This window comes from Streptomyces sp. SolWspMP-5a-2 (genome assembly GCF_900091845.1).
Lineage (GTDB): Bacteria > Actinomycetota > Actinomycetes > Streptomycetales > Streptomycetaceae > Streptomyces > Streptomyces doudnae.
Genome location: NZ_FMCI01000257.1, coordinates 1 through 50,937 on the forward strand (window position 1 = coordinate 1; position 50,937 = coordinate 50,937).

Consider the following 50,937-nt stretch of genomic DNA (forward strand, 5'->3'; position numbering starts at 1 on the left):
GGGCCCTCGCCCGCCGCCCCGGCGCCCTCGCCGCGCGCCCCGGGAAACTCGCCGAGGGCGCCGGGTACGCGGCCCGCCTCCTGCGTCACCGCGTCCCCTTCCTCCCGCGTCACACGGTGGTCGAGGCGCACGGCGGCGACCGGCTCGACGGCGTGACCGTCGCCGCCCTCGACGCCGCGGGGCGCCCGCGTCCCGGCAGCGAGAGGCGGTTGGACTGCGACACCCTGGCCGTCGGCCACGGCATGCTGGCGCACACCGACCTCGCCGAGACCCTGGGCTGCGGCCTCGACGGACTCGCCGTCCGGGTCGACGGCGAGCAGCGCACGGACGTTCCCGGGGTCTGGGCCGCGGGCGAGGCCACCGGGGTCGGCGGGGCCGAACTCGCCCTCGCCGAGGGCCGGATCGCGGGCCGTTCCGCCGCCGCCCGGCTGACCGGCCGTCCCCCCGATCCGCGGAGTCTCGCGGCGGACTCCCGCGAGCGGGCCGCCCTGCGGAGGTTCGCCGCCGCGCTGGACGCCGTCTGCGCGCCGCCCGTCCGGTGGGCGGAGCGCGTCACCGACGAGACGGTCGTCTGCCGCTGCGAGGAGGTCACCGCGGGAACCGTCAGGGCCGCCCGCGCGGACCTCGGCGCGGGCGACCTGCGCACCGTGAAACTGCTGACCAGGGCCGGGATGGGCTGGTGTCAGGGCCGGATGTGCGGGCCCGCGGTGGCGGGCCTGGCGGGCTGCGCCGAGACCGCCGTCCGGCGCCCGTTCGCCCACCCCGTCCCGCTCGGCGTGCTCGCGGGCCGCGACGAAGACGGCGGGGACGGCGACGGCTGCGACGCCGGCGGCGTGACCGACCGGCCCGAGCGGGACCGCCCGCCGCCCGACCCCGATCAGCCGTGAGACGTCACTCTCCTCTCCAGAAGGGCTCACCATGACCGATCCGCAGCGACGCCCCTGGCACGGCGTCCTCGTCGCCACCGCACTCCCCCTCCGCGACGACCTCTCCGTCGACCACGAGCGGTACGCCGAACACTGCGCCTGGCTCGTCGACAACGGCTGCGACGGCGTCGTCCCGAACGGGTCCCTCGGCGAGTACCAGGTCCTCACCCCCGAGGAGCGGGCCAGGGTCGTCGAGACGGCCGTCGCCGCGATCGGCGGCTCCCGGGTGATGCCCGGCGTCGCCGCGTACGGCTCGGCCGAGGCCAGGCGGTGGGCCGAGCAGGCGCGGGACGCGGGGTGCGCGTCCGTGATGCTGCTGCCGCCCAACGCCTACCGCGCCGACGACCGTTCCGTCCTCGCCCACTACGCGGAGGTGGCGCGGGCCGGGCTGCCGATCGTGGCGTACAACAACCCGATCGACACCAAGGTCGACCTGGTGCCCGAACTCCTCGCCACGCTGCACGGGGAGGGGTACGTGCAGGCGGTCAAGGAGTTCTCCGGGGACGTCCGCCGCGCCTACCGCCTCGCCGAACTCGCCCCCGATCTGGACCTGTTGGTCGGCGCCGACGATGTCCTGCTGGAGCTGGCGCTGGCCGGTGCCAAGGGGTGGGTGGCCGGGTACCCCAACGCGCTGCCCCGGGCCTCCGTCGCGCTGTACCGGGCCGCCGTCGCGGGCGACCTGGAGACCGCCACCGCCCTCTACCGCGATCTGCACCCCCTGCTGCGCTGGGACTCCCGGGTGGAGTTCGTGCAGGCCATCAAGGCGTCCATGGACCTCGTGGGACGGCACGGCGGGCCCTGCCGACCGCCGCGTGTCCCGCTCCTGCCCGACCAGGAGGCGACGGTCCGCGCGGCCACCGAGAAGGCCGTCGCGGCGGGCCTGGCCTGACCCGCCGCAGCCCCCGTCCCGACCGCGCCACGAGCGGCCCGAGACCGGCACCGGTGCTGACCACCGGTCCCGCGCACCGGTCCCGAGTCCCGGTTCCGGGCACCGCCGAGGAAAGAGGAGACCCATGCGCAGCTCTCTCGTCCTGCACGCCGTCGACTCCCACACCGAGGGCATGCCCACCCGCGTGATCACCGGCGGGATCGGCACGATCCCGGGCGCGACCATGAACGAACGGCGGCTGTACTTCCGCGACCACCGCGACGACGTCAAGCAACTGCTGATGAACGAACCGCGCGGGCACTCCGCCATGAGCGGCGCGATCCTCCAGCCGCCGACCCGGCCCGACTGCGACTGGGGCGTCGTCTACATCGAGGTCTCCGGCTACCTCCCGATGTGCGGCCACGGCACGATCGGCGTCGCGACCGTGCTGGTCGAGACGGGCATGGTCGAGGTCGTCGAACCGGTGACGACGATCCGGCTCGACACCCCCGCCGGGGTCGTCGTCGCCGAGGTCGCGGTGCGGGACGGCGCGGCGAAGAGCGTGACGCTGGCCAACGTGCCGTCGTTCTCCGTCGCCCTGGACCGCGAGGCCGTGCTGCCCGACGGGCGGACGGTCGTCTACGACCTCGCCTACGGCGGCAACTTCTACGCCATCCTGCCGCTCGAACAGTTCGGCCTGCCCTTCGACCGCTCCCGCAAGGACGACATCCTCGCGGCCGGGCTCTCCCTCATGGACGCCGTCAACTCCACGGCGGAGCCGGTCCATCCGCAGGACCCGACCATCCGCGGCTGCCACCACGTGCACCTCCTCGCCCCCGGCGCGACGGCCCGGCACTCCCGGCACGCGATGGCCATCCACCCCGGCTGGTTCGACCGCTCCCCGTGCGGCACCGGGACCAGCGCCCGCATGGCCCAACTGCACGCCAGGGGCGAACTCCCGCTGGGGAGCGAGTTCGTGAACGAGTCCTTCATCGGCACCCGGTTCACGGGACGTCTCCTGGGGACCACCGAGGTCGCCGGGCACCCCGCCGTCCTGCCCAGCTTCACCGGCCGGGCCTGGATCACCGGCACCGCCCAGTACCTCCTCGACCCCACCGACCCCTTCCCCGCGGGCTTCGTCCTGTGACGGCCGCGCCGCCCGACCGGACGGTCAACTCCCGCGCGCGCACGGCGGATCGGCCCGCCCGGCGGCCCCGTGGATACTGGTGCCGTCCGGGAGCCCCGCCTCCCGTTCCCGCCCGCGACGCCGCCCCAGGAGCCCTCCCATGCCCGCCCAGCCCAGCGGACCGTCCGCCGCCGGTCCCGCACTGCCCGTCGTCGGCGGGAAGCGCAGCAGCTACCGCGAGCGGGTGGCCGACGCCCTGCGCGCCGCGCTCGTCACCGGCGAACTCCGGCCGGGCGAGGTGTACTCGGCGCCGGCCCTCGCCACCCGGTTCGGCGTCTCGGCGACACCGGTGCGCGAGGCCATGCTCGACCTCGCCAAGGAGGGCCTGGTCGACGCCGTCCCCAACAAGGGCTTCCGGGTCACCGAGGTCTCCGAGCGGCAGCTCGACGAGTACACCCACGTCCGCGCCCTGATCGAGATACCCACCACCGTCGCCCTGGCCGGGGCCGCGCCGCGGGACGCCCTGGAGGCGCTGCGCCCGGCGGCCCGGGAGATCGTCACCGCGGCGGCGGCCGGTGACCTGATCGCCTACGTCGAGGCCGACACCCGCTTCCACCTCGGCCTGCTGGCCCTCTCGGGCAACGCCCACCTGGTCGACGTCGTCGCCGACCTGCGCGGGCGCTCCCGCCTCTACGGTCTGACCGCGCTGGTCGAGGCGGGCCGGCTGACCGCGTCCGCGCAGGAGCACCTGGACCTGCTCGACGCCCTCGTCGCCCACGACGGACCGGCCGTGCACGCGGTCATGACCCGCCACCTCGGACACGTCAGGGGCCAGTGGGCGGCGCAGGGCTGAGCGCACCGGACGCGGGCGGTCCCGGACGGCCCCGCGCAGGTCGGCCCCGCGGCCCCGGACCGGTCCGCACCCTTCCCTCAATACTTACTTCACCTCTTGACGCAAGTGGTCCATACCTTTAGGTTCACCGCTGCCGGACCGCTCCTCGCACCCCACCCGCGCGCCCCGCCCGCACCGGGTGACCACGGGCGCGCCGCTCCCACCCCCCATAAGGAGAGCCGTGTTCCGCCACGCACCCCCCACGCTCCGCACCGGCCGCCGCAGATCGGGGGCCGTCGCCCTGGTCGCCGCGGCCGCCGCGTCCTTCCTGCCCGCCGTCCCCGCCGAGGCCGCCCCGACCGCGCTGCCCGCCTCCTGGTCCACCCTGGTCAACGCGGCCAGCGGCAAGTGCCTCGACGCGCGGGCCGCCGGAACCGCCGACGGCACGGCCGTGCAGCAGTACGCCTGCAACAACAGCGCGGCCCAGCAGTGGAGTTTCACCACCACGGGCAACGGCTGGGTCCGCATCAACAACCGGCCCAGCCCCGACCAGGTCGTCGACGTCACCGGCGTCTCCACGGCCGACAACGCCACCACCCAGCTCTGGGCCTACGGCGGCGGCGCCAACCAGCAGTGGCAGCCCGTCGACGAGGGCGGCGGCGCCTACCGCTTCGTGAACCGCAACAGCGGCAAGTGCCTGGACGATCCCGGCGCCTCCCTCGCCGACAGCGTGCAATTGGTGCAGTACACCTGCAACGGCTCGGCCGCCCAGCGCTTCCAGGTGGTCCCGGTGGCCCAGGCCGGGGGCGATCCCGACCTCGGTCCGAACGTGGTCGTCTTCGACCCGTCGATGTCCGCGTCGGCCATCCAGACCAGGCTGACCTCGATCTTCAAGCAGCAGGAGACCAACCAGTTCGGCTCCCAGCGCTACGCGGTCCTCTTCAAGCCGGGCGCGTACAGCGCGGACGTCAACGTCGGTTTCTACACCCAGGTGCTGGGGCTCGGCCTCTCTCCCGACGCCGTCACGATCAGCGGCGCCGTGCACGCCGAGGCCGACTGGTTCCAGGGCAACGCCACCCAGAACTTCTGGCGCGGCGCGGAGAACCTGTCGGTCAACCCGACCGGCGGCAGCGACCGTTGGGCGGTCTCGCAGGCGGCTGCCTACCGGCGGATGCACCTGCGGGGCAACCTGGCGCTGGACGACGGCGGTTGGTCGAGCGGCGGCCTGCTGGCCGACAGCAAGGTGGACGGCCAGGTCCGCTCCGGCAGCCAGCAGCAGTGGCTGACCCGCAACTCGCAGCTCGGGAGCTGGACCGGCGCCAACTGGAACATGGTCTTCGTCGGCAGCCAGGGCGTCCCCGCGACCAGCTTCCCCAACCCCCCGTACACGACGGTCGCGCAGACCCCGGTCTCCCGCGAGAAGCCGTTCCTGTACGTCGACGGCGCGGGCGCCTACCAGGTGTTCGTCCCCTCCCTGCGCACCGGTTCCACGGCGACGAGCTGGGCGGGCGGCAGCCCGGCGGGCTCCTCCCTCTCCCTGGACAGCTTCTACGTCGTGAAGCCGGGCGCGACCGCGGCGCAGATCGACCAGGCGCTCGCGGCGGGCAAGAACCTGCTGTTCACCCCCGGGGTCTACCACCTCGACCGGACCCTTCAGGTCGACCGGCCGGACACGGTCGTGCTCGGCCTCGGCCTGGCCACCCTGGTGCCGGACAAGGGCGTCACCGCGATGAAGGTCGCCGACGTCGACGGGGTGAAGATCGCCGGTCTCCTCCTCGACGCGGGCACCACCAACTCGTCCACCCTGATGGAGGTCGGCCCGGCCGGCTCGTCCGCCTCGCACGCGGCCGACCCGACCTCGCTGCACGACGTGTACTTCCGGGTCGGCGGCGCGGGCGTCGGCAAGGCGACCACCAGCCTGGTCGTCAACAGCGACGACGTCATCGGCGACCACATGTGGATCTGGCGGGCCGACCACGGCTCGGGCGTCGGCTGGACCAGCAACACCGCCGACACCGGCCTCGTCGTCAACGGCGACGACGTGACGATGTACGGCCTGTTCGTCGAGCACTTCCAGAAGTACCAGACCGTCTGGAACGGCAACGGCGGGCGGACGTACTTCTACCAGAACGAGATGCCCTACGACCCGCCCGGCCAGGCGGCCTGGATGAACGGTTCGACGCAGGGCTACGCCGCCTACAAGGTGGCCGACTCCGTCACCGCCCACCAGGCGTACGGACTCGGCAGCTACTGCTACTTCAACGTCGATCCGCGGGTGACGGCCGCCCGCGCCATCGAGGCGCCGAACAGGCCGAACGTCCGCTTCACCAGCATGCTCACGGTGTCCCTCGGCGGTACGGGCACGATCAGCCACGTCGTCAACACCACCGGAGGGCCGTCCAACTCCGCCTCCAACGTGGCCAATCTGACCACCTATCCGTAGATCGACGGTGCTTGGGGGTGGGGTACGCCGAAGTGTCGGCGTACCCCACCCCGTTGTCCACACCGGCCCCGGAAATCTGTGCAGGAGCGGCACACAGACTGCACACAGCGCCGACCGGGCACCGTTAGCGTTACTGGCCGATCGCTCCCCTGTACGAACGTGTCAGAAAGACCGAAATGGACTACTGCTCCACGTGCCGTCGGCATCTCAACGGGGCTCTGGTGTGCCCCGGGTGCGGGGCCTACGCCCCGGACATCGCCCCCAGGACGGGCCGGCTCCACCAGGGCGATCTGCTCCCCGGATCGGCCGCGCCCGAACCCCCCGCGCCCGCCGACGACGTCGTGGACGCGCCGGTCGCGGCCGAGGGCCGGGCGGCCAGGCGGCGGCAGGTGGCGCGCTGGAAGAAGAACAAGCGGCGGGCGGCCGTCGCGACCGCCGTCGCCCTGGTCGGCGGCGGGCTGAGCGTCGCGGCGATGAACCGCGGGACGGCGGACCGGGCACAGGCCAGCGCCGCGCCGGACACCCGGGGCATGGGCGGCGCCGAGGAGCGCACCGAGCTGACCGACCCTCCGGCGACCGGGACGGGCACGCACCGGAGCGAGCGGGTGGTGACGTCGGCGCCCCGGTCGGCCGACGCGCCGCACCAGCGCTCGACGGCCGCGTCCCGGACGGCGCTGAAGCTCGTCCCGAGCGACCGGGCGACCGCCGCGGCCCGCGCCGAGGCCGCCGCGCCGACGGCCGCAGCGCAGCGGCCGGAGCAGGGTCAGCCGTCCGCCGTGGCCGAGCCGTCGGCACCGGCCGAGGAGACGGCCGACCCGTCGTCGCCCCCGGTGGACACCGCTCCCTCGGACTCCGCCACGCAGGAGCCCGCTCCGGAGACGTCCGAGTCGGCGACCCCGGCGGACCCGACCCCGCCCGCGCAGCTCTGCCTGCTGGTGATCTGCCTGGGCTGACGGCCCGGTGCAGACCCTGCCGCCGGACGGCCCGCACGGGGTACCGTCCGGCGGCTGCGTTCGGCTCAACTCGTCGTGCAGGACGTCCCGTTGAGGGTGAAGGCGGTCGGGGCCGTGTTGGTCGCGCCCTTGTCGGCGAGGAACCCGACGGTGACCGAGCCGCCCGCCGGGACGGTCGAGGTGTACGAGGCGGCGGCCACGCTCACCGCGCCGCCGGTCTGGGCCGGGGTGCCGCCCCACATGCTGGTGACGGTCTGGCCGTCGGCGAAGGAGAAGCCGAGCGTCCACCCGTTGATCGCGGCCGTCCCGGTGTTGCGGATGGCCAGTTCGCCCTGGAACCCGCCCGGCCACTCCCCGACCACCTTGTAGCCGACGGAGCAGGTGCCGCCCGGGGTGGAACCGCCCTTGGCGGTGGTGACGCTCACGGTGGCGGAGCGCGCCGACCGGTTCCCGGCCGCGTCACGGGCGTAGACCGCGAAGGTGTAGGCCGTGTCGGCGGTGAGGCCGGTCAGGGTGACGGTGTTGGACGTCGTGGTGGCGAAGGCGCTCTCGGTGCCGCCGCTGATCCGGACGACGTCGTACGCGGTGACGCCGACGTTGTCGGTGGCGGCCGTCCACTTCAGGGTGGCCGATGTCGCCGTCACCGCCGAGGCGGCGGGGGTTCCCGGCGCGGTGGGTGCCTGGGTGTCGGTGGGGGTGCCGGTGCCGAAGACGGTCGCCTCGCGGGCGGTGCGGGCGATGCCGTTGGCGCCGTTGAAGATGCGCTGCCCCCAGGAGCTGAGGCGGGTGGGGTCGAAGTCCAGGGAGAGGTCGAGGATCGGGTCGGTGTTGCCGCTCCAGGACCAGGCGAGGTAGCCGAGCTTGAGCTGCTCGGCGGCGGCCATCATGGTGTCCTCGTCCGGATCGCCGTACTGGTCCGCCGGTCCCCCGAACTCGCCTATCAGGAGGGGGAGTCGGGCCGCGACGAAGGCGTTGAGGTAGTCGGTGACCTTCGCGGCGGTGTCGAAGACGCTGTACATGTGGATCGAGAAGATGAGGTTGCCGGTGGTGTCGGCGGCGTACACGGCCTGCGCGTTGGCGCGCATCACACCCTGCCAGTCCTGGCCCCAGTTGGGCGCGTCGACCATGATGGTGTGCGCGAACCCGGCGGCGCGGAGCTTCTTGACGGCGGCGACGGTGGGCGCGGTCCATCCGGCCGGATCGGTGTTGCCCCAGGGCTCGTTGCCGATGTTGATGACGATGTAGTTCTCCTGACCGGCGAGCACGCTCTTGAGGCCGATCCAGTAGTCGGCGGCCTGGTCCAGGGTGCCCGCCGCCGAGTCCTCGCCGTATCCGGTGGTGTCGTGCACCTCCAGGACGCAGATCAACCGGTTGGCCTTGCACTGGCTGATCACCGCGGCCACGTCCGACGCGCTGTTCGCTGACCAGCGGTGCCCGTCCGCGAGCACCACGCGCACGGCGTTGGCGCCGAGCGCCTTGATGTCGGCCAGCGACTGCTGGGTGCGGCCGGGGTACCAGGTGTGGGCGTGGTTGACGCCCCGCATGACGAAGTCGTTCCCGTTCCCCTCGACGAGGCGGCCGTTCGCGATGTGCAGGCCGGTGGCGAGGACGGCGGGCGGCTCGGCCGCGTGCGCGGGGGCCTGGGAGAGGCCACCGCCCACCAGGACCAGCCCGAGCAGGGCGGCCAGGGACGCGAACAAGCGGGCGAGGGGGCTCCTTGCGGTTCTCACTGCGGCTCCAGGGAGTCAGGCCCGGGAAGTTCAGGCACGGGGTGAGGTGCGGGGGTGCAGGGAGTACGGGGGTGCGGGAGTGCGGAGGCGCGCGGGTGGCACGGGAGACGCGGGTGGCTCAGGGGGCGCGGGTGGCACGGGAGGCGCGGTCGCGGGTGGTCCACGGGGCTGCCGGAGGGCCGGGCAGCACTCCCCGGCCCGGCACCGCGGGACGGTTCCGTGTCGTGGGAGCGCTCCCATACAAGCGATACTGTCAAGGGCACGTCAAGGCATGGGACGGCACGAAACCGGACGACCACGGAGGCGCCCGCCGGGACGATCACGGGTCGACGCCCGCCCGGCGGAGGCGCGGAGCCCCCCGGACCGGCCGGGATCAGCGGGAACGGCGCCGACACGCGGAGCGGTGCCGCGGCCCCGGCGGGCGGCGACGTCTCACCGGTCTCCGACCGTGAGCCCCGGCGGGCGGCGGCGTCGCACCCGTCACTGGCCGGAACCCCACGGGCAACGACGTCTCACAGGTCGCCGGCCTTGGCCCCGGCGGGGCGGCGGCGTCGCACCCGTCACCAGCCGTGGCACCGGCCGGCGGCGACGTCTCACCGGTCGCCGGAGAAGCCGAGGTGCGGATCGCTCCCCGTCAGCGCGCAACTGGCGTCCCAGAGGCGGGCGGCGACCTCCGGATCGGCCATGTGCGCGGGGACGGGCTCACGGCGCGGGGTGCCGCGCAGCCCGAAGAACCTGGGCCCCCACAGCTCACCGCCGCGCACCTCCGGGTCGAGGACGGCACGGACGGTGGGCCACGCCCCGGCGTCCTTGCCCTGCACCAGGAGACCGGCGGGCAGGGCGCGCAGGCGCTGGCCCGGGGTGCTCGCGGTCATCGGCGGGCGGGGCGGGGTGAGCGGGTCGAGGGCGCCGCCGGGATGTGCCACGACGCTGAGCACCGTGCTGCCGACGGCGCGCAGTCTGCGGTCGAGGGCGAAGCCGAAGCTCATCTGCGCCAGCTTCGACCGGCCGTAGGTGCGCTTGGGCCGGTAGTCCCGGGTCGACTCCAGATCATCGAGGTCGAGCCGCTCGGACCGGGCCGCGAAACTCCCCGTCGTCACGACACGGCCCGCGGGCGCCGCCGAGAGCAGGTGTGCCAGGTGCCGGGTGAGCGCGAAGTGACCGAGGTGGTTGGTGCCGAACATCATCTCGTGACCGTCGACGGTCTCGCGGCGCGGCGGGTCGTCGAGCGCGACCCCCGCGTTGTGGACCACGGCGTCGAGGTGGCCGAGGTCCAGCGCGTCGACCGCGGCCTTCAGGGACGACAGCGCCGCGACGTCCAGTCGCAGATGGCGCACCCGGGCGCCGGGGACGCGCGAGCGCAGGGAGGCCAGGGCGGCGTCCGCTCGGGCGGGGTCCCGGCTGCCGAGCACCACGAGGGCGCCGGTGGCGGCGAGTTGCTCCGCGACGAAGTAGCCGATCCCGGCGTTGCCCCCCGTCACCAGGAAGTTCTTCCCCTCGGCGGACGGCAGACGGTGAACGTCCCACGCATGGTGGGGAGTTGCGGACGACACGATGACGGGCTCCTCGCGCTCGGCTGGCCCGCTCGCGGCGGGCGTCGACCTGCCCAAGATCGCGCCCGCCCCCGACAGACCGCCGACAGATCACCACCGGGACCGACAGCTCTCCGACGCCCACGAGGAGTGGCCCCGGCGACACCGGCACGGGCTCGACGTCGTGACCGTGATCATCCGGGAGGCCGTTCCGGCCAGGTGTCTTCGGGGGCCATCCGCCCATGCGGACGCCGACCGCGGACCCCCTACCGGGCCGATCGACCGGTCGCCGTCCGAAACGGCGAGCCCCCGACGGGCAGGGGCGGTGGCACAGCGAGCGCCGTCGTTCACCAACTGATGGTTCATCAGCAGATTTGCCAGGGCTGGCGCTGAACCTGAGCATGCGCCGTCCAACGTCGTCCAGTGCCCCGCGATGACCATGAGCCGCTCAGCGATGAACGCCGTGAGCTGGACGAACACGTCACCACGAGCCGACGGTGCGTCGGCGAACGTATCGCCGATCTCTGCGGCGCTCTGGAGGTCAGCCGCGAGTGACTGGCCGAGTCGACCGGCATCGGCTGACGCGTCATCCAGCGGATCGAGTCCGGCGAAGGCGACCGCCGGTGCAACGAGCTGCTCCGGATCACCACGGCCCTCGTGAGGAGGTCACCGTGCTCATCAGCGGCCCAGCGGAGGGCCCCGCCTCGCCGCACTGAGAGCAGCGACGAGGCGGGGCCGATCCGAGCAGCAGATCAGACCGGCCAGGCATCGTCGGGGTCGTCCAGCCAGGCGCGATGTCCGCCGTCGTCGGTGACCGTCAGTCCGAACCGCTCGTACCCCGGCTCGCCCTTCTCACGCCACCAGCCCAGGGCGCTCGCGACCTCGTCCCACAGGCGCCGGGGACCGGACTGCCAGACGTCCGTCGTCCGCCCCTCGTGGAACATCACGCACGCCCACGAGCGGTCCCCGAGACCGTAGAACCAGACCGGCCGGTGCCCGTCCCGCGCGGCGGCCCGCACCTGATAGCAGTCGGGGACGCGGAGCCCGCTGGCGAACGTCCGCACGTCGTACCGGTCCGCCCCGAGCACGTCCGTCTCGGCCACGTCGGTCGTCGACCGGTCGGCGCCACCGAGGCCGTCGGGCACGTACGCCCGGTGACCATCGAAGCGGCGGCGCTGCGCGCGCAGCTTCATGAACTCCACGGGCCGCGTGAAGTGCCCGGAGGCGCACGCCCCGCCGTCGGACACCCGCAGACGCACCACGGCGTCGCCGTTGCCGTAGTGGGTGCCCCACGGCGCCACGATCAACCCGTCGGGGCTCACCTGCTCCAACCAGACCGTCGGAACGCGGCGCAGCCCGACCGTGGAAATCAGCCGCGCGTACGGCGCCCCCGGCGGATCGCCCTCCGTGCCGTCGCGGGTCAGCACGGTCACGAGCAGGCCCTGCGCGCCGAGTCGGCCGCGAGCGGCGGCGGCCACCTCGCCGTCGACCTCGACGCTGGTCACGGTGTGGTGCCCCAGCCGGTGGGTCATCAGCCCCGCGTTCCACCCGGTACCCGTGCCGATCTCCAGGACCGAGTCGCCGGGGTGCGCGTCGAGGTCGGCCAGCATCCGGAAGACCACCGACGGCATCGACGCCGACGAGGTGGCCTCCCCGCCGGGTCCCTCGCCCGCCCCGTCGTCCCACTGGGTGACGAGCGGCACGTCCTGATCGACGTACCGCTGCCAGGCTGTGGGATCCGTGCGCCGGTCGGCCTCGACGGCCGCACCGGTGTCCATGTCGAAGGCCCAGACGACGTCCGGCAGGAAGGCGGCCCGCGGTACCGCGTCGAAGGCTTCCTGCCACTCCGGGGCCATGGCCCCGCTCTCCGCGAGGGAGCGGCCCAGGATGGACCGCCCCTCCGTCAAGCTGTCACGCCGCATCAGCGGGTGTACCGGGGACCGCCGTCGGGGGACGGGGGCTCCTCCGGACCGGGCCAGGGCTCGCCCGGCAGACCGTCGCCCTCGCCGCCGTCGCCGCCTCCGCCGCCATTCATCAACAGGTCCATCTCTGCTCCTTGTTGTCTAATGCTCATCCTTGCTCCTCCCGGCGGTGCCGGGAGGAACCCGGCCCTGTCGGTCTCTTCCGGAGAACCGACAGGACCGGTCACCCGCGCCTCGTGGCTTCCGTTCCACGCTGCTGCGGGAGTTCATGGGGGGGTGCGGCTCTGCTCAGCGGTAGATGGGATTGGGCGTCGTCCGCACGCACGGGTACGCGTGCACCACGACGTCGGGGACAGCCATGCTGAGCGAGTCGACCGGGATCGCGGTGGCGCCTTCCTCCGGGAGGATCGGCTTGTGGCAGTAATCGCAGATCACCGCCACCCCCTCTCGGGCGCGCGGCAGGCGCCGGTGTGGGAGTAGCGCAGAGTGACGATGCCCGCGGTGTAGGGCCGCAGCAGAGGCGACTCCAGGCCGACCGCACAGCCGCACGCGCAGATGACGGGCCGCCGCCTGCCCGTGCCCTCGTACGCAACCCGGTGCTGGAACGCGAAGGGCTCACCGGCCGTGCAGTGCGCGCCCGCGCATGCCGTGCACTGCACGGCGTGCCGCGCCCACTTGAGGTAGGCGCGCACATACCAGAGCCGCAGCGGCCCGCATCGCGAGCACCCGGCCGGCTCCCAGCCCAGCGTGCCGCCGAGCGGCTCCAGACGCCCTCGCTCTCCGCACCAGACGCACGCCTGACCGTGGTTCTGGAGCCGGGTCAGAACCTGAGACGGAGGCACCTCGTAGATCAGCAGCCGCGCGACCTGGGAGTCCATCTCCCCGGCTGCCGTCAGCAGCAGGCCGGCCACGATCATCGCGGCGCACCCCCCGCCGCCTCTCCCACAGAGGCGGGGAGCCCGCCCAGAACGGACGGATCAGCGGCCCGCCCCGACTCCCGGCGGTGCAGCGTCGGCGCTGAGACGCCCGGCCGCGCCACGTCCGTCAGTCGCAGTCGCTCGGCGTACCGCAGCGACCGCATCCAGACGCCCGGCACCACCAGTACCGCGGCCTCTTCCTCGATGTTCGCCGCGCCCGGCACTAGAGCATCCCCGTCGAGCGGGCGTTGGCGGTCGCGACTGCCTCGCTGAGGGCGGCCCCGACCGGCACCGGGCGCACCTTCGTCGGGTCGGCGTCCCACTCCCTGCCGCCCTCGACCGGCCGGAGCTGCACGTACGGGCCGACAGCTCCCATCACCTTGCCGATCCTCTGCGTGCTGGTGTCCATCACGGTCTCGCCGATCTTCGGCTCATACTCCTCGGCGGCCGGGTCCTCTCCTCGGTAACCCGGTGCCCGAGCTGTACCGTTGGTCATGTCGACGCTCCCTCACGGGTGTGAGCGTTGGCCACCGCCCCGGGGCCGTTCCCGCGGCCGCCGGGGTCTGTGGGCTGTTACGTCGAGACTGTCCCGATCGGCGCAATTCCGGTATAACCGCCGGGTGTTACCGAGGCGGTAATACACTCGTTGAGGAGTCGGCGCGGTGTCCCGCCGTGCGTACGATCACCCTGGGAAGTTGGCCCCGTGGAAACCTCAACCCCTGGCCTGCTCACCCCCGAGGTTCTGGGCCGAGAAGATGTCCGCCGAGCCTTGGAAGAACACGACTTCGCGGCGGCGTTCATCCTCTTCAAAAAGTGGGGTGGGCTGTCGCAGAACCGCATCGCGTCGGCCTGCCACCTCACCCCGGGCAAGGTCTCCACGATCATCAGCGGACGGCACCAGGTCACCAGCTTCGATGTCGTGCGCCGCATCTCCGACGGCCTGTGCATCCCCGGCCGCCTACTTGGCCTGGCTGACCGACCGTGGGAGAGGCAGGCCGACCGCCTCGACTCGCCAGCACCCACGGCCCCGCAGCCATCGGACGACGCTTCATGGCAACCGGCTGCGACCGTAGACCTGGCCGCAGATCTGACCAGGAGCGATCTCGTGCTTGATCGACGAGCGGCAGCGCGCGCCCTCACAGGCGCTGCTCTCACCGGAGCCGCACTCCTCGACTCTGTGGAGGGCTGGCTTCAGCCGGCCCGCCCTGATAGGGGAACACCCAGCCGTGGCCGCATCGGGCGCGCGGAACTCGGTGAACTGGAAGCGACCGCCCAGGCGTTCCGCGCCTGGGACCACAAGTTCGGTGGCGGCCTGCGCCGCAAGGCTGTACTCGGTCAACTCAACGAGGTGGCGAGCCACCTCGACGAGCACCAGGCACCGCCCATCGAGCGCGGCCTGTTCCGCGTCATGGCTCATCTCGGCGGCATCGCCGCCACCATGGCCTGGGACTCGGGCATGCAGAAGCAGGCGCAGAACTACTACCGTCTGGCGTTGCGCGCGGCGCACGCGGGAAGCGATCCGGCCTTCGGGGCCAACGTGCTCGCCGGAATGGCGCGCCAGATGCTGTACCAGGACCGCCCACGGGACGCTCTCGAACTCCTCCATCTTGCCCAGAAGGGTGCCGGCCGAGCCGCCGGCCCCCGAGTACGTGCGATGCTCAACACCCGCGAGGCTTGGGCGTACGCGGCGATGGATCGCACTGCGGCCTTCCGCCGGGCCACTGACGAGGCGACAGAAGCTCTCGCCAAAGCGACCTCCGACGAAAACCGAGAGCACTACTGGATCGCATACTTCGACGAGGCTGAACTCGCCGGCGTCACTGGTGGCCGCATGCTCGACATGGCCCGGAGGAACCCCGAGATCCACGCCGAGAACGCAGCGAACTCCATCCACGAAGCACTCGCGAAGCGTGGCCCGGCGGCGTTCCGTAGCCATGCCCTCGACATGATCGGCCTCGCTGAGTGCCACTTCCTCCTGGGTGACATCACTGGCGCCGTCACGCACATCCGCGGTGCGTGCGAAGCCGCTGCCCGGACGCAGTCCAGCCGCGTACGCACCCAGCTCGGCGTGCTGTACCCGTACACGGTAGGACGACAGGCATCGCAAGCTGTAGCCGAGGCGCGGTCTATGATCCGCGAGCTGTTGTCGAGCTGAGGAGCAACGTGACCATCATCGCCGTGACCGGACACATGGATCTGACCAGCGACAGCGTGCCGCTGGTTCGCGAAGCACTGCGTGAGACGCTCGCGCCCTACACCGGCAACTTGACCGGCCTCTCGTGCATCGCCAAGGGCTCCGACAGCCTATTCGCCGATGTCGTCCTGGAGTTGGGCGGCAGTCTGGTGGCCGTCATCCCGTCACGCGACTACCGGGAAAACAAGGTGCGGCCCGACCACGCAGCTACCTTCGACCGCCTCACGTCGGTCGCGGCCGACGTCGTCGTCCTGGAAAACGAGTCGGCCAGCCGCGCCGCCTACGAGGACGCGAACCGCATGCTCCTTGACCGCGCCGATCGGCTGGTCGCTGTCTGGAACGGCGAACCCCCGACGGGCAAGGGTGGCGGCACAGCGGACACCGTCGTCGAGGCGCGCGCGGCGGGGATTCCGATCGACGTCGTATGGCCCGAAGGCGCGGCGAGGGGCTGATCACTGCCCCCTGCGCCAGATCGATAGGGCTCCCCCCTTTGGGCAGTGGAGCCCTATGGTTCAGTGTCCGGCCTGCTCCCACGGCCAGCCTGCGTCATGACCGCGCGACAGCAGGTCGATCATGGTGAAGGCGGCGTCGCTGAACCCTCCGATCTCGTACCGGCTCTGGCTGGTGTCGAGGGGCCCGGCCGCGTAGCCGGAAGTGTCCACCGAGAACAGCCGGTCGAACGCGGCGAGGGAACTGAGCACGGAGGCGCCACGGACGACCGGGTGGACGAAGGAGCTGTCGGCGAAGCCCACCAGGTCGACCGTGCCGCCGGTCCGCTGAGCGGTCACCATCCCGAACAGGGCCGCCACGTCGATGTGCCGGACCTGGCTCTTGCCGGACACCGCGCCGCGCATGGACGCGGAGGTGTCGACGAGGAGCAGCGTCCGGCCTGGCAGCGCCGGGACGTTCGCGGCCGATGCGTCGAGTGCCTTCTCCAGGGCCTAGCTCCAGCGCAGGGACGGCGCCGTACGGTACGCGGACAGGAAGCGGTACGGGAACTGCCGGGAGCCCCGTACCTCCTCCGGGTCCGCCAGACGTCCGCAGATCCACTGCGCCGCCGTGTCGCTGACACCGGCCTCGTCGAAGTTGCGCAGGTTCCGGACCAGGGCCATCAGGCCCACGGAGAGGATGATCGCCTCCCACGCGGCGGCATCCATCGGACCCTGAAGCCAGCCGGACAGGGCCTCCCACGTCATTCCCGCGTGCGCCAGGCGCTTCGGGCCGTCCGGTGCCAGGAGCAGCGCCCGACGCTCAGCGACAGGGACGGCCGACATCGCGGCGCGGGCGGTCAGCATGTGGTTCGAGGCGGCCGGGACGGCGGTCTCCGGGTGGTGGCGCCGGTCGAGGGCGTAGGCGAAGAGGTCGCCCTGCCAGGGCTTGTCCGGGTCCGGTGCCGCGTGCACCAGGTTGAGGACGTCGCCGAACCGGTAATCGTGGGAGGCCGTGTCGTACTTCAGCAGGCTCTTGCCGCTGTAGAGGCGCCGCACTGCGTCGCCGACGCCGCGCTTCAGCGGCTTCGGGATGGCCCGCCCGTACCGGCCGGTCCAGTAGCCGAGCAGCTCGCCCGGCTCGTCTGCCCGCAGCAGCGCGGCGTTGACCGCCCGCCGGTTCCAGCCGCCTCCGGCCGCCGCCGCGGTGCTGCTGTCGGGCACGAGGTCTCCGGCCTCCTGGGCGTCGAGGCGCCCCTTGACGAACTCGGCAGCGCCAACCACCGCGGCGGTCCGCATGTTCGCCGCGCCGCGCAACCAGCCGAGCAGGCCGACCGTCCACGCCGGGTCCTCGACGGCGAGCTGCCGCACCAGGGTGGCGAAGCGGGTGTCGCGGCCCTCGCCGGACTCGTAGAAGGTGTCCTGGCCGACCATGTTGGTCACGGCAAGCATGAACAGCTCGCCCCTGGCAGTCCGGACGTGCGTGGCGCCGCCCTCAAAGGTGCTGGTGCGGCCATCGGTCGTGGTGACCGGACCACGCGCGACAGGACGAGCGGTGCGGGCGTTGAAGCGGGACATGGCGAACCGCTCCGGGGACGTGGGCGGGGAGGCAGGAAGCGCGCGGAGGACGTCCGAGATCAGGGCGGTGACGCGGCGCCCCCGAAGGGCAACAGGCCCAGGGCGGGTCTGCATGGAATCGAACCACGAAGTACGCGTGACCATCGCACCGGACGTCGGCGCAGGTGCCTCCCGAGATCAAGTCGGTGACGGTGACAAAGCGTCCTGGGCCGCTAGACGACGCCAGCTCACATCGGCGACGGGATTCGAACCCGCGTCTCTCTCTTAGCAGGAGAAGTAACCGTTACCTGCGCACCGGGAGGTGCGATGAAGTTGTGCGCCCAGAGATCAAATCGGCGACGGTCAAAGTGCTCTGCCGCTGAGCTACGCCGGCCGAAGCCGACGACGGGATTCGAACCCGCGACCCCTCGATTCCAATTCGAAGTAACCGCTGCCTTCGCACCTGGACTCGCATCACCATAGGACCCCAAGTGACCTTGTTCCCAGGGGGTTTTGCTCCGGGCACACAAAAAGGCACCTCTGACGCACACCAACAGGGCGTGCGTCAGAGGTACAGCAGGTCAGAGGTAAGAGGAACGGCGGGGATCGTTCATACGGTCGGCGAGCCGCTCCAACCTCCGTTCGACGCAAGGCAGCAGCAACCGAGGCTTTTCTCCACTCATGCAGCCGGGCGTAGCGCCGAATGCGCCTGCCGAGTGGCCGCCATCGAGAGGCTGGCCTGTACTGGCGGCATGAACTACATCAGGCAGGCGGCCCGAACTTTCGCCGCGAGCACCCTCCTGAGCGTGGCGGTCACCGCGACCACCACCTCTGCGCACGCTGTCGCCCCGGGAAGATGATCGCCGCAGCGCCAGCCATCACCGTTCGGGCTCCGCCGCACACAGCCACTACACCGAAACTCGCTGCACGCACGACGGCGAGTCCACGAGTACGAGGAGACGGGCAGCACCACCGACCGACCCACTTCCCTGCTTCAACAGCTCAGGAGACGTCGCCGACCTAGGAGCTGACTTCGAGAATGCCTTCGGTGGATTCGGGTCCGACGGCGGATACGGCGCGAATGGCTATGGGCCAAATGGCGAAGCCTACCTCGGTCCCGCAGGCGAAGGCGGAGGCGGAGGCGGAGGAGAAGACGGCGGAGGCGGAGGCGGAGGAGGCGCCTGATCCGTTAGGCCCGAGCGTTCGAACCTCGCCGCCCCCAAGTACTGCCCCTGAAGCTTGCCATGCGGCACGGGCCCGACATTCATCGCTTCAGGTGTACTGGCGGCGATGTGGGTCAAGCCCGAGGGTGCGTGGGCTCGACGTGGTGTCGCCGCCTCCCGGCCCCTGCGAGCCGCTGGGGAGTTGCGGACGACACGATGACGGGCTCCTTGCGCTCGGCTGGCCCGCTCGCGGCGGGCGTCGACCTGCCCAAGATCGCGCCCGCCCCCGACAGACCGCCGACAGATCACCACCGGGACCGACACCTCTCCGACGCCCCCGAGGAGTGGCCCCGGCGACACCGGCACAGGCTCGACGTCGTGGCCGTGATCATCCGGGAGGCCGTTCCGGCCAGGTGCCTTCGGGGGCCATCCGCCCATGCGGACGCCGACCGCGGACCCCCTACCGGGCCGATCGACCGGCCACCGCGCGATCACTCCCCACCCACACCCACCCCCGACCCCGCGACCCCGCGACCCCGTCCACGACCCTGCGGCCCGTCCCCGCCTCCGCGGGCCCCCTCCCCGCCCCCACCCCCACGGGTCCCGTCCGCACCCCCGGGTCCCGTCCTCCACCCCCAGCTCCCGTCCGCGCCCACGTGAGCCGTACCTCCTTGCCGCGTCCCCGCCCCTCACCTAGCCTTCTTTTGTGCCGCTAATAAACAAAACCCGCTCGCACAGTGTCGTGCCGGGTACCGCAAGCCACCTCCGCCGCCTCCGCGTGGCCCTCACCCTCTTCTTCGCCCTCGACGGCTTCGTCTTCGCGGGCTGGGTCGTGCGCATCCCCGCGATCAAGCACCAGATCGGCGCCTCCGCCAGCGCGCTCGGCCTGGCCCTCCTCGGCGTCTCGGCGGGCGGTGTCATCACGATGACCCTCACCGGCCGCCTCTGCCGCCGCTGGGGCAGCCACCAGGTCACCGTGGTCTGCGCGGTCCTGCTCTCGCTCAGTGTCGCGCTGCCGCCCCTCACCCACTCCGCGCTCTCCCTCGGCCTGGTGCTGCTGCTGTTCGGCGCGGCGTACGGCGGGATCAACGTCGCCTTCAACAGCGCCGCCGTCGACCTCGTCGCGGCCCTGCGCCGACCGATCATGCCGAGCTTCCACGCGGCCTTCAGCCTGGGCGCCATGACGGGCGCCGGGCTCGGTGGGCTGGTCGCCGGGTCCCTGACCCCCACGGAGCACCTGACCGGCCTCGCCGCGATCAGCCTGCTGGTGACGGCGATCGCGGGCCCCGCCCTGATCAGGCTCCGTCCCGCGGCCCCCGAGCCGCTGTCCGGGCCGTCGTCCGAGCCGCGCGACCCCGGGCAGGCCGCGTCCCGCCGTCCGTCCGCCGGTCGGCGCGGCATCGTCGTCACGTTCGGCGTCATCGCCCTCTGCACGGCCTACGGCGAGGGTGCGATGGCCGACTGGGGCGCCCTGCACCTGGAACAGGACCTGGACACCTCGGCCGGGCTCGCGGCGGCGGGCTACTCGCTCTTCGCGCTCGCCATGACGGCCGGACGGCTCTCCGGGACCGCCCAGTTGATGCGGCTCGGGACGACCCGGGTGATCGTCCTCGGCGGGGCGACGGCCGCGGCCGGGATGCTGCTCGGCGCGCTCGCGTCGGCGACCTGGGCCGCTCTGCTCGGCTTCGCGGTCGCGGGGTTCGGCCTGGCCAACCTCTTCCCGGTGGCCATCGAACGGGCGGGCGCGGTGGCGGGCCCGGACGGGGTGGCGATCGCCTCCACCCTCGGATACGGCGGCATGCTGCTGGGGCCGCCGACGATCGGCTTCATGGCCGACTGGCTCTCCCTGCCCGCCGCCCTGACCAGCGTGGCGATCCTGGCCGCCGCGGCGGCGACCATCGGCTTCACGACCCGCGCCGCGACGGGCCGACCGGCCGAGACGCACTGACGTCCCGTCATGAACGGTGCGCCGACGGATGGTTGACGCGACGACGGGGCGTACGACCACCCGCCCGGTCACGCACCCCGCTCAGGGCACCCCTCACGGCGCGATCGGCAGCCGCCTCTTGTGCTCCGTCGCCCGGTACCGGCGCACGATCGCCGACGCCGCTTCCCCGTCGACGGGCCTGCCCTCCAGGAAGTCGTCGATGTGGTCGTAGGTCACCCCGAGCGCGTCCTCGTCGGGCAGCCCGGGGTTGAGGGTCTCCAGGTCGGCCGTCGGGACCTTGCCGACCAGTTCCGCCGGTGCGCCCAGCGCCTCGGCGACGGCCCGCACCCGCCGCTTGGTGAGCCCGGTCAGCGGGACGACGTCGGCGGCGCCGTCCCCGAACTTGGTGAAGAAGCCGGAGACCGCCTCGGCCGCGTGGTCGGTGCCGACGACCAGCCCGTCGTGCGCCCCGGCGACCGCGTACTGGGCGATCATGCGCTGGCGCGCCTTGATGTTGCCGTGCACGAAGTCCTGGTGGCCCGGGTCCCGGAACACCGTGCCCCCGGCCAGCACCGCCTCCAGCGCGGCGTCGCTCGCGGGCCGCACGTCGACGGTGTGGACCCGGTCGGCGCGGATGAACTCCAGGGCGAGCCGGGCGTCCTTCTCGTCGGCCTGCACCCCGTAGGGCAGCCGCATCGCGTGGAACACGGCCTGGTGTCCCGCCGCCCGCGCGCGCTCGACGGCGAGCTGGCACAGCCGCCCGGCCGTCGTGGAATCGACCCCGCCGCTGATGCCGAGGACCAGCGCGCGCAGCCCCGTGGAGGTCAACTGGTCGGCGAGGAAGGCCACTCGGCGCTCGATCTCCGTCCGCGCGTCGAAGTCGCGGGTGACCAGCAGGTCCTGGGCGATCGTCTCCTGCACGGACGCGGACTCCTGGTCGGTCACGGTGGCTCCTCTGGGTCGCTGGTGGTGCTCATGGGCGGGACGGTGTCACCTGACATGATCGTCCATCGTCCGGCACACTCGCGCCATGGAGACAGCTGAGTTCGTGCGCACCCTGGACCGCGAGGGCCGGTTGCTGGCCGTGGCCGCCGAGGAGGCCGGTCCCGGCGCGCGGGTGCCGACCTGCCCGGAGTGGCGGATCGAGGACCTCGTCGGGCACACCGGGGTGGTGCACCGGTGGGCCACCGCGTTCGTCACCGAGGGGCACACCTCCTCCCGGCCCCTCCCGGCGGCGCCCGGCCTGGACGGCGACGCGCTGTCCGGCTGGTTCCGGCTCGGGCACCGGCACCTGGTCGACGCGCTGGCCGCGGCCTCCCCCGACCTGGACTGCTGGCACTTCCTGCCCGCTCCCTCGCCGCTCGCCTTCTGGGCGCGCAGACAGGCCCACGAGACCTCGATCCACCGGGTGGACGCCGAGTCGGCCCGGCGCGGGACGCCGACCCCGATCGACCCCGCCTTCGCGGCGGACGGCATCGACGAGGTGCTGCGCGGCTTCCACGGCCGCTCCCACAGCCGGGTCCGCACCGAGGAGCCCCGGGTGCTGCGGGTGCGCACCACGGACGGCGACGGCGCCACGTGGACGGTACGGCTCTCCCCCGAGACGCCGGTGACGGAGCGCGGGGACGCGGGGGACGCCGACTGCGAAGTGGCGGGCACGGCGGCGGAGTTGTACCTGGCGCTGTGGAACCGGGCACCGTTCCCCGCCGTCACCGGCGACACCGCCGTCGCCGGGCTGTGGCGGTCGACGTCGGCGGTGTGAGGAGCCGACCGCCCGAACGGCCGCCCCGGGAAAGGACGTCGGGGACCCCGGGGGTACGGACGCAGGTGGGTAAGTCGCAGGACTCCGCTCCGCGGCGCCCGGTCAGTGCCTCAGTCCGCCAACATCCGCGTGAGCACCGCGCGTTGCACCGGCAGCACCTGGCCGTGCAGCGCGCGGCCCTTCTCCGTCAGCGTGACCCGCACCCCGCGCCGGTCCTCCTGGCACATGGCACGGGCGACGAGGGCGTCCGTCTCCAGGCGGGCGATGAGGCGGGAGAGCGCGCTCTGGCTGAGGTGGACGCGCTCGGAGATCTCCTGCACCCGGAAGCCGCAGGGGTCCGCCGCGAGGACGTCCATCACCTCGAAGTCGCTGCCGCACAGGCCGTGTCGGTGCAGGACCCGGTCAAGCTCGCACTGGGTGCGCGCGTGCAGCGCGAGGATGTCCCGCCACCGGTCGACGAGCGCCTGCTCGGCCTTCTTCCCCGCCATCCGCGCACCGTAGCAGACCGTCCGCGCACCGCACTCCCTTCGTGCACGCCCGAGTTGGGGAGGGCTGCCGGGGCGCCCGGCCCGGCGGCGGACGGCTGCCGTGAGCATGACGGGCCCGTGCCGACCGACGCGGCACGGGCCCGTTGGAGCTCGCCTCTCGGCTGGGTCAGAAGGGGAAACGGCCCAGGGTCGGCGCGTTGCCCTTCCAGTGGGCCCCGGCACAGCCGTTGCCGTAGAACCCGTGACCGTTGCCCGCGCCCGCGACCATGCCGCAGGCCGCGAAGCCGCCACTGGAGTGGTCGTCGCCACGGTCGTGGGCCAGAGCCGAGCCGGCGCTGCCGAGAACGGCCGTGACGGCGAGGAGGCCGGCGGCGATGGTGGTACGCATACGCATGTTTTCTCCCGATCGAGAGGGTTTTGGGGACGTAACAGAACTCCCCGGCACACCCCGCCCCGAACCGCGCGTCACCCGCGTGCCACAGCGAACACCCGAATGCCACGGCCCCGTCAACCACCCGAGGCGCGTCACACCTCCCCGGCACCACTCCGACGGCCCTCCGCGCACCGGGCTCCGTGCGCCCCACCAGGAACTCCCGCCCCACGGGTCCCCGCGCGTCCCAGGGAACCCTGCTCACCGGTCCGCCTCCCCGCCCTCAGTCCGCCGACAGCCTGGTGTCAGGGACCCGCCATACGGCGATCACGAGGGCGACGAGGCCGACGGCCGCGCCCGCCAGGAAGACCACCTGCAGGGCGCTGACGTACCCGTCCAGGAAGGGGTGGGCGACGCGCGGGTCGAGGGCGCGCAGGAACGCCGAGTCCTCCAGGTCGACGCCGCCGTCGGGGCGCAGCACGCCGTCCAGCGCGCGGGCGTTCTCCGGCTCCCCGGCCAGCCGCCCGAACGACGGGTCGCTCTGCGCCGCCGCGAGGCGTTCGGCGATCCGCGGGCCCGCGAGGGAGAACAGGACGGAGAGGAAGGCCGCCGCTCCCACCGTCCCGCCGTTGGAGCGGAAGAAGTTCACCGAGGCGGTCGCCGCGCCCATGTCGGCGCGGGGCACCTCGGACTGGGCGAGTGTGGTGATCGTCTGCATGGCGGCGCCGAGCCCGGCCCCCATGAACAGCATGCCGACGGAGACGTACCAGAGCGGGCTGTCCGCGCGGAGGGTCGCGAAGACCAGCAGCGCCAAGGTCAGCGAGCCGACGCCCGCGACCAGGTGGATCTTGAACTTGCCGGTCCGCGCCATCAGCCGTCCCACCAGCAGCGTCACCGACACGTTGGCCACCACGGTGGGCAGGGTGGCGAGGCCCGCGCGCATCGGGCTCATGCCCTGGGCGAGCTGCAGGTAGAGCGGGAGCGTCGTCATGGCGCCGAACATGGGGATGCCGACGGTGAAGTGCAGGACGGAGCCCAGCCGGAACGCGCGGATGCGGAACAGCCGCATGGGCAGCAGGGCCGCGTCGCCCATCCGCCGCTCGATCAGCACGAAGGCGACGAGACCGACGAGGCCGAGCGCGTATCCGGTCAGCGCGCGGCCCGAGCCCCAGCCCCAGGCCCGGCCCTGCTCGGTGACGACGAGCAGCGGGACGATCCCGACGGCGAGCGCCGCAGCTCCGCCGTAGTCGAGGCGGTGCCGCACCGGACGGTGCGGCACGTGCAGCACGCGCAGGACCACCAAAAGGGCGAGCGCCGCGAGCGGCACGTTGAGCAGGAAGATCCAGCGCCAGCCGTCGAGCCCCCAGAGCGTGGCCTGCCCCGCGAACAGCCCGCCGACGAGGGGTCCGGCGATGCTGGCTCCGGCGAAGACCGCCGTGATGTAGCCCTGGTAGCGGCCGCGTTCGCGGGGTGAGGTGAGGTCCGCGATGATCGTCATGGCGAGGGACATCAACCCGCCGCCGCCGAGGCCCTGTACGGCGCGGAAGGCCGCCAACTCGTATATGGAGGTGGCGAATCCGCAGAGCAGGGAGCCTGCGGCGAAGAGGACAATGGCACTCAGGTACACCGGGCGGCGGCCGTAGATGTCGGAGAGTTTCCCGTACAGGGGGCTGACGATGGTGCCGGTGACGAGGTAGGCGGTGGTCACCCACGCCTGCGCGGTCAGCCCGTGCAGGTCGTCGGCGATGGTGCGCAGGGCGGAGGCGACGACGGTCTGGTCGAGCGCGGCGAGGAACATGCCGACCATGAGGCCGGACAGGACGGTGACGATCTGCCGGTGCGTGGGCCGCGCGGGGGCGTCCGCCGCCGGGTCGGGGCCGTCGACGGTGCCGTGCGGGACGGAGCCTGAGGTGGTCATGGTCCGCCTCCGCTCACGCCGCCGGCCGGGCCGGGACGTCCGCGGGGCGCGGTCCCGGTGGGGTGTGGCGCTGTGTCGCCGTCGCGGTGGGTGGGGGGAACGGCATGGGTCTCCTTCGTCGCCGCGGCGGGGTGAGGGGGCGCGGGAGCCGCCCGGCGTGACGGCCGGACGGCTCCCGCGGGCGGTCGGCCGACCGTCAGACGAGCTTCTCCAGGTCGGTGACGGCGCTGTCGACCTCCGGGAGCGCCAGCATCGCCAGCCGGGCCTGGCGGCTCCTGGCCGCGACGGCGGGGTCGGCCAGCACGGCGCGCAGCGTGTCGACGATGCCGTCGGGCGCGGTGTCGGTGACCGCCTGCCCCAGCCCGAGCCGCTGGACCCGGGCCGCGTTGGCGAACTGGTCGCCGAACTGGGGCAGTACGGCCATGGGGGTGGCCGTGCGCAGTGACTCGCGGATGCTGTTGAAGCCGCCGTGGGTGAGGAACAGGTCGACCGATTCGAGGAGCAGCGGCTGCGGCACCCGGTCGGTGACGTGGACGTGCGGGGGCAACTCCCCGGTCTCCGCGGGGATGCCCGAGGTGGCGACGACGACGGTGCACTCCTCCAGGCGCGACACCGCCTCGATCATCGACCGCAGTGTGCGCTCCGCGTCGGGTACCGGGAACGGTGACCGCGCGCCGTCCCCCTCGCCGACCATCTTCTTGATCAGCGGGAGCGCGGTGCCGAGGGCGGCGAGCACGAGGGGCCGGTCGGTGGGGAGTTCGGCGATCCAGCGGGGCAGCACCGAGCCCCGGTCCACCGAGGCGGACTGCCGGTAGGCGAGCGACGGCGGCAGGTGCGCGGCGAAGGAGAAGGGCGCGGGCACGTAGTCGACGCGCCCGTGCGGCACGATCGACAGCGGGTCCTCCTGGGCGGGCAACCCCTCCTTCGCGCGCAGGGCGTTGAGGCCGGACAGCACCTCTGCCGGGTCGACGAGGTTGCTGGTGCCCGAGGGGGTGGGGAGTTGGGGGACGCCGAGGTGCTCGGCGACCAGGCAGGCGCTCAGATCCATGCCGTCGCGCAGGATGAGGTCGGGGCGGAACTCGCGGGCCACCGGGAGGGTGCGGGAGAGTAGTTCGGTGGCCATCGGGCCCGCCATGACCCGGAACAGGACGCCGCGCAGGGCCTCCTGGCGCGCTGCGTCGTCGAGCCCAGGGCGGGAGGCGGGTTCGGCGAGTTCGGGGGTGATGAAGGAGTTCGGGGAGAAGTCGCCCATGGAGACGGTGACGCGGACGTCGTCGCGTTCGAAGACGGGGGCGACGGAGGGGGTGGTGGCCACGAGGACCTCGTGTCCGGCCGCCGCGAGCGCGCGGGCCAGCGGCAACTGGGCGCGGCCGTGGGAGGGACTACCGATCGTGGTGAACAGTACCCGCACGACGGGCCTTTCTGTGGGGGGTCGGTGAGCGTGAGGAGAGAGCAGGGGTCCGGTTCAGCGGGCCATCGCGGGTGCGCGGCCGACGCCCTCCCACAACAGCCCGGCCCGGTCGAGGCGTTCGGGGTCGAGGAGGTTGCGGAAGTCGTGGACGAAGGGCGTCGCGAGGCGGTCCGCGACGGCTTCCCAGTCCAGGTCGCGGAAGTCGGGCCACTCGGTGAGGACGACGCAGGCGCGGGCGCCCTCGACGGCGGCGAGGGGCGTGTCGACGACCGTGAGGAGGTCGCTGAGGTCGGGGCGCAGTTCGCTGAGGGCAGGGTCGAAGGCGCGCAACTCGGCGCCCAGGGCGCGCAGTCGGCGGGCGATGGCCAGGGCGGGCGAGTCGCGCAGGTCGGAGGTGCCGGCCTTGAAGGTGAGGCCGAGCAGCCCCAGCCGGACGCCGCGCAGGGAGCCGTCGGCCCCCGCGCACCGGGCGGCGATCCGCTCGACCAGGCGGCGCTGGTGCTCGACGTTCGTCTCGATGGTGGCCCGCAGCAGCGGGAACTCGACGCCGGACTCCTCGCACACCCGCAGCAGCGCGTGGGTGTCCTTGGGCAGGCAGGAACCGCCCCAGCCGGGGCCGGGGGCGAGGAAGGCGCCGCCGATGCGCGGGTCGTGGCCGATCCCGGCGACGACGTCGTCGATGTCGGCGCCGAGACGTTCGCAGAGGGTGGCGAGGTTGTTGGCGAAGGAGAGCTTCATCGCGAGGAAGAAGTTCGCGGCGTACTTGGTGAGTTCGGCGCCCGCGGTGTCGGTGAGCACGCGCGGCGCGTCGACGCCCGCGTAGAGGTCGGCCACCCGCCGGGCCGCGTCCGGTTCCGCGGCGCCCACCACGATCCGGTCGGGGTGCAGGAAGTCGTGGACGGCGTGTCCCTCGCGGAGGAACTCGGGGTTGCTGACCACCGTCACGTCGGGCCGGGCGAGCAGCGCCGCGACGCGTTCGGCGGTGCCGACCGGCACGGTGGACTTGTTGACGACGACGCAGCCGTCCGGGAGCCGGTCGCGGATCCCGTCGGCGACGGCCTCGACGGCGGCCAGGTCGGCGGCGCCGCCGACGCCCATCGGGGTGGGCAGGCAGAGGAAGACGGCGTCGGCCGTCGCCACCGCATCCCGGGGGTCGCCCACGAACTCCAGCAGACCGCGGTCGAGTCCGGCGCGGACGGCCTCCGGCAGGCCGGGTTCGAGGATGTCGACCTCGGCCCGGCGCAGCCGTTCCACCTTGCCCGGGTCCGTGTCGGCGCAGACGACCCGGTGTCCCAGGGAGGCCAGACAGGCGCCGGTGGTCAGGCCGACATAGCCGGTTCCAATGACGACGACACGTCGAGAGGTCAGGGGAATCACCCTTTTTCGAAGCGTTCGGGCAGCGGTTCGCCGTGGAGCGGGCGCCGTCAACGTACGTGGATCACGCGACCACTTGTCAACGATCGATGACATTGGATGGCTGCTTTTCGACAGGGCGCGCGACGACCGAGAACATGGACGGAAACAGCCGACGCGGAGGTACCAGGTGGACACCCCAGACGACGCAGCACCGGACCGGGCCCGCTCCGCGACGACCCGCAGATACGACGCGGCGGGCAGCCGGGCGGCCCTGATGAGCGCCGCGGCCCGGTGCTTCGGGAGATACGGGTACGACGGCACGAGCGTCCGCGACATCGGCAGGACCGCCGACGTCGACGCCGCTCTCGTCTACCGCTACTTCGGCTCAAAACAAGGGCTGTTCGATGCCGTGTCGACCAGCAGCACCGCCCTCTTCGAGCCCCTGCGCCACCTGCCCCTGGAGGACGTGGCGGAGTGGCTGCACAAGGTCGCCTTCGACGGTCCCGGGGAGGGCGAGGTCCCGCATCCCGTGCTGACGCTGCTGCGCTCGCCGCGCCGGGAGGAGGCCGTGGGACGGCTGCGCGCGGATGTCACCGAGGTCTTCTCGGAGAGCTTCGCGAGCCGTCTGGACGGGCCGGACGCGGAGATCCGCGCCGAGTTGCTGGCGGCGTGGATGCTGGGGATGACGCTGCTGCGGCTGGCCGTGCAGACCCCGGCCCTCACCTCGGCCGCGGACCGGACGCTGCCGTACGTGCGGGTGGCCGTCGACTCGCTCCTCGACCCGGAGGGCAAGGACGGCGGGGGCCCGGCCGGGGGCTGCTGCCGGTGCCCGATGTCCGGGGAGTGAGGGCGCGGGCCTGCCTGATCGGGCCCGCCCCGGGGCTGTCGACCGGAGGCGGGGTCCTGCCTGCCCCTGGGGGCGGAGACGGAAGAGGAGGACGGCCGACCCGCAGGGGAGAAGCGAGAGGCCCTTCCCGGCCCGTCCGTTGCCGAGGAGGCGGACGCGGACGGCCCGCCCCGGCGATCGGTCCGTCAGGAGGAGGCGGGCCGGTTGCCCGTCGTGCCGCCCGGCTCGCCGTCGTGCTGTTCGTCGGCCTCCGCCGCCTCGGCGGTCTCCGCCGTCCCGGTCGCCGCGGCCGGGTCCGCGGTGGCCGCCGCCCGGCGGTCGAGGGCGGCCAGGCCGCGCTGGGCCATCGGGTGGGTGCGGACCAGTTCGCCGAGGGTCGTCTTGCCCTGGGTGATCTCCCGGAACGCGTTCCACGCGGGCCTGAACCCGGTCAGCGCCGCGTGGAAGAGGCCGGGGCGGCGCTCGAAGATCGCCAGCATGGTCTTGCCGACGCTCATCTCGACGCCCAGGCCCGCCTTGATGGCGAACGCGTAGTTCAGCGCCTGGCGGCGGGCGTCCACCGCGTCGTGCGCCTCGGCGATCCGCACCGCCCACTCCCCCGCGAGCCGCCCGGAGCGCAGCGCGAAGGAGATGCCCTCGCGGGTCCACGGCTCCAGCAGTCCGGCCGCGTCGCCGCAGACCAGCACACGCCCCCGGGAGAGCGGTGAGTCGTCGGCCCGGCAACGGGTCAAGTGACCGGAGGAGATGCTCGGTTCGAACCCGGCCAGACCGAGCCTGCCGACGAACTCCTCCAAGTACCGCTTGGTGGCGGCGCCTTCACCGCGCGCGGAGATCACGCCGACCGTGAGGGTGTCGCCCTTGGGGAAGACCCAGCCGTAACTGCCGCGCATCGGGCCCCAGTCGATGAGGACGCGCCCACGCCAGTCCTCGGCGACCGTCTCGGGCACCGGGATCTCCGCCTCGAGACCGAGGTCCACCTGGTCCAGCTTCACGCCCACGTGCGCGCCTATGCGGCTGGCGCTGCCGTCGGCGCCGACCACGGCGCGCGCCAGCAGCGTCTCACCGCCCTGGAGGACGACCGCGACCGTGCGCCGGTCGGGCACCGCCGAGCCGTGCTGCTCGACCCGCTGCACGGTGACGCCGGTGCGCAGCTCCGCGCCCGCCTTCTGGGCGTGCTCGACGAGCTGCTGGTCGAACTCGGGCCGGTTGATGAGCCCGAAGAGCATCTGCCGGGACCGCCTGGTCCGGGTGAAGCGCCCGTTGTTGGAGAACGTCACCGCGTTCACCCGGTCGCGCAGGGGCAGCTCGAAGCCGGGCGGGAGGGAGTCGCGGGAGGGGCCGATGATGCCTCCCCCGCAGGTTTTGTACCGAGGCAGCTCCGCTTTCTCCAGCAGCAGGACACGTCGTCCCGCGACCGCGGCCGCATAGGCCGCTGAGGCCCCCGCGGGTCCCGCGCCCACCACCACGACGTCCCACACCTGCTGCACGTCGTCCGCCGAAGAGTTCTCGCCGCTCACGATGGTCCGCTGCTCCGATCAAGCCGTCTGCCGCACTGTCCCCCGCATCCTACGGCGGCTGTCACCGCAGGCCACTGTGGGAGGATCTTCGTATCCACCTGTACGTCACAACGTCGCACCCACCAGGAGCGTGCCCATGTCGTCGAATCCGGTCGCCGAGACCGTCGCCTCGCTGATGCCGAGGGCACGGACGGAGCTGGCCGAACTGGTCGCCTTCAAGTCGGTGGCGGACTTCGACCAGTTCCCCAGGAGCGAGAGCGAGGGCGCCGCCCGCTGGGTCGCCGACGCGCTGCGGGCCGAGGGCTTCGAGGACGTCGCGCTCCTCGACACCCCTGACGGCACCCAGTCGGTCTACGGTTATCTGCCGGGGCCCGAGGGGGCCAGGACGGTGCTGCTGTACGCCCACTACGACGTGCAGCCGCCGCTCGACGAGTCCGGCTGGACCACCCCGCCGTTCGAGCTGACCGAGCGCGACGGCCGCTGGTACGGGCGCGGCGCTGCCGACTGCAAGGGCGGGGTCATCATGCACCTGCTCGCGCTGCGCGCCCTCAAGGCGAACGGCGGCGTGCCGGTGCACGTCAAGGTGATCGCCGAGGGCTCGGAGGAGCAGGGCACCGGCGGCCTCGAACGGTACGCCGAGCAGCACCCGGAGCTCCTCACGGCCGACACCATCGTCATCGGCGACGCCGGGAACTACCGCGTCGGCCTGCCCACCGTCACCACGTCCCTGCGCGGCATGACCCTGGTGCGGGTGCGCGTCGACACCCTCGAAGGCAACCTGCACTCCGGGCAGTTCGGCGGCGCAGCCCCCGACGCGCTGAGCGCCCTGATCCGCGTCCTGGACTCGCTGCGCGGCGAGGACGGCTCGACGACGGTCGACGGGCTCACCCCCGCGTCCGGCTGGGACGGGCTCCAGTACGACGAGGAGCAGTTCCGGCAGGACGCCAAGGTGCTCGACGGCGTCGAACTGATCGGCTCGGGGACGATCGCCGACCGGATCTGGGCGCGGCCCGCGGTCACCGTCCTCGGCATCGACTGCCCGCCGGTCGTCGGCGCCACGCCGTCGGTGCAGGCGAGCGCCCGCGCGCTGGTCAGCCTGCGGGTGCCGCCGGGCGTGGACAGCGTCGAGGCGACCAAGCTGCTCCAGGCCCACCTGGAGGCGCACACGCCGTGGGGCGCCCGGGTGAGCACCGAGCAGACCGGTCAGGGCCAGGCGTTCAGCGCGGACACCACGAGCCCCGCGTACGCGGCGATGGCCGAGGCCATGGCGGTCGCCTACCCGGGCCAGGAGATGCAGTACGCCGGTCAGGGCGGCTCCATCCCGCTCTGCAGCACCCTCGCGGGGCTCTACCCGGAAGCCGAGATCCTGCTGATCGGGCTGAGCGAGCCGGAGGCGCAGATCCACGCGGTGAACGAGAGCGTGTCGCCGCAGGAGCTGGAGCGGCTCTCGGTGACGGAGGCCCTGTTCCTGCGCAACTACGCGGCGGGCTGATCACCCGCGGGTGCCCGGCACCGGAGGTCCGGTGCCGGGCACCCGCGCGTGCGGCCGGAACCCGTCCCACCGCCGGACGGACCGGAACAGCACGGCGGCGCCAAGACCCGGGAACCGTCCCCGCGTGGACTGCCGTCCGCGTCCCGTCGGCGCCGGGCCGGTCACGGCACCGGGACGCCGCGCTCCAGGTACATCGCCGCGCCCCGCTCCCGCGCCCGCAGGGCCCAGCGCAGGCGGGCGTAGCGGACGGGCGGCAGCAGGTCGGCGGCCTCGCCCTCGGTGACGAAGCGGCAGCCGCGCAGTTCGGGGCCGGGCAGCAGCAGCCGGGCCGCCTCGTCGGCGTCGAGCCGCCCCCCGTCGTAAAGGAGCCGCAGCCCGCCGTACCCGGGCGGTGCGGGCGCCTCCCAGTCGACGACGAGCAGTCGTGGCACGTCCGCGAGGTGCAGGCCGGTCTCCTCGGCGACCTCGCGGATACCGGCTCTCGCGGGTGCCTCGCCGGGTTCGACGACACCGCCGGGGAACTCCCAACCGGCCTTGTAGGTGGGGTCGACGAGCAGGATGCGGTCCCGTTCGTCGAAGAGGAGGACGCCGGAGGCGAGGGTCTCGCCGGTCGGCTCGGGCGTCTGCACGATGGCGCGGACGGGCACCTCGCCGTTGCCGAGGGCCTCGGCGATCCGTCCGGCGGCGTCCCGCGCGCTCAGCGCGCTGGTGTCGACGAGATGCGCGTCGGCGCTGAGCCAGGAGGCGAGGGCGGCCCGGTAGGGCTCGATGTGGTCGAACGACCACTGCCGGACGCGTATCTCGCCGTCGGCGGGTTCGGCCGGGACCTCGCGGTCGGCCACCCGTCGGCGCAGCTCGGACTCCGACGGGGCGAGGACGAAGTGGTGGACGCCGATCCGGCGGGCGGCGAGCCCGCCGAAGATCTCGTCGCGGTGCTCCTGACGCAGCAGGGTCATCGGGACGACGAGGGTCCCGCCCAGCTCGGCCAGCATCGCGGCGGCGGTGTCGATCACGAGACGGCGCCAGATCGGCAGGTCCTGGTAGTCGTTGACCTCGGCGAGGTGCTTGGCCGGAAGCAGCCGTGTGAGGGTGGCGCCGATGACCTCTGGGTCGAAGAGCGTGCTGTTCGGGATCAGGTCGATCAGTTCCCGTGCGGTGGTGGTCTTCCCCGCGCCGAACGCGCCATTGATCCAGACGATCACGGTTCCCCCATTTCTCTCGACCCACTGAGGCTTGCCCGTTTCACCCCGTCTCGGAAACCAGTGCGAGTGCGGTAGCAGCACACGGCGGCGCCGATGCCCTCCCTGACGAGGCACCGACGCCGCCGTGCGGTCATGGGTCCAGGTTTCAGCCGTTCTGGCCGAGGCTGTGCTCGTCCATGGCGAAGCTGTCCTGGCTGACGGTCCGGTCGACCGCGCTGACGGTGTCCTTGACGTTCAGGTCGTCCAGGACGGTGTGGTCCTCGGCGTGCGACGGGCTGACCGCGGCGACGACGAAGCCGGTGGCGAGGGAGGCGATGGCGAGCATGCTGCGCTTCTTCATGCCCTGCTCAACTGCCCGACCACCGCAGGAGTCACGGTCCGGCTCCCGCCCCACCCCCGTCCGAAGCACATCCCACCGCACCTGAAGCCCCTGCCGAGACCCCGCCCGCAGGGCCCCGGAGCCCGACAGAGAGACCACACAGCCGGGCCGCGAGACCACGGAAACGAGCCGCGAGGCCACGGCGACAGGCCGCAAGCCCGAAGAGTCGGACCGCAAGCCAACGCGGCCGGCCCGCAAGCCCACGGAGCCGGGTCGCGAAGCCCCGGACGCAGGCCGCAACCCCGCCCGCCCGCACCGCGAACCCACGTCCCCAGACCGCGAGGCCGCGCCCCCGGGGCGGCAACCCCCCGGCGGGAACGTTACTGCGGCGCACCCCCGCACCGGCCCCCTCCCGACCCGTCTCACACCGTCGCCGCGTCCGCCCGCCGGGCCAGCGCGGCGGCCGCCGCGCCCACCAGGCCCGCGTCCGTGCCCATCTGGGCCGGGGCGACCGCGAGGCGCTGCACGAACGACAGCGTCGCGTAGTCGCCCAGGGCCTTGCGCAGCGGGGTGAAGAGGACCTCGCCCGCCTTGGCGACGCCCCCGCCGATCACCGCGATGTCGATCTCGACGAGCGTGGCCGTCGCCGCGATCCCGGCGGCGAGCGCCTGCGCGGCCCGCTGGAACGACGCCACCGCGACCGGGTCGCCGACCCGCGCCGAGGCGGCCACCGCGGCGGCGGAGGTGTCGCCGTCCGGTCCGGGGCGCCACCCGTTCTCCAGCGCCCGGCGCGCGATGTTCGGGCCGCTCGCGATCCGCTCCACGCAGCCGCGCGAGCCGCACGGGCACGCGTCGCCGTCGAGGTCGACGCTGATGTGCCCGATGTGGCCCGCGTTGCCGGTGGGGCCGGGGTGCAGCTGTCCGCCGAGCACGAGCCCGCCGCCGACGCCGGTGGAGACCACCATGCACAGGGCGTTGTCGTGACCTCGCGCGGCGCCCTGCCAGTGCTCGGCCGCGGTGATCGCGACACCGTCGCCGATCAGCTCGACCGGGAGCCCGCAGACGGCCTCCCGCACCCGGCGCACCAGCGGGAAGTCCCGCCAGCCCGGCACGTTCACCGGGCTCACCGTGCCCGCGGAGGCGTCCACCGGGCCCGCGCTGCCGATGCCGAGCGCCGCCGCCCGTTCCCACAGCGGCGAGGCCGTCAGCTCGCCGAGCACCTCCTCCACGGCCCGCATCACCGTCTCGCCGTCACGCTGCGCGGGCGTCGGGCGCTGGGATCGCACCAGGATCTGGCCGTGGCCGTCCACCAGCGCTCCGGCGATCTTCGTACCGCCGATGTCGAGCGCTGCCACGAGGTCGGTGTGCATCAGTGTCGGATCTCCCCGTCAACCATCGGATCTCCCATCGACTGGGAACCTCTCCCACCGGGCGCGGGAGAGGAGCGGACCGGTCTGTCGGTGGGGGCGCAGGCCGGAGATTGCGGTGGACAGTCTCTCGCGCATATGACAACGTTGTCCAGGCTCTATGCTCGACGCCACATCCTCATACATCCCTATGGTCCGACGCACCCCTATGGACGAGACAGGACAAGGACAGCGCATCGTGCCCGAGACTGCCCGCCGCTCCGCAGGCGTTCCCACCCACCGCTACGGCAACCGGCCCACCATGAAGGACGTCGCCGCGCGCGCCGGTGTGGGACTCAAGACCGTCTCCCGCGTGGTCAACGGCGAGTCCGGGGTGACCCAGGAGACCGAACGCCGGGTGCAGGAGGCGATCGACGCGCTGGGCTTCCGCCGCAACGACAGCGCGCGCGTCCTGCGCAAGGGCCGCACCGCCAGCATCGGCCTGGTCCTGGAGGATCTCGCCGACCCGTTCTACGGGCCGCTCAGCCGCGCCGTCGAGGAGGTGGCGCGGGCGCACGGGGCGCTGCTGATCAACGGGTCGAGCGCGGAGGACCCGGACCGCGAGCAGGAACTGGCGCTCGCGCTGTGCGCGCGCCGGGTGGACGGTCTCGTGATCATCCCGGCCGGTGACGACCACCGGTACCTGGAGCCGGAGCTGCGGGCCGGGGTCGCGACGGTGTTCGTGGACCGTCCGGCCGGGCGGATCGACGCGGACGTGGTGCTCTCCGACAACTTCGGCGGGGCCAGGGACGGGGTCGCCCACCTCATCGCGCACGGCCACCGCAGGATCGGCTTCGTCGGTGACATGCCGAGGATCCACACCGCGGCGGAGCGGCTGCGCGGCTACCGGACGGCCATGGAGGACGCCGGGATCACCGTGGAGGGCTCCTGGATGTCCCTGGGGGTCACCGATCCGACGCGGGTGCGGCGGGCGACGGAGGAGATGCTGTCCGGGCCGGACGCGGTGACCGCCATCTTCACCGGCAACAACCGGGTGACCGTCACCGCCATCCGGGTCATCGCCGAACGGGCCAGGCCGGTCGCGCTGGTCGGCTTCGACGACATCGAGCTGGCCGACCTGCTCCAGCCGGGCCTCACCGTGGTCGCACAGGACTCGGCCGCGCTCGGCCGGACCGCCGCCGAGCGCCTCTTCCGCCAGTTGGACGGCACGCTGCTCGCCCCCGAGCGGATCGAGCTGCCGACCCGGCTGATCACCCGCGGTTCGGGCGAACTCCCCCCGGCGAGCTGAGCGGTTCATGCGCGACCGCACGCTGGAGGCGCTGGGGCTCGGCGAGGCGCCGCGCGAACACCCGCTGAGCTACCCGGGGGTGTGGCCGGTCGGCTCCGGACTCCTGGACGGCGACCGGCTGTTGCCGCTGGAGCGGCTCACGCACCCGGAGCGTGTGCCGGTCCTCGCGGTCGGCTCCAACGCCTCGCCGGGACAGCTCAGGCACAAGATGGCCGCGGCCCGTGTCACCTCCCCGGTGCCGATGACGCGGGCCGGGGTGACCGGCCTGGAGGTCGGCGTCTCGGCGCACGTCAGCGTGATGGGGTACATGTCGGCGTCGCCCTTCCGCTCGCCGGGCACGGTACGGGAGTTGTTCGTGACGTGGTTCGACGCCGCGCAGCTCGCGCTGGTCGACGCGAGCGAGGGCGTGCCGCTGCCGGACGGCCACTATCTGCGGGTCTGGCTGCCCGCGTCCGAGGTGCGGATCGAGCTGGCGGACGGGACGGTGCTGCCCGGTGCGTTCGGTTACGTCAACCGGCGCGGGGTGCTGCTCGACCGCTCCGGCTCCCCGCGGGTCCATCTGCGCGACCAGCGGGCCCTGTTGACCGGACTCCTGGCGGACTCCCCCGGGTTGCGGAGGCTGTTCGGGGACACCGCGCGGGAGTTCAGCCGCCGGGCGCGGGCGGACCCGGAGCTGTGCGCGGCGGGGACGCGGCTGTTCGCCGCCGAGGGGATGGTCACGGCGTCCGGGCTGGAAGGGCTCGCCCGAGCGCTCCCCGCCCGGCGCCGGTGACCGGGCCCGCGCTCCGGGCTACGCGGAGGCCGTCAGGTCGGCCCGCCTGGGCCGGGCGAACGCCTCCAGGTCGGCGCGGGTGAGGCCGGTGGCGCGGGCCACCTCGGCGATGTCGAGGGCGCCGCAGTCCAGGCCGCGCAGCAGGTAGCCGCTGAGCGCCTTGGCGGTGGCGGGTTCGTCCATGACGTCGCCGCCGGTCCGGTTGGCGTACCGGGTGAGGCGGGCCGCGGCCTGCTCGAAGCCCTCGCGGTAGAAGGCGAAGACGGCCGCGTACCGGGTCGGGATGTGGCCGGGGTGCATGTCCCAGCCCTGGTAGTAGGCGCGGGCGAGGGCCCGCCGGGTGAGCCCGTAGTGCAGGCGCCAGGCGTCGTGGACCTTGGGGGTGGGGCCGACGGGCAGGACGTTGGTGGAGCCGTCGGAGACGCGGACGCCGGTGCCCGCGGCGGCCACCTGCATGACCGCCTTGGCGTGGTCGGCCGCCGGGTGGTCGCTGGCCTGATGGGCGGCGGAGACACCGAGGCAGGCGCTGTAGTCGAAGGTGCCGTAGTGGAGCCCGGTGGCGCGGCCCTCGGCGGCCTGGATCATCCGGGCGACGGTGGCGGTGCCGTCGGCGGCCAGGATGGACTGGCTGGTCTCGATCTGGATCTCGAAGCCGATCCGGCCGGGCTGGAGACCGCGCGCCTCCTCGAACGCCGTCAGGAGCCGGACCATGGCGGTGACCTGCTCGGGGTAGGTCACCTTGGGCAGCGTCAGGACGAGCCCGCCGGGCAGGCCGCCCGCCTCCAGCAGGCCGGTGAGGAAGATGTCGAGGGTGCGGATGCCCCGGTCGCGCACCGGTGCCTCCATGCACTTCATCCGGATGCCCATGCAGGGTGCGGCGGTTCCGGTGCGGTAGGCGTCGGCGATCAGCCGGGCGGCGCGGGCCGCGGCCGCGTCCTCCTCGTCGTCCGGGCGGTTTCCGTAGCCGTCCTCGAAGTCGACCCGCAGGTCCTCGACGGGCTCGCGCTCCAGCTTGGCGCGCACCCGCTCGTAGACGGGTACGGCGAGGGCGTCGGCGAGGCCGAGGACGGCGGCGAAGGAGGCGGCGTCCGGCGCGTGCCGGTCGAGGGCGTCGAGGGCCTGGTCGCCCCAGGAGCGGACGGTGTCGGCGGCGAAGACGTCACCGGGGACGTACACGGTGTGGACGGGCTGGCGGGTGCCCGGGTCGCCGGGGTAGCGCCGCTCCAGTTCGGCGTCGACCGGCGCGAGGGAGGCGCTGATCTCGTCGCTGACGGCGCCCGCGAGGCTCGTCGCCACCTTCTCCTGCTGACCCATCCCACACCCTCCAGTTCTTCCGCCTTACGGAATCAACTATCCGCACAGCGAAGTTATCCGGGTCGCTTCCCGCAGGTCAACACCCTCCGCCCCGACAGACCGAGGCCCCCGCGACCACGGGGGTCACGAGGGCCTCGGGCCGAGCGGCGGGGATCAGCCCTTGCGGGTGTTGATCTCCTCGGTGAGCTGCGGCACCACGTCGAAGAGGTCGCCGACGACGCCGTAGTCGACCAGGTCGAAGATCGGGGCCTCGGCGTCCTTGTTGACGGCGACGATCGTCTTCGAGGTCTGCATGCCCGCCCGGTGCTGGATGGCGCCGGAGATGCCGTTGGCGATGTAGAGCTGCGGCGACACCGACTTGCCGGTCTGGCCGACCTGGTTGGTGTGCGGGTACCAGCCGGCGTCCACCGCGGCGCGCGAGGCGCCCACGGCCGCGCCGAGCGAGTCGGCGAGGGCCTCGATGATCGCGAAGTTGTCGGCGCCGTTGACGCCGCGGCCGCCGGAGACCACGATCGCGGCCTCGGTCAGCTCCGGGCGGCCCGTCGACTCGCGCGGGGTGCGGCCGGTGACCTTGGTGCCGGTCGCCTGCGCGGAGAAGGTCACGGAGAGCGCCTCGACCGCACCGGCCGCCGGGGCGGCCTCGACGGCGGCGCTGTTCGGCTTGACCGTGACGACCGGAGTCCCCTGGGATACACGGGACTTGGTGGTGTAGGACGCGGCGAACACCGACTGGGTGACGACCGGGCCCTCGGCGCCGGACTCCAGGTCGATGGCGTCGGTGATGATGCCGGAGCCGATGCGCAGCGCGAGGCGGGCGGCGATCTCCTTGCCCTCGGCGGAGGACGGCACCAGCACGGCGGCCGGGGAGACGGCCGCGTGGGCGGCCTGGAGGGCGTCGACCTTCGGCACGACGAGGTAGTCGGCGTACTCGGCGGCGTCGTCGGTCAGCACCTTGACGGCGCCGTGCTCGGCGAGGACCGCGGCGGTGTCGGCGGCGCCCGCGCCCAGCGCGACGGCGACGGGCTCGCCGATCCGGCGGGCGAGCGTCAGCAGCTCCAGGGTGGGCTTGCGGACGGCACCGTCCACGTGGTCGACGTAGACGAGAACTTCAGCCATGGGATTGCTCTCCTGCGAGACGAGGGTGAGGGGCGGTCGGCGGGGCGGGCTCAGACGAACTTCTGGCCCGCGAGGAACTCGGCGAGCTGCTTGCCGCCTTCGCCCTCGTCCTTGACGATGGTGCCCGCGGTCCTGGCCGGACGCTCGTCCGCCGCGTCGACCGCGGTCCAGGAGCCGCCGAGGCCGACCTCGTCGGCGTCGATCTCCAGGTCCGAGAGGTCCCAGGCCTGGACCGGCTTCTTCTTCGCCGCCATGATCCCCTTGAACGAGGGGTAACGGGCCTCGCCCGACTGGTCGGTGACCGAGACGACGGCGGGCAGGGCGGCCTCGAGCTGCTCGGAGGCGGCGTCGCCGTCCCGGCGGCCGGTGACCTTGCCGTCCTCGACGGAGACCTCGGAGAGCAGCGTGACCTGCGGGACGCCCAGACGCTCGGCGAGCAGCGCGGGGACGACACCGGCGGTGCCGTCGGTGGAGGCCATGCCGGAGATCACCAGGTCGTAGCCGGCCTTCTCGATCGCCTTGGCCAGCACCAGCGAGGTGCCGATGACGTCGGTGCCGTGCAGGTCGTCGTCCTCGACGTGGATCGCCTTGTCGGCACCCATGGACAGCGCCTTGCGCAGCGCGTCCTTGGCGTCCTCGGGGCCCACCGTCAGGACGGTGACCTCGACGTCGTCGTCCGAGTTCTCCGAGATCTGGAGCGCCTGCTCGACCGCGTACTCGTCCAGTTCGGAGAGCAGACCGTCCACGTCGTCCCGGTCCACGGTCAGGTCATCGGCGAAGTGCCGGTCGCCAGTGGCGTCGGGCACGTACTTCACAGTGACAACGATCCTCAAGCTCACGCCGGCTCTCCTACTGCATCGTCATTTTCGGCTGCCTCTTGAAGGCAGCATAGGCGCCTCAAGCAGCCCGTCCCGGTCGGGGCGACCTGCGCTCCGACCAAAATATTACTCGCCAGTACATCCAGTTCGTTCCCGCTGAGCAAGCGCTTTGAACTGTGACCTTTGCAACGCAGCGTAATCGGAACTCGACGGGTGTGCAGCACCGGGGACGGGTCAGGCGTACCGGTCGTCAGTCGCGCAGGCCGTGGAAACCGCCCTGGTGGTACAGGAGCGGTCGGCCGGGGCCCGTGGGGTCGCCCGCCAGCACCTGGGCCACCACGATCCGGTGGTCGCCGGCCGGCACCCGCCCGACGATCCGGCAGACCAGCCAGGCCCGCACGTCGGCCAGGACCGGGACGCCCTCGGGCCCCTCGCTCCAGCGCGTGGGGGCGCCGAACCGGTCGGCGCCGCTGCGCGCGAAGGTGGCCGCCAGGTCGCGCTGGTGCTCCGCGAGGAGGTGCACGCCTATGTGGTCGGTCTCCGCGACCGCGGGCCAGCTGGAGGCACCGGTGCTGATGCCGAAGGAGAGCAGCGGCGGCTCGGCCGAGACGGAGCTGAGCGAGGTGGCGGTGAAGCCGACCGGGCCCGCCGGGCCGCGGGCGGTGATCACGGCGACGCCCGCCGCGTGCCGCCGGAAGACGGAGCGCAGCAGGTCGGGCGTGGCGAGTTGGGCGGCTGCGAGGTCGGGCGATGCCGTCATGGAGCTGTCCTTCCGCGGAGGGGGGTCGACCGGGCCGTGGTTGCTCAGTGGCCCGGACAGCCCGCGCTCGCGGTGCGCCCGAGGTCGACGTGGACCCGCCCGTGGAGCAGGAGTTCCGTTGGCATACGGTCAAGTTGACGATAGGTGGTACACACAGTCAAGTGCGCCCTGTCCTCCGCGGGGCGCCCCGTCGCGCCGGTGGCGGGTGTCAAACCGCCTCCCCCAGCGCGGCGATGACGTCGGCGCGGCGCGGCTGCCCGGTGGCGCGGCGGACCACCCGGCCCTCGGCGTCCAGGACCAGGACCGTCGGGGTCTTGAGGATGTCGAGGGCGCGCACGAGGTCGAGGTGGTGCTCGGCGTCGATCTCGACGTGCCGCACCCCCGGGACCATGTCGGCCACCTCGCCCAGGACCCGCCGGGTCGCCCGGCAGGGGGCGCAGAAGGCGCTGGAGAACTGCACCAGGGTGGCCCGCTCGCCCAGCGCCTCGCCCAACTCGGCCGCGCCCACCCGTTTCCCGTCGTCCCGCCCGCGCACCCGCACCCTCCCGCTCCGCCGCTGCCGCACCACGCCGTAGGCGCCCGCCACCGCGAGCACCGCCAGGCACACCACCAGTCCTGTCACACCGGGGGGAGCGTTCACGAGACCGTAAAGATTCCCGGGGCCGCGTACCGGTTCCGGTGCGTGATGCTTGCCCCCATGGACATCGATGTACGAGGCCCCCGGTTCGGCGCGGCCGTGACGACCGCCGCCCTGGCGGCCGTGCTGATCACCGGCAGCGCCTGGCTGCTGGCCTGGCAGACCCTGGCGTTCGCGCTGGGCGCGGCGCTCGGCGTGGGCCGCTCGCCCTACGGCGTGCTGTTCCGCACCGCGATACGGCCCAGGCTCGGGCCGCCGCGCGCGTTCGAGGCGCCCGAGCCGCCGCGCTTCGCCCAGGCGGTGGGCCTGGCCTTCGCGCTGATCGGTCTGGTCGGTTACACGGTGGGGCCCGGGTGGCTCGGCACGGCGGCGACCGCGGTCGCGCTCGCGGCGGCCTTCCTGAACTCCGCGTTCGGCTTCTGCCTGGGCTGCGAGACGTATCTGCTGCTGCGCCGGGCGACCGCGGGCGCCGGCTGAGGACGGCACGGGAGAGGGGGCGCGGGCCGGTCGGCGGGGCCCGTGCGGACGTGACGAGGATCTCGTGGTTACCGGGCACTTGGACTGGCCACCCGCGCGTTCTTCGGGCACGATCTGCGAGATGCCGTAAACCTACGGCTCCGTAACTTCCCGCCGGGAGCTCCCCATTCCCAGGCTGAGCACGAAGGGCCCACGCCGTCCATGGCCGAGCTTGTCTACCGTCCCGTCATCGGATTCGCCCGCACGCTGTTCAAGGCGTGGGACCTGAAGATCGACTGCCAGGGGTCGGAGAACATCCCGCGCTCGGGCGGCGCCGTGCTGGTCAGCAACCACATCAGTTACCTCGACTTCATCTTCAACGGCCTGGCCGCGCTGCCGCAGAAACGTCTCGTTCGCTTCATGGCGAAGGAGTCCGTCTTCCGGCACCGCGTCTCGGGCCCGCTGATGCGCGGGATGAAGCACATCCCGGTCGACCGCGACCAGGGTGAGGCCGCCTACGCGCACGCGCTGGCCTCGCTGCGGTCCGGCGAGGTCGTGGGCGTGTTCCCGGAGGCGACGATCTCGCCGTCGTTCACCCTCAAGAGCTTCAAGTCGGGTGCCGCGCGGCTGGCCCAGGAGGCGGGCGTCCCGCTGGTGCCGATGGCCGTGTGGGGGACGCAGCGGCTGTGGACCAAGGGCCACCCGCGCAACTTCAAGCGCAGCCACACCCCGATCACCATCCGGGTCGGCGAGGCCATCGAGGCGTCCCGGGACAAGTACGCGGGCGCCATCACCCGGCAGGTGCGCGAGCGGGTGCAGGAGCTGCTGGAGGCCGCCCAGCGCGCCTACCCGGTCCGTCCGAAGGACGCGAACGACACCTGGTGGATGCCCGCCCACCTCGGCGGCACCGCGCCCACCCCGGAAGAGGTCCGGGCGGCCGAGGCGCGCTGACCGCGGGCCCGGCGGGGCTCGCTCACAGCCCCGGCGCCCGTACCTCGATCCGTGCTCCGGGGCTGAACTTCGCCAGCAGTTCGGCGAGTTCGGCGCCCGCCGCCTCGACGTCGGCGACCGGCATCGGGGCGAGTCCTTCGAGCAGGAAGATCCCGGAGACGGTCCGCTCGGTCAGCCGGGTGCGCGGCCCCTGGCGCCAGTTCCAGCGGCGGCAGGTCACGCCCGTCCCGTCGCGCCAGACCACCTCGCCCGCGTCGGGGTGCTCGACCAGCTCCTCGCCCCCTGCCGTCGTCACGAACTCCTCGTCGCCGGTGGCCCGTTCGAGCGACATGCTTCCCTCGATCCGGTCGAGGTCCTCACCGCCGACCGGGATCAGCCAGGCGACGCTGACCGCGTTGTAGAGGTCGACGAGCAGGTTGACGCGGGGCAGTCCGCCGTCCGCGAGGGCCCTTCTGGCCAGCGCCTCGGCCGAGTTGCGGGTGCGCGAGGGCTTGGCGCCGAACGCCGTGTAGAGCGCGCGCCAGGCCGCCATGTGCGGGTCCTCGTGCGGGGCACGCCCCTGGAGGCGGTCGGCGAGGCGGCGGGCCGCGTCGTCGAGCAGGGCCGAACTCTCGTCGGTGCTGGGCCCGTTGGTGAGTCCGTGCGCCTCGATGACGAGCGGGGTGAAGCCGGGGGCGAGGGCGCGCACCTCGTCGGACACGGTCAGGGTGAGGGTCATCGGTCTGCCTCAGAGTGCGGTGGGGAGGGTCTGCCACAGGGTCGGCCGGTCGGGCGCCGCCCGGAGGGCGCCGAGCACGGCCGGGTGAGGTACAGCGTACAGGTCCGGGTAGTCCACCTCATTGCACCGCGGGTCGGGCGTCCAGGCCAGGCGCTCGCCGTCGAGGGAGAACCGCGCGTCCACGCCGGGCTTGTTGCCGCGCGGGTCCTGGCGGTGCCAGGCGCCGTGGAAGCGGACGGCGACCAGGCCGTGGACGACGTGGCCCTGGCCGTCGTCGTGCAGGAGCCGCTGGTAGCAGAGCGCCGTGGGGATGTCCTCGGCGCGCAGCAGGGCGGCGAGGGCGTGGGCCTTGGCGTGGCAGATGCCGGTGCCCAGGGTCAGGACGTCGGAGGCGCGCCAGGTGACGCGCGGGTCGCCGGAGTCCTGGGAGTGCGGGATGGCGTCGCGGACGTACTCGTAGGCGGCCTGTGCATAGGCATACGAGTCGGCCACGTCGGCGGCCAGCCGGGCCGCCGTCCGCCCGACCATCGGGTGGTGGTGGTCGATGACCTCGTCAGCGGCGAGGTAGGCGGAGAGGTCGGGGGTTGTCTGGATCAGCTCCATGCCCGCAGAGCATAGGAAAGCGATCACCCGAACGTCAATGACTTTTCAGGTGACCGCATACCTATGCAGAGCTGTCCGCTACCGCGCCATCTCCTCCTTGACGGCGGCCACGAACGCGTCCACGTCGTCCTCGGTGGTGTCGAACGCGCACATCCAGCGCACGACGCCCGCCGCCTCGTCCCAGAAGTAGAAGCGGAACCGCTCCTGGAGGCGCAGGCTCACCTCGTGCGGGAGCGTGGCGAAGACGCCGTTGGCCTGCACCGGGTAGAGGATCTCGACGCCGTGCACGGCCCTGACCCCCTCGGCGAGCCGCTGCGCCATCTCGTTGGCGTGCCGGGCGTTGCGCAGCCACAGGTCCTTGGCGAGCAGCGCCTCCAACTGCACCGACACGAAGCGCATCTTGGAGGCGAGCTGCATGGACAGCTTGCGCAGGTGGCGCATGTGCCGGACCGCGTCCTGGTTGATCACCACGACGGCCTCGCCGAACACCGCGCCGTTCTTGGTGCCGCCCAGGGACAGCAGGTCGACACCGACGGCGTTGGTGAACGCCCGCATCGGGACGTCCAGGGAGGCGGCGGCGTTGGCGATCCGGGAGCCGTCGAGGTGCACGCGCATGCCGAGGCCGTGCGCGTGGTCGCAGAGGGCGCGGATCTCGTCGGGCGTGTAGAGGGTGCCCAGTTCGGTGCTCTGGGTGATCGAGACCACCTGCGGCATCGCCCGGTGCTCGTCGTCGAAGCCCCAGGCCTGCCGGTCGATCAGCTCGGGGGTGAGCTTGCCGTCCGGGGTGGGCACGGTGAGCAGCTTCAGGCCGCCCATCCGCTCGGGGGCCCCGCCCTCGTCGACGTGGATGTGGGCGCTCTCCGCGCAGATCACCGCGCCCCAGCGGTCGGTGACCGCCTGGAGCGCGACGACGTTGGCGCCGGTGCCGTTGAAGACCGGGAAGGCCTCCGCGCTCGCCCCGAAGTGGCTGCGGATCACGCCCTGGAGGTGCCCGGTGTAGTCGTCCTCGCCGTAGGCGACCTGGTGGCCGCCGTTGGCGAGGGCGAGCGCGGCGAGGATCTCCGGGTGGGCCCCGGCGTAGTTGTCGCTGGCGAATCCCCGGACCTGCGGGTCGTGGTGGCGCCTGGCGTCGGTCCGGGGCGGGTTCACGGCCGGTCGGTCAGCCACAGACGGTTTCCGTTCACTTCGGCGGCGGGCTTGTCCCAGACGTCGACGATGGCCTCGGCGAGGTCCTTGACGTCGGTGAAACCGGAGAACTTCGCGTTCGGGCGGTCGGCGCGCATCGCGTCGTGGACGAGCGCCTTGACCACCAGGATGGTCGCGGCGGAGGTCGGCCCCTCCTCGCCCCCGGCCTTGCGGAAGTAGTCGCCCATGGCCAGCGTCCACGCCTCGGCGGCGGCCTTGGCGGCGGCGTAGGCGGCGTTGCCCGCGGTGGGCCTGGTGGCGCCGGAGGCGCTGATCAGGACGTACCGGCCGCGGTCGCTGAGCTGGAGCGCCTCGTGGAAGGCGAGGGAGGTGTGCTGCACGGTGCGGATGAGCAGCAGTTCGAGGAAGTCCCAGTCGTCCAGGACGGTCTTGGTGAAGGTCTCGCTGCCGCGCCAGCCGCCGACGAGGTGCACCAGGCCGTCGACGCGCCCGAACTCGGCGCCGATGTGCGCCGCCCACTCCCGGGTGGAGTCCAGGTCGAGCAGGTCGACGGGTTCGCCGATGACGTTGGCGCCGCCGCCCGCGTACCGGGCCGCGTCGACCGCCTCGGCGAGCCGCTCGGGATCGTTGTCGGCCGCGACGACGGTCGCGCCCGCCTCCGCGAGCCGGAGCAGGGTGGCCCGGCCCGCCGCTCCGCCCGCGCCGGCCACCGCGATCACCGCACCGCTGAGAGCCCCGTTCCCCATGTTCCTCGCCTCCTGAACAGCGTGCGCCTCGGCCTCGTCCGTCCCGCCCGGGGACGTTGCGGCCGCCGCCCGCTCACTCTCTGTGGTGCGGTCGCTCACGCGGCGATCCGCTCTTCGCTCTCCCGTGTGATACCCCGGGTCGAGGCGATCACGTTCTTCAGCTTCTTGGAGAGTGCCTCATAGAACATGCTCAGCGGAAACTCGTCGGGAAGCACGTCGTCCACGAGCTTGCGCGGCGGCAGGCCGAGGTCCAGCGCGTCGGGGCCCTTGGCCCAGCGGGATCCCGGGTGCGGCGCGAGGTAGCCGGAGACCAGCTCGTACCCGGCGAACCAGTGGACGAGCTTGGGGCGGTCGATGCCGTCGCGGTAGAGCTTCTCGATCTCGGCGCAGAGCTGGTTGGTGACCTGGGGGGCGCGCTCCCAGTCGACGCGCAGGGTGTTGTCGGTCCACCGCAGGACGTCGTGCTTGTGCAGGTAGGCGAAGAGCAACTGGCCGCCGAGGCCGTCGTAGTTGCGCACCCGCTCGCCGGTGACGGGGAAGCGGAACATGCGGTCGAAGAGGATCGCGTACTGGACGTCGCGGGCCTGCGGGACCCCTTCGCCGGCGAGCTTCACGGCCTCCCTGAAGGCGGTGAGGTCGCACCGCAGCTCCTCCAGGCCGTACATCCAGAACGGCTGGCGCTGCTTGATCATGAACGGGTCGAAGGGCAGGTCGCCGTGGGAGTGGGTGCGGTCGTGGACCATGTCCCACAGGACGAACGCCTCCTCGCAGCGCTTCTGGTCGTGGACCATGGCGGCGACGTCCTCGGGCAGCTCGATGCCGAGGATGCCGACGGCGGCCTCGGTGACCCGGCGGAAGCGGGCGGCCTCGCGGTCGCAGAAGATGCCACCCCAGGAGAATCGTTCCGGCGCCTCGCGGACGGCGATGGTCTCCGGGAAGAGGACGGCGGAGTTGGTGTCGTACCCGGCCGTGAAGTCCTCGAAGGTGATCCCGCAGAACAGCGGGTTGTCGTAGCGGGTGCGCTCCAGCTCGGCCAGCCACTCCGGCCAGACCATCCGCAGCACGACCGCCTCCAGGTTGCGGTCCGGGTTGCCGTTCTGCGTGTACATCGGGAAGACGACCAGGTGCTGGAGGCCGTCCCGGCGGTCCGCGGCGGGCTGGAAGGCCAGCAGCGAGTCGAGGAAGTCCGGCACCCCGAAGCCGCCGTCGGCCCAGGCGCGCAGATCGGCGGCGAGGGCGCGGTGGTACTCGGCGTCGTGCGGGAGCAGCGCGGACAGCTCCCCGACGGCCGTGACGACCGTCTCGACGGCGTGGACGGCCTCCTCGCGGGCGGGGGCGCCCTCGGCCGCGAGGTCGATCGAGCCGTCCTTGGACTGCCATGGCCTGATCCGCTCCACGGCGCCCTTGAGGACGGGCCAGGCCGGATGTTCTACCGCCCTGGTCGCCGGAGGAATCCGCCCCTCGAAGCCCACCCGCTCAAGAATTTCCGTCATGTCCCACCCTCCACCGAAGAAGCTCGCGTCAGAAGACCGTATACATATGGCCTTTCACCCAGCAAGAGGCGCCTCCGGAAAATATCCTGCCCACCCCCGCTTCTCACCGAACTTTTTCCTGCCGGAAACCCGGATGACCGACGGAAGCGTCCGCCGCGCCTACCCCGTACCGGGAGACCCGAAACAGGCCACTGATCGCCGGGGAGCTGGGTAGGGGACCCGCGGGAGCGGACACGGCACGCACGGGTCCATCGCGGGGCGCGGCCGTTAGGCTGCGGCTCTGCCCGCGCGGCCGTCCGCCCCGGTGCGCGCGAGCGCCGAGCCGCCGTCGACGGAAGAGGGTCGAACCTTGAACTTCCTTACCATCGGTCACCGCGGGGTCATGGGTGTCGAGCCCGAGAACACCCTCCGTTCGTTCGTCGCGGCCCAGCACGCCGGGCTCGACGTGATCGAACTCGATCTGCACCTGAGCAAGGACGGCGCCCTCGTCGTCATGCACGACGCGGACGTGGACCGCACCACCGACGGCACCGGGCCCATCGCCGAGAAGACCCTCGCGGAGCTGCGCGCGCTGGACGCGGGCCGCGGCGAGCGGGTGCCGGTCTTCGAGGAGGTGCTGGACGCGGTGCCCACGCCGCTCCAGGCCGAGATCAAGGACGTGGCGGCGGCCCGCGCGCTGGCCGGGGTGATCCGGGAGCGCGACCTGGGCTCCCGGGTCGAGGTGTCGTCGTTCCACGACGAGGCGATCGCGGAGATCGCGCGGGTGCTGCCCGGCGTCCGCACCGCGCTGATCGCCAGCCGCTACACCGGCGACGTGGTGGACCGGGCCGTCGAGGCCGGGGCCGGGACGGTCTGCCTCAGCCTCCGGCGGCTCACGCTGGAGATCGTCGAGCGGGCCCGCAAGGCCGACATGCGGATCATCGGCTGGGTGGTGAACACCCAGGAGCAGTTGCGGCTGGCGCGGGCCTTCGGCCTGGACGGCGTGACCACCGACCTCCCGGAGATCAAGCGCACCGGCCGCTTCACGGCCTGAGCCTCAGCCCAGCTCCTTGATCAGCAGCTCGAACCGCAGATCCGTGCGGAGCGGGATGCCGAAGCGCTCGTCGCCGTACGGGAAGGGGGTCGTCCGTCCCGTACGGCGGTAGCCGCGGCGCTCGTACCAGGCGATGAGGTCGTCGCGGACGGAGATCACGGTCATGTGCATCTCCCCCACGCCCCAGCCCTCCCGGGCGGCGCGCTCCGCCTCGGCGATGATGGTCTTGCCGAGCCCGGCGCCCTGGAGCGCGGGGCTGACCGCGAACATGCCGAAGTAGGCGTGGTCGCCGCGGTGTTCGAGCTGGCAGCAGGCGATGGTCCGGCCGTCGCGCTCCACGACGAGCAGGCGGCTGTCCGGCGACTCGATCACCTCGCGCACGCCCCGCGGGTCGGTGCGCTGCCCCTGGAGGAGGTCCGCCTCGGTGGTCCACCCGGTCCGACTCGAATCCCCCCGGTACGCCGACTCGATCAGCGCGACGAGGTCGCCGACGTCGGCGTCGGTGGCGTCGCGGAAGGTCGGTGCGGAGGTGGCGGCCGTGTCCATGGTGCGGTTCTCCTCGGGGCTGCGGCGCGGGCACCGACGAGGGTAGCGCGCGGCGCGTTAGGCTCCGCCGCCATGGTGCATGTACTCAGCGGCAGGATCCTGCTCCGTCCGACCGACCCCGAGCGGTCCCGCGACTTCTACGGCGAGCGGCTCGGGCTCGCGGTGGCCAGGGAGTTCGGTACGGGTCCCGAGCGCGGGACGGTCTACTTCCTCGGCGGTGGCTTCCTCGAACTGTCGGGGCGCCTTGAGGCGCCGGCGTCGCCGCCCTCCCCCGCCGGGCGGCTCTGGCTCCAGGTCGAGGACGTGGCGGCGGCGCACGAGGAGCTGACGGCGAAGGGCGTGGAGATCGCACGGCCCCCGGTCAAGGAGCCGTGGGGGCTGATCGAGATGTGGATCACCGACCCGGACGGCACCCCGATCGTCCTGGTCGAGATCCCGGCGGACCATCCGCTGCGCTACCGCCCGGGTATCTGACGGCGCGTCAACGGGCTTGTCCGGCGCGGCGATCGGCGTCCGGTCAGGCCCGCAGGGCGCCCAGGCTGCCCTCCAGGCGGCCGAGCAACTCGCCCAGCAGTCCGGCCAGTTCATCGCGCCCTTCGGGGGCGAGCACGGACAGGACGGCCTTCTCGTAGGCGAGTTGCTCGGGAAGGATGCCGTCGACCAGCTCGCGCCCCTCGTCGGTGAGGCGGAGGTGGGCCACCCGGCGGTCGCGGGTGTCGCCGCGCCGCTCGACCAGTCCGCGCTCGGTGAGCTGCTTGAGGCGCTTGGTGACGGCGGCCCCCGAGGAGAACGTCTCGCGGGCCAGCTCGCCCGGGGTCAGCTCGTGTCCGGTGCGGCGCAGCGCGCCGAGCAGGTCGAACTCCGGGCGGCTGAGCCCGGCCCGCCGCAGCGGCGCGTCCTCGGCCTGCTGGAGGAGGGCGGCGCAGCGGTTGACGCGGCCGATGACCTCCATCGGCGCGGTGTCGAGTCCGGGATGGACGGCCCGCCACTGCCGTACGACCGCCGAGACGGTGTCGTCCGCGGCGGCTGCGGTCGCGGTTCTGTGGCGGGGTGCCGTCATGGTCGTACGCCTTCCGTCTCCGTGCGGTCGCCCGGCTGCCGTCCCCGGCGCCGGGTCGTCGCGGCGAGCGTACGGTGTCCGGCCTGTTCGGCGCGCATCACCCGCTCCTGCGGCAGGGCGCGCTGCCACCACTCGCCGGACGCGGCGTCCGCGGTGTCCCGCAGGTCGACGAGGGCGGCGGCCAGGCCGCGGCGGGCGGACTCCAGGGCCCCGGGGTCGGCGGCGGGCCCGGCGAGCAGCCGGGCGGTGCGCTCACGGGCGCGTTCGACGGCGGCCAGGGCGTCCTCGACGCGGTCGCCCGCCCGCCGGTTGGTGACGGCGACGGCGGCCAGGAAGCCGACCAGGGCGCCGACGAGGGTGTCCGCCACCCGTTCGGTGACGAGGGTGCCGGGCTCCTGGACGCCGACGAACTCGGTGATGAGCAGCGCCATCGGGGTGACGCAGACGCTGCCGAGCCAGTAGTTGCGGGTGATCAGCGCCTCGGCGCCGAAGTTCAGGGCGAGGCAGCACAGGACCAGGGCCGCGGGTCCGAGGTGGGCGAGCGGGGCGACGGCGGCGAACAGGAGGACGCCCGCGAGGTTGCCGACGACGCGCTGGACACCGCGGCTCCAGGTGAGGGCGACGTTGGCCTGGTAAAGGGAGGCGGCGGTGACCAGGGCCCAGTAGGGGCGGCCGACCCCGAGGGCGAGCGAGGCGTACCCGGCCAGGGCGCAGCCGACCGCGGTCCGCACGGCGAGCGGGGTGAGCGGGGCCAGGCGGCGGCGCAGCGGGGTGCGCGGGGCGGCGAGTTCCACCTCGACGCCGAGGAGTTCGTCGGCGTCCTCCGGGGTGTCGGTGCGCGGGACGGGTCCGGCGGCGACGAGTTCGCGCGCCCAGCCGCGCAGCCGTTGCGGGTCGCTGTCGGCGGGGGCGG

General features: G+C 73.0%; 48 protein-coding genes, 1 tRNA gene and 1 pseudogene. 18 read left to right on the forward strand and 32 right to left on the reverse strand.

Translation table 11 applies throughout. The features are described 5' to 3' along the window. The 6 genes from GA0115242_RS26150 to GA0115242_RS26175 all read left to right on the forward strand — a co-directional run. Positions 1-887, forward strand: an 887-nt coding sequence (locus tag GA0115242_RS26150; protein ID WP_161353279.1) for a (2Fe-2S)-binding protein, incomplete at its 5' end; no start/stop codon positions are given. 31 nt (positions 888-918) lie between these two features. Then, positions 919-1,815, forward strand: a complete 897-nt coding sequence (locus GA0115242_RS26155; protein WP_093832605.1) for a dihydrodipicolinate synthase family protein — start codon at positions 919-921, stop codon at positions 1,813-1,815. Positions 1,816-1,939: 124 nt separating this feature from the next. After that, positions 1,940-2,941 (forward strand): proline racemase family protein, encoded by a 1,002-nt coding sequence (locus GA0115242_RS26160; protein WP_093832607.1) that lies wholly within the window; start codon positions 1,940-1,942, stop codon positions 2,939-2,941. Positions 2,942-3,080: 139 nt separating this feature from the next. Continuing rightward, complete coding sequence (locus tag GA0115242_RS26165) at positions 3,081-3,773, forward strand: GntR family transcriptional regulator (protein WP_093832609.1); 693 nt, start codon at positions 3,081-3,083, stop codon at positions 3,771-3,773. 280 nt (positions 3,774-4,053) lie between these two features. Next, a complete protein-coding gene (locus tag GA0115242_RS26170) occupies positions 4,054-6,195 on the forward strand; it encodes an RICIN domain-containing protein (RefSeq protein ID WP_202555785.1) in 2,142 nt (713 codons plus the stop codon). Positions 6,196-6,371: 176 nt separating this feature from the next. Further along, positions 6,372-7,148, forward strand: coding sequence for an SCO2400 family protein (locus GA0115242_RS26175; RefSeq protein ID WP_093832613.1), 777 nt, complete (start codon positions 6,372-6,374; stop codon positions 7,146-7,148). Between the two features lie 65 nt (positions 7,149-7,213). Here GA0115242_RS26175 and GA0115242_RS26180 read toward each other — a convergent pair whose 3' ends face one another. The 7 genes from GA0115242_RS26180 to GA0115242_RS26205 all read right to left on the reverse strand — a co-directional run bounded on the left by GA0115242_RS26180 (position 7,214) and on the right by GA0115242_RS26205 (position 13,745). Next, the gene (locus GA0115242_RS26180) at positions 7,214-8,878 is read right to left on the reverse strand and encodes a cellulase family glycosylhydrolase (RefSeq protein ID WP_093832615.1); all 1,665 of its coding nucleotides are present in this window, start codon (positions 8,876-8,878) and stop codon (positions 7,214-7,216) included. Between the two features lie 593 nt (positions 8,879-9,471). Then, entirely contained in the window at positions 9,472-10,431 is a 960-nt protein-coding gene (locus tag GA0115242_RS26185) for an SDR family NAD(P)-dependent oxidoreductase (protein WP_161353281.1), read from the reverse strand. 731 nt (positions 10,432-11,162) lie between these two features. After that, the gene (locus GA0115242_RS26190) at positions 11,163-12,332 is read right to left on the reverse strand and encodes a methyltransferase domain-containing protein (RefSeq protein WP_093832619.1); all 1,170 of its coding nucleotides are present in this window, start codon (positions 12,330-12,332) and stop codon (positions 11,163-11,165) included. Continuing rightward, the gene (locus GA0115242_RS41915) at positions 12,332-12,457 is read right to left on the reverse strand and encodes a hypothetical protein (RefSeq protein WP_256089756.1); all 126 of its coding nucleotides are present in this window, start codon (positions 12,455-12,457) and stop codon (positions 12,332-12,334) included. The genes GA0115242_RS26190 and GA0115242_RS41915 overlap by 1 nt, the downstream gene beginning before the upstream one ends. A 163-nt stretch (positions 12,458-12,620) precedes the next feature. Then, positions 12,621-12,767: a hypothetical protein gene (locus tag GA0115242_RS40910; RefSeq protein ID WP_176729916.1), complete on the reverse strand. Its 147-nt coding sequence runs from the start codon at positions 12,765-12,767 to the stop codon at positions 12,621-12,623. Then, positions 12,764-13,249: a hypothetical protein gene (locus tag GA0115242_RS26195; RefSeq protein ID WP_093832621.1), complete on the reverse strand. Its 486-nt coding sequence runs from the start codon at positions 13,247-13,249 to the stop codon at positions 12,764-12,766. The genes GA0115242_RS40910 and GA0115242_RS26195 overlap by 4 nt, the downstream gene beginning before the upstream one ends. A 223-nt stretch (positions 13,250-13,472) precedes the next feature. Next, on the reverse strand, positions 13,473-13,745 hold the full coding sequence (locus GA0115242_RS26205) for a hypothetical protein (RefSeq protein ID WP_237549323.1): 273 nt from the start codon (positions 13,743-13,745) through the stop codon (positions 13,473-13,475). 207 nt (positions 13,746-13,952) lie between these two features. On the opposite strand from GA0115242_RS26205, the gene GA0115242_RS26210 reads away from it, so the two are divergent. Beyond that, a complete protein-coding gene (locus tag GA0115242_RS26210; RefSeq protein ID WP_093832627.1) occupies positions 13,953-15,404 on the forward strand; it encodes a helix-turn-helix domain-containing protein in 1,452 nt (483 codons plus the stop codon). Positions 15,405-15,412: 8 nt separating this feature from the next. Further along, complete coding sequence (locus GA0115242_RS26215) at positions 15,413-15,895, forward strand: hypothetical protein (RefSeq protein WP_093832629.1); 483 nt, start codon at positions 15,413-15,415, stop codon at positions 15,893-15,895. 60 nt (positions 15,896-15,955) lie between these two features. Here GA0115242_RS26215 and GA0115242_RS26220 read toward each other — a convergent pair. Together GA0115242_RS26220 and GA0115242_RS40915 are read right to left on the reverse strand one after the other, a co-directional pair. Continuing rightward, positions 15,956-17,449, reverse strand: a pseudogene (locus tag GA0115242_RS26220) (TROVE domain-containing protein). Positions 17,450-17,679: 230 nt separating this feature from the next. Next, positions 17,680-17,822 (reverse strand) — tRNA-OTHER (locus GA0115242_RS40915). Between the two features lie 1,511 nt (positions 17,823-19,333). Here GA0115242_RS40915 and GA0115242_RS26225 point away from each other — a divergent pair. Further along, a complete protein-coding gene (locus tag GA0115242_RS26225; protein WP_093832631.1) occupies positions 19,334-20,539 on the forward strand; it encodes an MFS transporter in 1,206 nt (401 codons plus the stop codon). 93 nt (positions 20,540-20,632) lie between these two features. Here GA0115242_RS26225 and nadE read toward each other — a convergent pair whose 3' ends face one another. Next, complete coding sequence (gene nadE / locus GA0115242_RS26230) at positions 20,633-21,463, reverse strand: ammonia-dependent NAD(+) synthetase (protein WP_093832633.1); 831 nt, start codon at positions 21,461-21,463, stop codon at positions 20,633-20,635. An 85-nt stretch (positions 21,464-21,548) separates the two neighbouring features. On the opposite strand from nadE, the gene GA0115242_RS26235 reads away from it, so the two are divergent. Continuing rightward, entirely contained in the window at positions 21,549-22,280 is a 732-nt protein-coding gene (locus GA0115242_RS26235) for a maleylpyruvate isomerase family mycothiol-dependent enzyme (RefSeq protein ID WP_093832635.1), read from the forward strand. A 110-nt stretch (positions 22,281-22,390) separates the two neighbouring features. Here GA0115242_RS26235 and GA0115242_RS26240 read toward each other — a convergent pair whose 3' ends face one another. The 5 genes from GA0115242_RS26240 to GA0115242_RS26260 all read right to left on the reverse strand — a co-directional run bounded on the left by GA0115242_RS26240 (position 22,391) and on the right by GA0115242_RS26260 (position 27,835). After that, complete coding sequence (locus GA0115242_RS26240; RefSeq protein WP_161353284.1) at positions 22,391-22,768, reverse strand: MarR family winged helix-turn-helix transcriptional regulator; 378 nt, start codon at positions 22,766-22,768, stop codon at positions 22,391-22,393. A 166-nt stretch (positions 22,769-22,934) separates the two neighbouring features. Then, positions 22,935-23,162, reverse strand: coding sequence for a hypothetical protein (locus tag GA0115242_RS26245; protein ID WP_141721750.1), 228 nt, complete (start codon positions 23,160-23,162; stop codon positions 22,935-22,937). 259 nt (positions 23,163-23,421) lie between these two features. Beyond that, positions 23,422-25,056 (reverse strand): MDR family MFS transporter, encoded by a 1,635-nt coding sequence (locus tag GA0115242_RS26250; RefSeq protein WP_093832641.1) that lies wholly within the window; start codon positions 25,054-25,056, stop codon positions 23,422-23,424. Between the two features lie 196 nt (positions 25,057-25,252). After that, positions 25,253-26,467, reverse strand: coding sequence for a glycosyltransferase (locus GA0115242_RS26255; protein WP_093832643.1), 1,215 nt, complete (start codon positions 26,465-26,467; stop codon positions 25,253-25,255). Positions 26,468-26,521: 54 nt separating this feature from the next. Further along, a complete protein-coding gene (locus GA0115242_RS26260; RefSeq protein WP_176729918.1) occupies positions 26,522-27,835 on the reverse strand; it encodes a UDP-glucose dehydrogenase family protein in 1,314 nt (437 codons plus the stop codon). Positions 27,836-28,010: 175 nt separating this feature from the next. Here GA0115242_RS26260 and GA0115242_RS26265 point away from each other — a divergent pair, with 175 nt between their 5' ends. Beyond that, entirely contained in the window at positions 28,011-28,670 is a 660-nt protein-coding gene (locus GA0115242_RS26265) for a TetR/AcrR family transcriptional regulator (RefSeq protein WP_256089757.1), read from the forward strand. A 185-nt stretch (positions 28,671-28,855) separates the two neighbouring features. On the opposite strand, the gene GA0115242_RS26270 is transcribed toward GA0115242_RS26265, so the two are convergent. Then, the gene (locus tag GA0115242_RS26270; RefSeq protein ID WP_256089758.1) at positions 28,856-30,187 is read right to left on the reverse strand and encodes a geranylgeranyl reductase family protein; all 1,332 of its coding nucleotides are present in this window, start codon (positions 30,185-30,187) and stop codon (positions 28,856-28,858) included. A 136-nt stretch (positions 30,188-30,323) separates the two neighbouring features. Between GA0115242_RS26270 and GA0115242_RS26275 the strand changes: the two genes are divergently transcribed. Continuing rightward, entirely contained in the window at positions 30,324-31,679 is a 1,356-nt protein-coding gene (locus tag GA0115242_RS26275; protein WP_093832647.1) for a dipeptidase, read from the forward strand. 161 nt (positions 31,680-31,840) lie between these two features. On the opposite strand, the gene GA0115242_RS26280 is transcribed toward GA0115242_RS26275, so the two are convergent. The 3 genes from GA0115242_RS26280 to GA0115242_RS26290 all read right to left on the reverse strand — a co-directional run bounded on the left by GA0115242_RS26280 (position 31,841) and on the right by GA0115242_RS26290 (position 34,570). Next, positions 31,841-32,881 carry an NUDIX hydrolase gene (locus GA0115242_RS26280; RefSeq protein WP_093832649.1) on the reverse strand — a complete coding sequence of 347 codons (1,041 nt, stop codon included), beginning with the start codon at positions 32,879-32,881 and terminating at the stop codon, positions 31,841-31,843. A 145-nt stretch (positions 32,882-33,026) separates the two neighbouring features. Next, positions 33,027-33,221, reverse strand: a complete 195-nt coding sequence (locus tag GA0115242_RS26285) for a hypothetical protein (protein ID WP_093832651.1) — start codon at positions 33,219-33,221, stop codon at positions 33,027-33,029. 401 nt (positions 33,222-33,622) lie between these two features. Next, a complete protein-coding gene (locus GA0115242_RS26290; RefSeq protein ID WP_093832653.1) occupies positions 33,623-34,570 on the reverse strand; it encodes an ROK family protein in 948 nt (315 codons plus the stop codon). 235 nt (positions 34,571-34,805) lie between these two features. On the opposite strand from GA0115242_RS26290, the gene GA0115242_RS26295 reads away from it, so the two are divergent. Both GA0115242_RS26295 and GA0115242_RS26300 read left to right on the forward strand, forming a co-directional pair. Continuing rightward, positions 34,806-35,855 (forward strand): LacI family DNA-binding transcriptional regulator, encoded by a 1,050-nt coding sequence (locus GA0115242_RS26295; RefSeq protein WP_093832655.1) that lies wholly within the window; start codon positions 34,806-34,808, stop codon positions 35,853-35,855. A gap of 7 nt (positions 35,856-35,862) precedes the next feature. Further along, positions 35,863-36,627, forward strand: coding sequence for a hypothetical protein (locus GA0115242_RS26300; RefSeq protein ID WP_093832657.1), 765 nt, complete (start codon positions 35,863-35,865; stop codon positions 36,625-36,627). Positions 36,628-36,645: 18 nt separating this feature from the next. Here the strand turns inward: GA0115242_RS26300 and GA0115242_RS26305 are convergent, their stop codons facing one another. From GA0115242_RS26305 to GA0115242_RS26325, 5 genes are all read right to left on the reverse strand, one after another. Continuing rightward, positions 36,646-37,941: a DUF6986 family protein gene (locus GA0115242_RS26305; RefSeq protein WP_093832659.1), complete on the reverse strand. Its 1,296-nt coding sequence runs from the start codon at positions 37,939-37,941 to the stop codon at positions 36,646-36,648. Positions 37,942-38,094: 153 nt separating this feature from the next. Then, entirely contained in the window at positions 38,095-39,057 is a 963-nt protein-coding gene (locus GA0115242_RS26310; protein ID WP_093832661.1) for an electron transfer flavoprotein subunit alpha/FixB family protein, read from the reverse strand. Between the two features lie 50 nt (positions 39,058-39,107). Then, positions 39,108-39,896: an electron transfer flavoprotein subunit beta/FixA family protein gene (locus GA0115242_RS26315; protein WP_093832663.1), complete on the reverse strand. Its 789-nt coding sequence runs from the start codon at positions 39,894-39,896 to the stop codon at positions 39,108-39,110. 229 nt (positions 39,897-40,125) lie between these two features. After that, positions 40,126-40,635: a flavin reductase family protein gene (locus GA0115242_RS26320; RefSeq protein WP_093832665.1), complete on the reverse strand. Its 510-nt coding sequence runs from the start codon at positions 40,633-40,635 to the stop codon at positions 40,126-40,128. A gap of 208 nt (positions 40,636-40,843) precedes the next feature. Beyond that, positions 40,844-41,257, reverse strand: a complete 414-nt coding sequence (locus GA0115242_RS26325) for a TlpA family protein disulfide reductase (RefSeq protein ID WP_093832667.1) — start codon at positions 41,255-41,257, stop codon at positions 40,844-40,846. Positions 41,258-41,332: 75 nt separating this feature from the next. On the opposite strand from GA0115242_RS26325, the gene GA0115242_RS26330 reads away from it, so the two are divergent. Next, positions 41,333-41,749, forward strand: a complete 417-nt coding sequence (locus GA0115242_RS26330; RefSeq protein ID WP_093832670.1) for a DUF4395 domain-containing protein — start codon at positions 41,333-41,335, stop codon at positions 41,747-41,749. Between the two features lie 201 nt (positions 41,750-41,950). Beyond that, positions 41,951-42,679, forward strand: coding sequence for a lysophospholipid acyltransferase family protein (locus tag GA0115242_RS26335; RefSeq protein ID WP_093832672.1), 729 nt, complete (start codon positions 41,951-41,953; stop codon positions 42,677-42,679). A 22-nt stretch (positions 42,680-42,701) separates the two neighbouring features. On the opposite strand, the gene GA0115242_RS26340 is transcribed toward GA0115242_RS26335, so the two are convergent. From GA0115242_RS26340 to GA0115242_RS26360, 5 genes are all read right to left on the reverse strand, one after another. Then, entirely contained in the window at positions 42,702-43,397 is a 696-nt protein-coding gene (locus GA0115242_RS26340; protein ID WP_093832674.1) for a B3/B4 domain-containing protein, read from the reverse strand. A 9-nt stretch (positions 43,398-43,406) separates the two neighbouring features. Further along, a complete protein-coding gene (locus GA0115242_RS26345; RefSeq protein WP_093832676.1) occupies positions 43,407-44,000 on the reverse strand; it encodes a transglutaminase domain-containing protein in 594 nt (197 codons plus the stop codon). A 78-nt stretch (positions 44,001-44,078) separates the two neighbouring features. Next, positions 44,079-45,149: a threonine aldolase family protein gene (locus GA0115242_RS26350; RefSeq protein WP_093832694.1), complete on the reverse strand. Its 1,071-nt coding sequence runs from the start codon at positions 45,147-45,149 to the stop codon at positions 44,079-44,081. Then, positions 45,146-45,892 (reverse strand): SDR family NAD(P)-dependent oxidoreductase, encoded by a 747-nt coding sequence (locus tag GA0115242_RS26355; RefSeq protein ID WP_093832678.1) that lies wholly within the window; start codon positions 45,890-45,892, stop codon positions 45,146-45,148. The genes GA0115242_RS26350 and GA0115242_RS26355 overlap by 4 nt, the downstream gene beginning before the upstream one ends. 95 nt (positions 45,893-45,987) lie before the next feature. Then, complete coding sequence (locus GA0115242_RS26360) at positions 45,988-47,385, reverse strand: DUF6421 family protein (RefSeq protein WP_093832680.1); 1,398 nt, start codon at positions 47,383-47,385, stop codon at positions 45,988-45,990. A gap of 349 nt (positions 47,386-47,734) precedes the next feature. Here GA0115242_RS26360 and GA0115242_RS26365 point away from each other — a divergent pair, with 349 nt between their 5' ends. Next, the gene (locus GA0115242_RS26365) at positions 47,735-48,418 is read left to right on the forward strand and encodes a glycerophosphodiester phosphodiesterase (RefSeq protein ID WP_093832682.1); all 684 of its coding nucleotides are present in this window, start codon (positions 47,735-47,737) and stop codon (positions 48,416-48,418) included. Between the two features lie 3 nt (positions 48,419-48,421). Here the strand turns inward: GA0115242_RS26365 and GA0115242_RS26370 are convergent, their stop codons facing one another. Next, positions 48,422-48,964 carry a GNAT family N-acetyltransferase gene (locus GA0115242_RS26370; RefSeq protein WP_093832684.1) on the reverse strand — a complete coding sequence of 181 codons (543 nt, stop codon included), beginning with the start codon at positions 48,962-48,964 and terminating at the stop codon, positions 48,422-48,424. 72 nt (positions 48,965-49,036) lie between these two features. Between GA0115242_RS26370 and GA0115242_RS26375 the strand changes: the two genes are divergently transcribed. Beyond that, the gene (locus tag GA0115242_RS26375; protein WP_093832686.1) at positions 49,037-49,438 is read left to right on the forward strand and encodes a VOC family protein; all 402 of its coding nucleotides are present in this window, start codon (positions 49,037-49,039) and stop codon (positions 49,436-49,438) included. A 43-nt stretch (positions 49,439-49,481) separates the two neighbouring features. Here the strand turns inward: GA0115242_RS26375 and GA0115242_RS26380 are convergent, their stop codons facing one another. Both GA0115242_RS26380 and GA0115242_RS26385 read right to left on the reverse strand, forming a co-directional pair. Further along, on the reverse strand, positions 49,482-50,024 hold the full coding sequence (locus tag GA0115242_RS26380; RefSeq protein WP_093832688.1) for a MarR family winged helix-turn-helix transcriptional regulator: 543 nt from the start codon (positions 50,022-50,024) through the stop codon (positions 49,482-49,484). Further along, on the reverse strand, positions 50,021-50,937 hold a 917-nt coding region (locus GA0115242_RS26385), incomplete at its 5' end, for an FUSC family protein (protein ID WP_141721752.1). The genes GA0115242_RS26380 and GA0115242_RS26385, both read right to left, overlap by 4 nt.

Coding starts and splice junctions, on each gene's coding strand:
- GA0115242_RS26340 (WP_093832674.1), bottom strand. CDS start 43,397: ATGACCCTCACCCTGACCGTGTCCGACGAGGTGCGCGCCCTCGCCCCC.
- GA0115242_RS26190 (WP_093832619.1), bottom strand. CDS start 12,332: ATGCGGCGTGACAGCTTGACGGAGGGGCGGTCCATCCTGGGCCGCTCC.
- GA0115242_RS26285 (WP_093832651.1), bottom strand. CDS start 33,221: ATGAAGAAGCGCAGCATGCTCGCCATCGCCTCCCTCGCCACCGGCTTC.
- GA0115242_RS26160 (WP_093832607.1), top strand. CDS start 1,940: ATGCGCAGCTCTCTCGTCCTGCACGCCGTCGACTCCCACACCGAGGGC.
- GA0115242_RS26345 (WP_093832676.1), bottom strand. CDS start 44,000: ATGGAGCTGATCCAGACAACCCCCGACCTCTCCGCCTACCTCGCCGCT.
- GA0115242_RS26245 (WP_141721750.1), bottom strand. CDS start 23,162: ATGCGTATGCGTACCACCATCGCCGCCGGCCTCCTCGCCGTCACGGCC.
- GA0115242_RS26290 (WP_093832653.1), bottom strand. CDS start 34,570: ATGCACACCGACCTCGTGGCAGCGCTCGACATCGGCGGTACGAAGATC.
- GA0115242_RS26360 (WP_093832680.1), bottom strand. CDS start 47,385: ATGACGGAAATTCTTGAGCGGGTGGGCTTCGAGGGGCGGATTCCTCCG.
- GA0115242_RS26240 (WP_161353284.1), bottom strand. CDS start 22,768: ATGGCGGGGAAGAAGGCCGAGCAGGCGCTCGTCGACCGGTGGCGGGAC.
- GA0115242_RS26375 (WP_093832686.1), top strand. CDS start 49,037: ATGGTGCATGTACTCAGCGGCAGGATCCTGCTCCGTCCGACCGACCCC.
- GA0115242_RS26370 (WP_093832684.1), bottom strand. CDS start 48,964: ATGGACACGGCCGCCACCTCCGCACCGACCTTCCGCGACGCCACCGAC.
- GA0115242_RS26175 (WP_093832613.1), top strand. CDS start 6,372: ATGGACTACTGCTCCACGTGCCGTCGGCATCTCAACGGGGCTCTGGTG.
- GA0115242_RS26155 (WP_093832605.1), top strand. CDS start 919: ATGACCGATCCGCAGCGACGCCCCTGGCACGGCGTCCTCGTCGCCACC.
- GA0115242_RS26305 (WP_093832659.1), bottom strand. CDS start 37,941: ATGGGTCAGCAGGAGAAGGTGGCGACGAGCCTCGCGGGCGCCGTCAGC.
- GA0115242_RS26250 (WP_093832641.1), bottom strand. CDS start 25,056: ATGACCACCTCAGGCTCCGTCCCGCACGGCACCGTCGACGGCCCCGAC.
- GA0115242_RS26165 (WP_093832609.1), top strand. CDS start 3,081: ATGCCCGCCCAGCCCAGCGGACCGTCCGCCGCCGGTCCCGCACTGCCC.
- GA0115242_RS26275 (WP_093832647.1), top strand. CDS start 30,324: ATGTCGTCGAATCCGGTCGCCGAGACCGTCGCCTCGCTGATGCCGAGG.
- GA0115242_RS26335 (WP_093832672.1), top strand. CDS start 41,951: ATGGCCGAGCTTGTCTACCGTCCCGTCATCGGATTCGCCCGCACGCTG.
- GA0115242_RS41915 (WP_256089756.1), bottom strand. CDS start 12,457: ATGGACCTGTTGATGAATGGCGGCGGAGGCGGCGACGGCGGCGAGGGC.
- GA0115242_RS26235 (WP_093832635.1), top strand. CDS start 21,549: ATGGAGACAGCTGAGTTCGTGCGCACCCTGGACCGCGAGGGCCGGTTG.
- GA0115242_RS26320 (WP_093832665.1), bottom strand. CDS start 40,635: ATGACGGCATCGCCCGACCTCGCAGCCGCCCAACTCGCCACGCCCGAC.
- GA0115242_RS26195 (WP_093832621.1), bottom strand. CDS start 13,249: ATGATCGTGGCCGGCCTGCTGCTGACGGCAGCCGGGGAGATGGACTCC.
- GA0115242_RS26300 (WP_093832657.1), top strand. CDS start 35,863: ATGCGCGACCGCACGCTGGAGGCGCTGGGGCTCGGCGAGGCGCCGCGC.
- GA0115242_RS26310 (WP_093832661.1), bottom strand. CDS start 39,057: ATGGCTGAAGTTCTCGTCTACGTCGACCACGTGGACGGTGCCGTCCGC.
- GA0115242_RS26330 (WP_093832670.1), top strand. CDS start 41,333: ATGGACATCGATGTACGAGGCCCCCGGTTCGGCGCGGCCGTGACGACC.
- GA0115242_RS26355 (WP_093832678.1), bottom strand. CDS start 45,892: ATGGGGAACGGGGCTCTCAGCGGTGCGGTGATCGCGGTGGCCGGCGCG.
- GA0115242_RS26205 (WP_237549323.1), bottom strand. CDS start 13,745: ATGACCAACGGTACAGCTCGGGCACCGGGTTACCGAGGAGAGGACCCG.
- GA0115242_RS26380 (WP_093832688.1), bottom strand. CDS start 50,024: ATGACGGCACCCCGCCACAGAACCGCGACCGCAGCCGCCGCGGACGAC.